51 protein-coding genes and 3 pseudogenes (2 of these 54 running past the window's edge) are annotated in these 55669 nt (G+C 70.0%); 13 read left to right on the top strand and 41 right to left on the bottom strand.

Features of this window, described 5'->3' with window-relative positions; all coding sequences use genetic code 11:
* From ABWV53_RS08215 to ABWV53_RS08205, 3 genes are all read right to left on the bottom strand, one after another.
* A protein-coding gene (locus ABWV53_RS08215; protein ID WP_353364757.1) for a tannase/feruloyl esterase family alpha/beta hydrolase crosses the window boundary here: on the bottom strand, positions 1–727 show its 5' end (the start). The gene continues 1013 nt to the left of window position 1, outside the view; only the first 727 of its 1740 coding nucleotides appear in the window; it begins with the start codon at positions 725–727; its stop codon lies off the left edge, out of view.
* A gap of 128 nt (positions 728–855) precedes the next feature.
* Complete coding sequence (locus tag ABWV53_RS08210) at positions 856–1848, bottom strand: Bug family tripartite tricarboxylate transporter substrate binding protein (protein ID WP_353364755.1); 993 nt, start codon at positions 1846–1848, stop codon at positions 856–858.
* 34 nt (positions 1849–1882) lie between these two features.
* Positions 1883–3040, bottom strand: a complete 1158-nt coding sequence (locus tag ABWV53_RS08205) for a porin (RefSeq protein ID WP_353364753.1) — start codon at positions 3038–3040, stop codon at positions 1883–1885.
* A 668-nt stretch (positions 3041–3708) separates the two neighbouring features.
* Between ABWV53_RS08205 and hrpA the strand changes: the two genes are divergently transcribed.
* On the top strand, positions 3709–7770 hold the full coding sequence (gene hrpA / locus ABWV53_RS08200; protein ID WP_353364751.1) for an ATP-dependent RNA helicase HrpA: 4062 nt from the start codon (positions 3709–3711) through the stop codon (positions 7768–7770).
* Positions 7771–8022: 252 nt separating this feature from the next.
* Here hrpA and ABWV53_RS08195 read toward each other — a convergent pair whose 3' ends face one another.
* Together ABWV53_RS08195 and lexA are read right to left on the bottom strand one after the other, a co-directional pair.
* Positions 8023–8589 carry a hypothetical protein gene (locus ABWV53_RS08195; RefSeq protein WP_353364749.1) on the bottom strand — a complete coding sequence of 189 codons (567 nt, stop codon included), beginning with the start codon at positions 8587–8589 and terminating at the stop codon, positions 8023–8025.
* Positions 8590–8907: 318 nt separating this feature from the next.
* On the bottom strand, positions 8908–9582 hold the full coding sequence (gene lexA / locus ABWV53_RS08190; protein WP_353364747.1) for a transcriptional repressor LexA: 675 nt from the start codon (positions 9580–9582) through the stop codon (positions 8908–8910).
* Between the two features lie 93 nt (positions 9583–9675).
* Here lexA and ABWV53_RS08185 point away from each other — a divergent pair, with 93 nt between their 5' ends.
* Positions 9676–10638: an asparaginase gene (locus ABWV53_RS08185; RefSeq protein WP_353364745.1), complete on the top strand. Its 963-nt coding sequence runs from the start codon at positions 9676–9678 to the stop codon at positions 10636–10638.
* 75 nt (positions 10639–10713) lie between these two features.
* On the opposite strand, the gene adk is transcribed toward ABWV53_RS08185, so the two are convergent.
* The 6 genes from adk to ABWV53_RS08155 form a co-directional block, all read right to left on the bottom strand.
* The gene (adk, locus tag ABWV53_RS08180) at positions 10714–11370 is read right to left on the bottom strand and encodes an adenylate kinase (RefSeq protein ID WP_353364743.1); all 657 of its coding nucleotides are present in this window, start codon (positions 11368–11370) and stop codon (positions 10714–10716) included.
* A gap of 215 nt (positions 11371–11585) precedes the next feature.
* Positions 11586–12419, bottom strand: a complete 834-nt coding sequence (gene kdsB / locus ABWV53_RS08175; RefSeq protein ID WP_353364741.1) for a 3-deoxy-manno-octulosonate cytidylyltransferase — start codon at positions 12417–12419, stop codon at positions 11586–11588.
* A complete protein-coding gene (locus tag ABWV53_RS08170; RefSeq protein ID WP_353364739.1) occupies positions 12416–12604 on the bottom strand; it encodes a Trm112 family protein in 189 nt (62 codons plus the stop codon). Before ABWV53_RS08170 ends, kdsB begins: the two co-directional genes overlap by 4 nt.
* 62 nt (positions 12605–12666) lie before the next feature.
* Entirely contained in the window at positions 12667–13674 is a 1008-nt protein-coding gene (gene lpxK / locus ABWV53_RS08165) for a tetraacyldisaccharide 4'-kinase (RefSeq protein ID WP_353364737.1), read from the bottom strand.
* A gap of 8 nt (positions 13675–13682) precedes the next feature.
* The gene (locus tag ABWV53_RS08160) at positions 13683–14111 is read right to left on the bottom strand and encodes an ExbD/TolR family protein (protein WP_353364735.1); all 429 of its coding nucleotides are present in this window, start codon (positions 14109–14111) and stop codon (positions 13683–13685) included.
* Positions 14112–14145: 34 nt separating this feature from the next.
* The gene (locus tag ABWV53_RS08155; RefSeq protein WP_353364733.1) at positions 14146–14787 is read right to left on the bottom strand and encodes a MotA/TolQ/ExbB proton channel family protein; all 642 of its coding nucleotides are present in this window, start codon (positions 14785–14787) and stop codon (positions 14146–14148) included.
* A gap of 119 nt (positions 14788–14906) precedes the next feature.
* On the opposite strand from ABWV53_RS08155, the gene ABWV53_RS08150 reads away from it, so the two are divergent.
* The 3 genes from ABWV53_RS08150 to ABWV53_RS08140 all read left to right on the top strand — a co-directional run bounded on the left by ABWV53_RS08150 (position 14907) and on the right by ABWV53_RS08140 (position 17518).
* The gene (locus ABWV53_RS08150) at positions 14907–15170 is read left to right on the top strand and encodes a hypothetical protein (RefSeq protein ID WP_353364731.1); all 264 of its coding nucleotides are present in this window, start codon (positions 14907–14909) and stop codon (positions 15168–15170) included.
* Positions 15163–16503 carry an exodeoxyribonuclease VII large subunit gene (gene xseA / locus ABWV53_RS08145; RefSeq protein WP_353364729.1) on the top strand — a complete coding sequence of 447 codons (1341 nt, stop codon included), beginning with the start codon at positions 15163–15165 and terminating at the stop codon, positions 16501–16503. Before ABWV53_RS08150 ends, xseA begins: the two co-directional genes overlap by 8 nt.
* Positions 16504–16936: 433 nt before the next feature.
* Positions 16937–17518 carry a superoxide dismutase gene (locus ABWV53_RS08140; protein ID WP_353364727.1) on the top strand — a complete coding sequence of 194 codons (582 nt, stop codon included), beginning with the start codon at positions 16937–16939 and terminating at the stop codon, positions 17516–17518.
* Positions 17519–17762: 244 nt separating this feature from the next.
* Here ABWV53_RS08140 and ABWV53_RS08135 read toward each other — a convergent pair whose 3' ends face one another.
* Positions 17763–19574 (bottom strand): DEAD/DEAH box helicase, encoded by a 1812-nt coding sequence (locus ABWV53_RS08135; protein ID WP_353364725.1) that lies wholly within the window; start codon positions 19572–19574, stop codon positions 17763–17765.
* 395 nt (positions 19575–19969) lie between these two features.
* On the opposite strand from ABWV53_RS08135, the gene ettA reads away from it, so the two are divergent.
* Together ettA and ABWV53_RS08125 are read left to right on the top strand one after the other, a co-directional pair.
* On the top strand, positions 19970–21631 hold the full coding sequence (gene ettA / locus ABWV53_RS08130; RefSeq protein WP_353364723.1) for an energy-dependent translational throttle protein EttA: 1662 nt from the start codon (positions 19970–19972) through the stop codon (positions 21629–21631).
* A 117-nt stretch (positions 21632–21748) separates the two neighbouring features.
* A complete protein-coding gene (locus ABWV53_RS08125) occupies positions 21749–24001 on the top strand; it encodes a DUF1631 family protein (RefSeq protein WP_353364721.1) in 2253 nt (750 codons plus the stop codon).
* A gap of 125 nt (positions 24002–24126) precedes the next feature.
* Here ABWV53_RS08125 and ABWV53_RS08120 read toward each other — a convergent pair whose 3' ends face one another.
* The 3 genes from ABWV53_RS08120 to ABWV53_RS08110 all read right to left on the bottom strand — a co-directional run bounded on the left by ABWV53_RS08120 (position 24127) and on the right by ABWV53_RS08110 (position 26977).
* Complete coding sequence (locus ABWV53_RS08120; RefSeq protein ID WP_353364719.1) at positions 24127–25500, bottom strand: TAXI family TRAP transporter solute-binding subunit; 1374 nt, start codon at positions 25498–25500, stop codon at positions 24127–24129.
* The gene (locus tag ABWV53_RS08115) at positions 25497–25766 is read right to left on the bottom strand and encodes a hypothetical protein (RefSeq protein WP_353364717.1); all 270 of its coding nucleotides are present in this window, start codon (positions 25764–25766) and stop codon (positions 25497–25499) included. The genes ABWV53_RS08120 and ABWV53_RS08115 overlap by 4 nt, the downstream gene beginning before the upstream one ends.
* A gap of 410 nt (positions 25767–26176) precedes the next feature.
* Positions 26177–26977, bottom strand: coding sequence for an IPTL-CTERM sorting domain-containing protein (locus tag ABWV53_RS08110; protein WP_353364715.1), 801 nt, complete (start codon positions 26975–26977; stop codon positions 26177–26179).
* Between the two features lie 454 nt (positions 26978–27431).
* Between ABWV53_RS08110 and ABWV53_RS08105 the strand changes: the two genes are divergently transcribed.
* A complete protein-coding gene (locus ABWV53_RS08105) occupies positions 27432–27680 on the top strand; it encodes a hypothetical protein (protein ID WP_353364713.1) in 249 nt (82 codons plus the stop codon).
* Positions 27681–27784: 104 nt separating this feature from the next.
* Positions 27785–28546, top strand: coding sequence for a hypothetical protein (locus ABWV53_RS08100; protein WP_353364711.1), 762 nt, complete (start codon positions 27785–27787; stop codon positions 28544–28546).
* A 124-nt stretch (positions 28547–28670) separates the two neighbouring features.
* Here ABWV53_RS08100 and ABWV53_RS08095 read toward each other — a convergent pair whose 3' ends face one another.
* The 24 genes and pseudogenes from ABWV53_RS08095 to ABWV53_RS07980 form a co-directional block, all read right to left on the bottom strand.
* Positions 28671–29024, bottom strand: coding sequence for a cupin domain-containing protein (locus ABWV53_RS08095; RefSeq protein ID WP_353364709.1), 354 nt, complete (start codon positions 29022–29024; stop codon positions 28671–28673).
* A gap of 257 nt (positions 29025–29281) precedes the next feature.
* A pseudogene (locus tag ABWV53_RS08090) lies at positions 29282–29494 on the bottom strand (copper-binding protein); the annotation flags it as partial.
* 87 nt (positions 29495–29581) lie between these two features.
* A pseudogene (locus ABWV53_RS08085) lies at positions 29582–30097 on the bottom strand (DUF411 domain-containing protein); the annotation flags it as partial.
* A gap of 114 nt (positions 30098–30211) precedes the next feature.
* Positions 30212–31642, bottom strand: coding sequence for a multicopper oxidase family protein (locus ABWV53_RS08080; RefSeq protein ID WP_353364707.1), 1431 nt, complete (start codon positions 31640–31642; stop codon positions 30212–30214).
* A gap of 14 nt (positions 31643–31656) precedes the next feature.
* Positions 31657–33111 carry a TolC family protein gene (locus ABWV53_RS08075; RefSeq protein WP_353364705.1) on the bottom strand — a complete coding sequence of 485 codons (1455 nt, stop codon included), beginning with the start codon at positions 33109–33111 and terminating at the stop codon, positions 31657–31659.
* Positions 33108–33476, bottom strand: coding sequence for a hypothetical protein (locus tag ABWV53_RS08070; protein ID WP_353364703.1), 369 nt, complete (start codon positions 33474–33476; stop codon positions 33108–33110). The genes ABWV53_RS08075 and ABWV53_RS08070 overlap by 4 nt, the downstream gene beginning before the upstream one ends.
* Positions 33477–33623: 147 nt before the next feature.
* Positions 33624–34094, bottom strand: coding sequence for a hypothetical protein (locus ABWV53_RS08065; protein WP_353364701.1), 471 nt, complete (start codon positions 34092–34094; stop codon positions 33624–33626).
* 34 nt (positions 34095–34128) lie between these two features.
* Positions 34129–34746 carry a YitT family protein gene (locus tag ABWV53_RS08060; protein ID WP_353364699.1) on the bottom strand — a complete coding sequence of 206 codons (618 nt, stop codon included), beginning with the start codon at positions 34744–34746 and terminating at the stop codon, positions 34129–34131.
* A 111-nt stretch (positions 34747–34857) separates the two neighbouring features.
* Positions 34858–35235, bottom strand: coding sequence for an NAD-binding protein (locus tag ABWV53_RS08055; protein ID WP_353366671.1), 378 nt, complete (start codon positions 35233–35235; stop codon positions 34858–34860).
* A gap of 33 nt (positions 35236–35268) precedes the next feature.
* Positions 35269–35754, bottom strand: a pseudogene (locus ABWV53_RS08050) (NAD(P)-dependent oxidoreductase); the annotation flags it as partial.
* A 37-nt stretch (positions 35755–35791) separates the two neighbouring features.
* Positions 35792–37267, bottom strand: a complete 1476-nt coding sequence (locus ABWV53_RS08045; protein WP_353366670.1) for an aldehyde dehydrogenase — start codon at positions 37265–37267, stop codon at positions 35792–35794.
* A 70-nt stretch (positions 37268–37337) separates the two neighbouring features.
* Positions 37338–38348, bottom strand: coding sequence for a tripartite tricarboxylate transporter substrate binding protein (locus ABWV53_RS08040; RefSeq protein ID WP_353364697.1), 1011 nt, complete (start codon positions 38346–38348; stop codon positions 37338–37340).
* 18 nt (positions 38349–38366) lie between these two features.
* Entirely contained in the window at positions 38367–39407 is a 1041-nt protein-coding gene (locus ABWV53_RS08035; RefSeq protein WP_353364695.1) for an amidohydrolase family protein, read from the bottom strand.
* Positions 39408–39437: 30 nt separating this feature from the next.
* Complete coding sequence (locus tag ABWV53_RS08030) at positions 39438–40151, bottom strand: ABC transporter ATP-binding protein (RefSeq protein WP_353364693.1); 714 nt, start codon at positions 40149–40151, stop codon at positions 39438–39440.
* Complete coding sequence (locus ABWV53_RS08025) at positions 40138–40917, bottom strand: ABC transporter ATP-binding protein (protein ID WP_353364691.1); 780 nt, start codon at positions 40915–40917, stop codon at positions 40138–40140. Before ABWV53_RS08025 ends, ABWV53_RS08030 begins: the two co-directional genes overlap by 14 nt.
* Positions 40914–41924 (bottom strand): branched-chain amino acid ABC transporter permease, encoded by a 1011-nt coding sequence (locus ABWV53_RS08020; protein WP_353364689.1) that lies wholly within the window; start codon positions 41922–41924, stop codon positions 40914–40916. The genes ABWV53_RS08025 and ABWV53_RS08020 overlap by 4 nt, the downstream gene beginning before the upstream one ends.
* A gap of 3 nt (positions 41925–41927) precedes the next feature.
* Complete coding sequence (locus ABWV53_RS08015; protein WP_353364687.1) at positions 41928–42797, bottom strand: branched-chain amino acid ABC transporter permease; 870 nt, start codon at positions 42795–42797, stop codon at positions 41928–41930.
* Positions 42798–42825: 28 nt separating this feature from the next.
* Positions 42826–43992 (bottom strand): ABC transporter substrate-binding protein, encoded by a 1167-nt coding sequence (locus ABWV53_RS08010; RefSeq protein WP_502903848.1) that lies wholly within the window; start codon positions 43990–43992, stop codon positions 42826–42828.
* A 65-nt stretch (positions 43993–44057) separates the two neighbouring features.
* The gene (locus ABWV53_RS08005) at positions 44058–44906 is read right to left on the bottom strand and encodes an alpha/beta fold hydrolase (RefSeq protein WP_353364685.1); all 849 of its coding nucleotides are present in this window, start codon (positions 44904–44906) and stop codon (positions 44058–44060) included.
* A gap of 20 nt (positions 44907–44926) precedes the next feature.
* Complete coding sequence (locus tag ABWV53_RS08000) at positions 44927–45313, bottom strand: hypothetical protein (RefSeq protein ID WP_353364683.1); 387 nt, start codon at positions 45311–45313, stop codon at positions 44927–44929.
* A 23-nt stretch (positions 45314–45336) separates the two neighbouring features.
* Positions 45337–46545: a tricarballylate utilization 4Fe-4S protein TcuB gene (gene tcuB, locus ABWV53_RS07995; protein WP_353364681.1), complete on the bottom strand. Its 1209-nt coding sequence runs from the start codon at positions 46543–46545 to the stop codon at positions 45337–45339.
* A 1-nt stretch (position 46546) separates the two neighbouring features.
* The gene (gene tcuA / locus ABWV53_RS07990) at positions 46547–47986 is read right to left on the bottom strand and encodes an FAD-dependent tricarballylate dehydrogenase TcuA (RefSeq protein ID WP_353364679.1); all 1440 of its coding nucleotides are present in this window, start codon (positions 47984–47986) and stop codon (positions 46547–46549) included.
* Between the two features lie 129 nt (positions 47987–48115).
* The gene (locus ABWV53_RS07985; RefSeq protein ID WP_353364677.1) at positions 48116–49051 is read right to left on the bottom strand and encodes a LysR substrate-binding domain-containing protein; all 936 of its coding nucleotides are present in this window, start codon (positions 49049–49051) and stop codon (positions 48116–48118) included.
* A 137-nt stretch (positions 49052–49188) separates the two neighbouring features.
* Positions 49189–51345 carry a heavy metal translocating P-type ATPase gene (locus tag ABWV53_RS07980; protein ID WP_353364675.1) on the bottom strand — a complete coding sequence of 719 codons (2157 nt, stop codon included), beginning with the start codon at positions 51343–51345 and terminating at the stop codon, positions 49189–49191.
* Positions 51346–51465: 120 nt separating this feature from the next.
* On the opposite strand from ABWV53_RS07980, the gene ABWV53_RS07975 reads away from it, so the two are divergent.
* The 4 genes from ABWV53_RS07975 to ABWV53_RS07960 all read left to right on the top strand — a co-directional run bounded on the left by ABWV53_RS07975 (position 51466) and on the right by ABWV53_RS07960 (position 54572).
* Positions 51466–51924, top strand: a complete 459-nt coding sequence (locus ABWV53_RS07975) for a Cd(II)/Pb(II)-responsive transcriptional regulator (RefSeq protein ID WP_353364673.1) — start codon at positions 51466–51468, stop codon at positions 51922–51924.
* 107 nt (positions 51925–52031) lie between these two features.
* A complete protein-coding gene (locus ABWV53_RS07970; RefSeq protein ID WP_353366668.1) occupies positions 52032–52844 on the top strand; it encodes an MlaE family ABC transporter permease in 813 nt (270 codons plus the stop codon).
* Positions 52845–52863: 19 nt separating this feature from the next.
* Positions 52864–53868, top strand: a complete 1005-nt coding sequence (locus ABWV53_RS07965) for an MlaD family protein (protein WP_353364671.1) — start codon at positions 52864–52866, stop codon at positions 53866–53868.
* Positions 53865–54572: a hypothetical protein gene (locus ABWV53_RS07960; protein ID WP_353364669.1), complete on the top strand. Its 708-nt coding sequence runs from the start codon at positions 53865–53867 to the stop codon at positions 54570–54572. The genes ABWV53_RS07965 and ABWV53_RS07960 overlap by 4 nt, the downstream gene beginning before the upstream one ends.
* A 160-nt stretch (positions 54573–54732) precedes the next feature.
* On the opposite strand, the gene ABWV53_RS07955 is transcribed toward ABWV53_RS07960, so the two are convergent.
* Together ABWV53_RS07955 and ABWV53_RS07950 are read right to left on the bottom strand one after the other, a co-directional pair.
* Entirely contained in the window at positions 54733–54909 is a 177-nt protein-coding gene (locus tag ABWV53_RS07955) for a hypothetical protein (RefSeq protein WP_353364667.1), read from the bottom strand.
* Positions 54910–55104: 195 nt separating this feature from the next.
* Positions 55105–55669 carry the 3' end of an NAD(P)H-hydrate dehydratase gene (locus tag ABWV53_RS07950; RefSeq protein WP_353364665.1) on the bottom strand. 971 nt of this gene lie beyond the right edge of the window, so only the last 565 of its 1536 coding nucleotides appear in the window; its start codon lies beyond the right edge, outside the window; the stop codon is at positions 55105–55107.

The following is a 55669-nucleotide window of genomic DNA, read 5'->3' as shown; positions in this document are numbered from 1 at the left end:
GGTGAAAGCCCGGGTTGCCGGCCAGCACGCCGTCGTAGTCCTTGGCATAGCGTGCCGCCGCCACCATCGCGTGCCGCCCGCCGTTGGAGCAGCCGGCGAAGTACGACCGGTCGGGCGCCTTGCCGTACGCGGCCTTGATCACGTCACGCGCCATTGGCGTGAGCGTGGCCACCGCCTGGTAGCCGTAGTCGAGCCGGGCCTGCGGGTCCGCGCCGAAGAAGGGGCTGGGTTGCGGGTGGCCAGCGTCCGAGCTGAGCACGGCAAAGCCCATCGCCAGGGCCGTGGTGGTGGGGCCGCCGCCGCCGATCGGGCCGGTGGCGGGCACCACAGTGCCATCGAGGCCGCCGTTGCCCTGGTGGAAGAACCGGCCATTCCATTCCTGCGGCAGCCGCATCTCGAAGCCGATGGCATAGGCGTTGCCATCCACCGCGCTGGTGCGCTCGTTCATGCGGCCGCGCACCAGGCAGTGCTCCGGCAGGGCGGGCTGGCCGTCGCCGCCACCGGTGGCGGCGACGACGGCGACCGACGCGATGCGCGTGGCCGGCAAGGCCAGCGCGGCGAGGTTGTTGCAAGCCGCCAGCTTGGCGGGTGTGGCGGCCGCCAGTTGGGGCGGCCCGCTGTCCGAGCCGCCGCAGGCGGAAAGCGTCAGCGCGGCGCCGACGGCCGATACCGTGGCAAGCCAGCCGGCAGGCCGGCGCCGGGGCGCGAGTGAAGGGTCGATGGGCATGCGTGTCTCCTGCGCCCTGCATGTGCGGCGGGGCGGCTCAAAGGGTGTCGTTATCGGTAGGGCACCGTCCACCGGACGGTGGGGCGGCAGCGCGCGGCGTCGCCCGCTCGCGCGCTGCCGCTTTTGTCTCAGGACTCTGCGGTGAAGCCGATCTGCCGGACGATGGGCGCCCAGCGATCGGATTCCTGGTGCGTCATGGCATCGAGCTCGGCCGGCGTCGAGCCGCCCGCGATCAGCCCGAAAGTGGCCAGGTTGTCGATCACCGCTTTGTCCTGCAGCGCCTTGTTGATGGCGGCGCTGGCGGCGGCCACCACGGCCGGCGGCGTGCGGGCCGGCGCGTAGAAGCCGTACCACTCGTCGAACTTGATGTAGTCCAGGCCCTGCTCGGCGAACGTGGGCACGTCGGGCGTGAACGGCGTGCGCTTGGGGCCCGAGGTGGCCAGGATGCGCAGCTTGCCGGTCTTGGCCTGGGGCAGGAAGTCGCCCACCGGCGTGATCATCGCGGGGATCTGCCCGCCCACCGTGTCGGTCACGCCGGGGATGGAGCCGCGATAGGGCACATGCCGCAGATCGACGCCGCTGTTCTTGGTCAGCAGCGCGCCGATGAAGTGCGGAATGGAGCCCGCCGCCGGCGAGCCGTAGCTGGCGTCCTTGGGGTTGGCCTTGGCCCAGGCCAGGAAGTCGGCCACCGTCTTCACGTTGGCGGGCACCGCCGGCCCCACGGCCAGTGCGTGCGACATGGTGGCGCCCAGCGACACCGGCACCAGGTCCTCGAACGGCTTGTAGCTGAGCTTGGGGTAGATGCCCGGGAAGACGGTGAGCACCGAATGGGGTGTCAGCAGCAGCGTGGCACCGTCCGGCAAGGCGGCCTTGACGGTTTCGACGGCGATGCGGCCGCCCGCGCCGCTCTTGTTGTCCACGATGCCGGCGGTTTTTACGTAGCCGCCCGCGGGCAGGCGGTCGGCCACGCGGCGGGCCATCACGTCGGCGGTGCCGCCGGGCGGAAAGCCCACGACGACGCGCGCGGTGTCCAGCGTCTGCGCGAAGGCGGCGAGCGGAGCGAGGGCGCCCAGGGCGGTGAGCGAGCCCAGGGTCTGGACAAATTGGCGGCGTTGGAGCATGGAGGTCTTCCGGTATTCGGTGGGATGGAGCGCATCAGAACGCATGGCGCACCCCGACGTTGAAGCCGGTCTGAGAGGCGCCCGCTGCCGGGTTGCTGCCCGCGGCGCCGCCACTGACCGACACGGCGGCCAGCCGGTCGTTGCGAATGTGCCCCACCTGCGTGTAGATCGACGTGCGCTTGGACAGGGCATAGCTCAGCCGCGCCACCAGCATCTGCGAGTCCGCATCGTTCACCGACTTGTAGCTGAGGCGAAGGTACTGGCCGTCGAGCGTCAGGTTGCCGGTGATCGGGTAGCTGGCGCCCACGTACCACAGGTTGCTGCGCGGCTTGGCCGCGTCGCCGTCATTGTCGCGGCGGATCAGGCCCGCGCCCAGCTTGGCGCCCGCGAGCTTCACGTAGCCGTTCACGCCCAGGCGCGAGTCGCTCTTGCTGCTGCTGTTGAGATTGCCGAAGACGAGGTCGGTCGAAGACGTGGTGTTGCGGCCGTTCTGCCGGTCGTAGGCCAACGCAGCGCCCCAGACGGCGCTGTCGTACTTGACCATGGCCGACCACTGCCGGCAGGCCCGGCTGTCGGTGGCGCTCTCGCCCGCGCAGTTCGTGCCCGTCGGGCTGGGGCCGGCATTCACCGCGTCGCGGCCGAAGCTGTACTCGGCGCCCACGGTCAGGCCGCTGAAGGTGCCGCGGTAGGCGAGCGAATTGTCGGCCCGGGCATTGGGGATGTAGCTGTCCAGCGATCCGAGCGCATAGACCGCCGGCCCGATCACGTCGGCATCGAGCATCGAGAGGAAGATCATCGAGTACTGGCGGCCCGCCGACACGGTGCCCCAGCCGCCCTGCAGCCCGACGAACGACTGCCGGCCGAAGCCCCGGCCGCCCTGGCCCAGCGTGCCCTGGTCAGGCGCGATGCCCATCTCGAGCGTGAACACCGCCCGCAGGCCGCCGCCCAGGTCTTCGCTGCCGCGAAAGCCCAGCCGCGAGGGCAGAGTGCCGGTGTTGCTGGGCATGCGGGTAAGGCCACTGCCGCTGGCGCCCACGTTGTTGACATGCTCGACGCCGACGTCGATCAGCCCGTACAGGTTCACGCTCGATGCGGAGGCGGCGGGTGGGGTCTGGGCGTGCACCGCGAAGGCGGCAGCCGTACCGACCAAAGCCGCGCATCCCAGGCGGCGGATACGTCTCGTCTTGTTCATGTGTGTCTCCTTCCATGTCCGGGCTCGGGGCCGGCCGTGCATTCGGGGCGCGGGCCGTTGCTCGGGTCGTCACTCTCTGGTCGTGGATGCCGCTCGATCGACGCGGCATGTGCCGGGGCACTCGGTGGGCCGGTCGCCTTGCGGGCGGACGGCGACAGGGGGGTCATGCGGGGCCAGGGGCGATGCGGGCCTGCGGCGAATGGCGCGGTTCGGTCGGCGCGTGCCGACCTCGCCTGCTGCGGGACACTGCAGCGCGGGGTGCGTGGCGCTGGCGGGGCGCGGTCGCGTTGGCTGGCGCTGGCATCTCGACTCCTTGGTCCGTGGATGGGGTCCGGGCTCGGCGCGGGCGGCGCCGTGAATTTGCATGACGTTTATAGTTAGTCAGGCTATCGGATAAAGTCTATAACTACTTGTCCGGTTTTTTATCGGTAGAAGCTCTAGGTGTCGCCGGGGGCGATTCGATGCATGCGCGGCGGGGCGTTCGTCTGCCTGCGGAGGCACGCGCCGCAGCGCCTGCCAGTGGAGCGGGGGCGCTTGCCCCTTAAGGCGCCCGAAGACGCGAACGGGTGCGGTCGACCGTGATGCGGCGTGGCGCCCCGTGCGCACGCCAGGGCCAAGGGCGCGGCGGTGTGCGCCCCGGGCGGGGCGCTTGGATAATGGCGGTCTTCATGAGTGAATCCCTGTCCTCCATCCCCCGGCCCGCCGCGCCCGCCCTGCGCATCGAATTCCCCGAATCCCTGCCCGTGTCGGGCAAGCGCGAAGAGATCATGGCTGCGATCCAGCAGCACCAGGTGGTCATCGTCTGCGGCGAAACGGGTTCCGGCAAGACCACCCAGCTGCCCAAGATCGCGCTGGCGCTGGGCCGTGGCAAGTGCAACGCACCCGCTGGCAGCAAGGGCCAACTGATCGGGCACACCCAGCCGCGCCGGATTGCCGCCAGCAGCGTGGCCAAGCGCATCGCCGAAGAGCTGAAGACGCCGCTGGGCGACGTGGTGGGCTTCAAGGTGCGGTTCCAGGACCGGCTCTCGCGCGATGCGTCGGTCAAGCTGATGACCGACGGCATCCTGCTGGCCGAGACGCAGACCGACCCGCTGCTGAAAGCCTACGACACGATCATCATCGACGAGGCGCACGAACGCAGCCTGAACATCGACTTCCTGCTGGGCTATCTGCGCCAGATCCTGCCGCGCAGGCCGGACCTGAAGATCGTGGTCACCTCCGCCACCATCGACGCGGACCGGTTCGCCCGGCACTTCGAATCGAGCAAGGGCCCGGCGCCGATCATCTACGTGTCGGGCCGCACCTTCCCGGTCGAACAACGCTACCGGCCGTTCGAGGAATCGCGCGACTACGGCCTGAACGAAGCCATCGCCGACGGCGTGGACGAACTCTGGGCGGGCAACGCCAGCGGCGACATCCTCGTCTTCCTGCCGGGCGAGCGCGAGATCCGCGAGGCGGCCGACCACCTGCGCAAGCATCTGGCGCACCAGCCCGTCATGCGCAACGCCGAGGTGCTGCCGCTGTTCGCCCGGCTGTCGCAGGCCGAGCAGGACCGCATCTTCGACGGCCACATCGGCCGGCGCATCGTGCTGGCCACCAACGTGGCCGAGACTTCGCTCACGGTGCCGGGGGTCCGATACGTCATCGACGCAGGAACGGCGCGGGTCAAGCGCTACAGTTTCAGGAGCAAGGTGGAGCAGCTGCTGGTGGAGCCGGTGAGCCAGGCCGCCGCCAACCAGCGCGCCGGCCGCTGCGGACGGGTGGCCAACGGCATCTGCATCCGCCTGTACGACGAGGCCGACTTCAACAGCCGGCCGCGCTTCACCGACCCGGAGATCCTGCGCTCGTCGCTGGCGGGCGTCATCCTGCGGATGAAGTCGCTGCACCTGGGCGACGTGGCGCAGTTCCCGTTCATCGAGGCACCGTCGGGCCGGGCCATCGCCGATGGCTACCAGTTGCTGGGCGAACTGGGCGCGGTGGACGAGGCCAACGAACTCACGCCCATGGGCGTGGAGCTGTCGCGCCTGCCGCTGGACCCGCGCGTGGGCCGCATGATCCTGGAGGCGCGCGACCGCAAGGCGCTGGACGAGGTGCTGGTGATCGCCTCCGCGCTGTCGGTGCAGGACGTGCGCGACAGGCCGCTGGAGGCGCAGCAGCAGGCCGACCAGGCGCATGCCAAGTTCGACGACGAGAAAAGCGAATTCAGCGGCTACCTCAAGCTCTGGAAGTGGATCGGCGAGGCGCGGGGCGGCGCGCCCAGCCTGCCTTCGGCACGCATGCAGCGCGAGGCGGCCCGCAAGGGCGCGCCGTCCCAAGCCGTGCTGCCCGTGGCGCAGCGCATGGCCGCAGCCGCGGCGCCCCAGCCCGCCCCGGCACTTGCGGAGCCGCAGCCCACGCACAAGCTCAGCAACCGGCAGTACGAGGCCCTGCTGCGGCAGAACTTCATCAGCATCCGCCGCCTGCGCGAGTGGCGCGACATCCACACCCAGCTGCTGACGGTGGTGACCGAGCACCGCTGGAAGATCAACACCACGCCCGCCAGCTACGAGCAGATCCACCTGTCGATGCTGGCCGGCCTGCTGGGCAACATCGGCATCAAGAGCGAAGAGGAAGACTGGTACCTGGGCGCGCGGGGCATCCGCTTCTACAAGCACCCCGGCGCGCACCTGAACAAGAGGCCGGGCCGCTGGATCGTCGCGGCCGAGCTGGTCGAGACGACGCGGCTCTTCGGGCGCGGCATCGCCGCCATCGAGCCGCAATGGGTCGAGCAGATCGGCGGGCACCTGCTCAAGAAGCAGCTGCTGGACCCGCATTGGGAGAAGAAGGCAGCGCAGGTGTCCGCCCTGGAGCGGGCGACCCTCTACGGCCTGGTCATCTACAACAACCGCCGCGTCAACTTCGGCAAGGTGGACCCGCACGCCGCGCGCGAGATCTTCATCCGCGAGGCGCTGGTCGGCGGGCAGTGGGAAACGCGCCTGCCGTTTCTTGCGGCCAACCAGAAGCTGATCGTCAAGGTGGAAGAGCTGGAGCACAAGTCGCGCCGCCAGGACGTGCTGGTGGACGACGAGCTGATCTACGCCTTCTACGACCAGCAGGTGCCGGCTGACGTGTGCACCGGCGCGGGCTTCGAGGCCTGGTACCAGGACGAGGCACGCCAGAACCCCGATCTGCTCAAGCTCACCCGTGACGAGCTGATGCGGCACGAAGCGGCGGGCATCACCAGCAACGCGTTTCCGAAAACCGTGCGGCTGGGCGGCGTGGACTGCGCCGCGAGCTACCTGCACGAGCCCGGCGACGCGCGCGACGGCATCACCGTGACGGTGCCGCTCTTCGTGCTGAACCAGGTGAACGACGAACGCTGCGAGTGGCTGGTGCCGGGCATGCTGCAGGCCAAGATCCAGGCGCTGCTGAAAAGCCTGCCCCAGCGCCCGCGCAGCCGCTTCGTGCCGCTGCCCGAGAGCGCCGCACGCCTGGCCGCGCTGTTCGGCACGCCCGAGCGCTTCGGGCACGGCAGCCTGACCGACGTGCTGCTCAAGCAGGTGCAGACCGAGACGTCGCTGGACGTCAAGCGCGCCGACTTCAAGCTCGACATGCTGTCTCCGCACCTGTTCATGAACTTCCGCGTGGTCGACGAACACGGCCGGCAGCTGGGGCAGGGGCGCAACCTGGGTGCCCTCAAGGCCGAATGGGGCGCCAAGGCGCGTGGCGCTTTCCAGGCGCTGGCCGGGCTGAAGCTGGCGGCCGGGGCACCGGTTTCAGTGCCAAATCAGGCGCCAGCGCCCGATCCATCTGCGCGAGCAGCTATGAAAGGTGTAGCAAAAGGCGCTGCTGCCACGGGTAAGGCCCCCGCGGCCGGCACGCCCCATGCCGCGGCGCCGGCGGGGCAGCGCTACACCGCGTGGACGTTCGGCGAGCTGCCCGAGCTGATGGAAATCCGCAAGGCCGGGCAGACGCTGATCGGCTTTCCGGCGCTGATCGACGGCGGCGATGCCGTCACCATCGAAGTGTTCGACGAACCGGAAGTGGCCGCCGCGAAGCACCGCGCCGGCCTGCGGCGGCTGTTCGCGCTGCAGATCAGGGACGCGCTGAAGTACCTGGAAAAGAACCTGCCCGACCTGCAGAAGATGGCCGTGGCCTACATGCCCCTGGGCACGCAGGAAGAGCTGCGCCAGCAGATCCTCGACATCGCCCTGGAGCGCGCCTTCCTTCAGGACCCGCTGCCCACGGGCGAAGCCGACTTCAAGCGCCGGGTGGAAGAGGGTCGGGGCCGCCTGACCCTGATCGCCAACGAGGTCGCCCGTCTGGCCGGCACCATCCTGGTGGAATACGCCACCGCCGTGCGCAAGATCAAGGACACGAAGAACGCCGCCGATGCGACGCAGGACGCTCAGCAGCAGCTGCAGCGCCTGATGCCCGGTCGGTTTATGGCGGCGGCGCCCTGGCCGCAACTGGCGCACTTCCCGCGCTACCTCAAGGCCATCACCCAGCGCCTGGACAAATACCGCGCCGACCCGGCGCGGGACGCCGCACGGCTCGCGGAACTGCGGCCGCAGGAACAGCGCTATTGGCGCCTGGTGGCCGAGCGCAAGGGCCAAGTCGATGCCCGCATGCAGGAAATGCGCTGGCTGCTGGAGGAACTGCGGGTGAGCTTCTTCGCGCAGGAACTGCGCACGCCCCAGCCGGTGAGCATCAAGCGGCTGGACAAGTTGTGGGCGCAGATCAACGCTTGACCGGCGACCGGCGACCGGCGACCGGCGACCGGCGACCGGCAAGCGCCTAGCGTTGTGTCCTGCAAATGCAGAAGGAAATCAAAAAGCCAAAAAGTGGCCCGGCCACGAGGCTGTGGAGTAAGCCGCACTGACTGCGGGGGCCATCACAAGCGGCTGGCTCCGCAGGCGGCGCCACCCGCATCCGGCGGCGAGCGGGTGACGGCCGGCGCGATGTGCTGGTGACTCCAGCAGGGAGCCTGCCGGGAGCGCGCCTCAGGCCGTCAGCGCGGCTTCGGACGCGGCGAGCCGGTCCAGCTCGGCGCAGACGTCCGCCATGCGGCCCGAGAGCACCAGCCGGGTCGGATCGGCCACCTGGATGCGGCGCAGCACCCGCAGCACCGGGCGCCGCCGGCTGGGGGTGGCCAGCCCCGTGTCGCCGTGGAACGACGCCGCGTTGGCCGCCTGGCCCGCCGCCGACGGCAACGCCAGGCTGGCGCGCACGGACTGCACCCGCAGCGCATGGAATGCCGGCAGAGCTACCGCTGCGGCTGCGGGCACGCGGGTCATGGGCACCACGCATGCAGGGGTGGCGGTGGTGTGTGGAGCGTCAGCGCCTGCCATCGACGCCGCATTGGCCGAGGCCGGTGGGGCCACTCCGCCTGCCGCTGGCGCACCGGGCGCCACTGCTGCCTGGGCGTCAGCGCCGCTGCCTGCGGGCGGGTGCCGGCGAACCATCGGCGCCGATGGGCTGGCGGCGATGCGGCCCGGGCGGGCGAACCATTGGGTGAGTGCCTTGACGGGATGCGACAAGGACGAAAAGGCGAGCAGGGCAATTCCCATGTGAAAACTCCATCGTGGCCAGTGCCTAGAACAGTGCCGGAGCATTCCGCGATGGCGAACCACATGGAGATCGGGGCTCGGCCTGGGCGGGGGGCTGGTCCCGACGGGGGAGCAGCCGCCCGAAGGCGCCTCGATGGCCATCGGTTCACCCCGGGGGGTGCGCCGGCCCCGTGCGAGGGCACGGAGGATTGAACACAGGCAGGATTGCCATTGAGCGGCTTGCCGCAGGGTTGGCGTGTAGGGCTTTGGGAAAGCGAACTGTGCGCCGCTCCCCCACCCCACCGCCAGACGCCCGCCACCTGGGCAGCCGCGTCAGCGCTACATGAGCATGGTGTTGCGGATCAGGCCGACTGCCAGGCCCTCGATCTCGAAGGGCTCGCCCGGCTGCACGGTGATCACCGGGTAGTCCGGGTTTTCGGGCAGCAGTTCGATGGCGTTGCCGCTGCGGCGCAGGCGCTTGACCGTGACGTCGTCCCCCAGGCGGGCGACGATGATCTGGCCGTTGCGGGCCTCGCGCGTGGCCTGCACGGCGAGCAGGTCGCCGTCCATGATGCCCGCGTCGCGCATGGACATGCCGCGCACTTTCAGCAGGTAGTCGGGCTTGTGCTGGAACAGGCTGCCTTCCACGCTGTAGGTTTGGTCGACGTGTTCCTGCGCGAGAATCGGAGAGCCTGCCGCGACGCGGCCGATGAGCGGCAGCACCAGCTGGGACAGGCCGGGAATGGGCAGGCTGAATTGGGTACCGCGGGCGGCGTTGATGGAGCGCACGGTCTCGCTGCGCAGGCGGATGCCGCGCGACGTGCCGCTGACCAGCTCGATGACCCCCTTGCGCGCCAGGGCCTGCAGGTGTTCTTCCGCCGCGTTGGCGGACTTGAAACCGAGTTGCGCGGCGATTTCCGCACGGGTGGGGGGTGCGCCGGTGCGGGCGATGGCCGTCTGGATCAAGTCCAGAATCTGCTGCTGGCGGGCGGTGAGCTTGGGGCTGTCGAGCATGGCGAGGTTCCAGTGCGTTGCGATGACCACAGGGATCGACTGCGGGGCTGGTGTTTAATCCAGTACCTGTATTTTTAACCAGTTTCTTCGAGGATGCAAGTGGCGGCTCAAAAAATCGTGGTGTTGGGAACGGGGGGCACCATCGCGGGCACCGCGGGGGATGCGTCCGACAACATCGGCTATACAGCGGCCCAGGTCGGCGTGGAGCAGTTGCTCGAGGCCGTGCCCGGTCTGGCGAAGGCGGCGGGCGACGCCATGGTCGCCGAGCAGATCGCGCAGGTGGACAGCAAGGACATGGAGCACGCCATCTGGCAGCGGCTGGCCGCACGCTGCGCCGCGCATCTGGCTGACCCGCAGGTGCGCGGCATCGTGATCACCCACGGCACCGATACGCTGGAAGAGACGGCCTGGTTCCTGCGGCTGGTGCTCGATGCCCACAAGCCCGTCGTGCTGACCTGCGCGATGCGGCCCGCCACCGCGCTGGCGCCGGACGGGCCGCAGAACCTGCTGGATGCGGTGGCCGTCGCCACCGCCGCCGGTGCGCGTGGCGTGGTGGCCGTGGCCGCCGGCACGGTGCACGGCGCCCATCAGGTGCGCAAGGTGCATCCGTACCGGGTGGACGCGTTCGATTCCGGAGACGGCGGCCCGCTGGGCTGGGTGGAAGAAGGGGCGGTGCGGCTCGCACGGGACTGGCCGGCGCCCGAGGCCCTCCATCCGCAGGGCGGAGCTGCCGGCGATGCGGCCCATTGGCCACGCGTCGAGATCGTGTTGAGCCACGCCGCTGCCTCGGGCCGCATGGTGGACCTGCTGCTGGCCGATGGTGTCGATGGCCTGGTCGTGGCGGCGACGGGCAACGGCACGGTGCACCAGGCGCTGGAGGCCGCGCTGCTGCGGGCCCAGGCGGCGGGCGTGGCGGTGCGGGTGACCTCCCGCTGCCCGCTGGGCCGGGTGCTGCCACGGCCTGGCGACGCGCTGCAGGCCGAGGCAGAGGGCCTGGGCGCGATGAAGACGCGGGTGTCGCTGCTGCTCGAACTGCTGGCGGCCCGCCGCGCCTGACGGCGCCCCGCAGGGCGGGGCCCCGCAAATGAAAACGCCCCGCAGAGCGGGGCGTCGGGCCAGAGGACTCGAAAGTCAGCTGGACAAGGCCTGCAGCGCTCGCTGGGTGATCTCTTCCACCGAGCCGGTTCCGCTGATGGCGCGGTACTTGGGCGCGTTGGCGGGGTCCTGCAGGGCCCAGCTCGAGTAGTAGTCGACCAGCGGGCGGGTCTGGGCGCTGTAGACCTCCAGGCGCTTCTTGACCGTGGCTTCCTTGTCGTCCTCGCGCTGGATCAGCTCTTCGCCGGTCACGTCGTCCTTGCCCTCGACCTTGGGCGGATTGAACTTGACGTGGTAGGTGCGGCCGCTGGCTGGGTGCGAGCGGCGGCCGCTCATGCGCTCGATGATGGCATCGAAGGGCACGTCGATTTCCAGCACGTAGTCCAGCTTCACGCCGGCCGCCTTCATGGCGTCGGCCTGGGGAATGGTGCGGGGGAATCCGTCGAACAGGAAGCCTTTGGCGCAGTCGGGCTGGGCGATGCGTTCTTTCACCAGGTTGATGATCAGGTCGTCGCTGACGAGCGCGCCCGCGTCCATCACGGCCTTGGCCTCCAGGCCCAGCGGCGTGCCGGCCTTGACGGCAGCGCGCAGCATGTCCCCGGTCGAAATCTGGGGAATGCCGTACCTGGTGCAGATGAACGTGGCCTGCGTGCCCTTGCCCGCCCCAGGCGCGCCCAAAAGAATCAGCTTCATGAATCTCCTCTCGATGTTGAATTCGGCGGGCAACCGGCCGCAGGCGAGCGTGCGCCGCGCGGGTGCCGTGTTTCCGGTCGAGGATAGCATGCGACACCTTCGCCTCCCCGACGCGTCATCACGGCGACTCGGCGGTGTGCGAGGCGATGCGCAGCGCCATTTTTGGCCCGTGGCCGGCCGCTTTGCCGCAAGGCGATGCGGCATCGCCTGCGTGGTCAGCCGAGCAGGGCGCGCACGCGGTCCAGGTCGGCCGGCGTGTCCACGCCCGGGCCCGGGGCGGCGGCGGCCACGTGCACGCCGATGCGGTGGCCGTGCCACAGCGCACGCAACTGCTCCAGCGCCTCGAGCGCCTCGGTGGGCGCGGGCGGCAACTGCGGGAACTGCCGCAGGAACGCGGCGCGGTAGCTGTAGATGCCGATGTGCCGCAGCGGCGCGAAGCCGGCGGGCAGCCCCGCGGGTGACCCGGCTGGCTGCTGCCACCATGCCGTGCCGGCCGCCTGGTCGCGGGCATGGGGAATGGGCGCCCGGCTGAAGTAATGCGCCAGGCCGCGCCCGTCCAGCACCACCTTGACCACGTTCGGGTTCAGGAAGTCGGCCACCGAATCGATGGCGTGGGCCGCCGTGCCCATGCTGGCATCGGGCCGGTCGGCCAGCAACCGCGCCACCGCGTCGACCAGCGCCGGGTCCATCAGCGGCTCGTCGCCCTGCACGTTAACGACGATGTCGTCGCCCGCCAGGCCCAGCAGCTCGCAGGCCTCGGCCAGCCGGTCGCTGCCGCTGGCGTGGTCGGCGCGGGTCAGCAGGGCCTCCACGCCGTGCTGGCGGCAGGCCTCGACGATGCGTTCGTCGTCCGCCGCCACCACGCTGCGCGCCGCGCCGCTGCGCGCGGCGCGGCGCGCCACGTGCACCACCATCGGCAGGCCGGCGATGTCCGCCAGCGGCTTGTTCGGCAGGCGGGTCGACGCCAGCCGCGCTGGGATGACGACGGTGAAGCCGGGCAGGGCCGTCGGCGCGGCGGCGGATGCGGGAGCGGAGGCGGCCGCGCTCATGCGGCCGCGTCGATTTCGTCGTCGGTCAGGGTGCGTGCCTCGTTTTCCAGCAACACGGGAATGCCGTCGCGCACCGGGTAGGCGAGGCGTGCGCTGCGCGACACCAGTTCCTGGCGGTCGCGGTCGAAGACGAGGGAGCCCTTGGTGACGGGGCAGACCAGCAGGTCGAGTAGTTTGGAGTCCATGGCGTCGGCGCCCCCGGTGGGGCGATGGGTGCGGATCGGAGAAGCGGAATCGGCGGCCTGCGTCAGGCCCGGCCCGCCGATGATAGTGGCGTGGTGACCCGGGCCAGTCGGGCATCCAGCAGCGCGAAGAACCCGGCCGGGACCTGCACCGCCAGCGGCACGGCCAGCGCACCGGGGTGCAACGGCCACAGCTTGACGGCATCTTTTTCGGTACAAATCAGGCTCTGGCGCCCGTCGGAAGGGCGCCTCCAGCTATCGAAATCATAGTGATCGGGCAGCGCTTCCTCGCGGGCCAGGGCTAGGCCCCGCTGCCGCAGCATGGCGAAGAAGTCGTGCGGGCGGGCGATGGCGGCCACCGCGTGCAGCGGCTCGCCCCGCAGCGCCGCCAGCGGCACGCGGCTCCCGTCGGCCCGCACGGCGTCGTCCGCCAAGCCGCGCTGCAGGGCGAAGGCGGGCGCGTCGCCGCCGGCGGGGCGGGGGCCGGTATGCAGAACGGTGTCCACCGGGCGCGGCCAGGGTTCGCGCAGGGGGCCGGCGGGCAGCAGCCAGCCGTTGCCCACGCCGTCGTCGTTGAACACGCAGATCTCGATGTCGCGCGCCAGCGCCAAGTGCTGCAGGCCGTCGTCGCACACGATCACGTCGACCTCGGGGTGGGCGGCCAGCAGCGCTGCGCCCGCTTCGGCCCGCCGCGCCGCCACAAAGACCGGCGCGCCCGTGCTGCGGGCGAGCAGGGCGGGTTCGTCGCCCACGTCGGCTGCGCTGCTGTGCGCCAGCACGGCCCGGCAGTCGCGGGTGCGCCGGCCATAGCCCCGCGAGACGATGCCGGGGCGGCGGCCGCTGGCCTGCAGATGGCGCACGATGGCCTGCGTCACCGGCGTCTTGCCCGCGCCGCCCACGATCACGTTGCCGACCACGATCACCGGCACCGGCAGCCGGTGCGAGCGCAGCAGCCCGGCGCGGTACGCCGTGCGCCTCAAGGCCGCCGCGCCGCCCACCACCAGCGACAGCGGGCGCAGCGCCCAGGCCAGCCAGCCGCGATGCGACCAGGCCTCTTGCAGCGGCGGGGCCATGCCCTGCGCTAGCGGGCCGCGCCGCCGAGGGAAGACTGCGTGGCGAAGGTGATCTGCGAGAGGCCCGCGCGGCGCGCGGCCTCCATCACCGTCACCACCGCCTGGTGGGGGGAAGAAGCGTCGGCGCTGATGATGACCACGCTGTCACCCCCGGCGGTAGCTGCGGCGTTCAGCGCCCGGGCGACGCCGTCCACGCCCTTGCCCTCGATGGCGGCCCGGTTCACGGCATAGCGGCCGTCGGCCGCGACGGAGACGATGATCTCCTTGGGGTGGTCGCGCTGCTGCTCGGCGTCGGCGACGGGCAGGGTCAGCTGCAGTTCGGTGAATTTGCTGTAGGTGGTGGACAGCATCAGGAAGATGAGGATCACCAGCAGCACGTCGATGAACGGGATCAGGTTGATCTCGGGCTCTTCCTTGGCGCGGGGGCGGAAGTTCATGGGCGGCGCACTCCGGTGGCGGGCGAGGGCGGGGTCACTTGCGCAGGCGGCCGATGTGGCGCACGAACTGCTCGGCCGCCAGCTCCAGCGCCAGCAGGTATGCATCGACCCGGCTGCGGAAGTAGCGCCAGAAGATCAGCGTCGGGATGGCGACGATCAGCCCGAAGGCGGTGTTGTAGAGCGCGATGGAGATGCCGTGCGCCAGCTGCGCCGGATTGCCGGCGCCCATCGCCTGGCCCGCGCTGCCGCCGCCGGCCTGCGAGCCAAAGATCTCGATCATCCCGATCACCGTGCCCAGCAGGCCCAGCAGGGGCGCGGCCGAGGCGATGGTGGCGAGCGCGCTCAAGTACTTCTCCAGCCGGTGGGCGACTGCCCGGCCCGCGCCTTCCATCGCGGCGCGCAGGTCGGCCTCGCTGCTTTGCGGGTGGCTGTTCAGGGTGCGCAGCCCGGTGGCGAGCACTTCGCCCAGGGCCGAGTTCTGCGCCAGCTGGTTCACCACGTCCGGCGTGGGCAGGCTGCGGGACGACACGGAGATGGCTTCGTCCAGCAGCTTGGGCGGAACGACCCGGGACGTCCTGAGGGCGAGAAAGCGCTCCAGCACCAGCGCCAGGGCGATGACGGAGCAGGCTATCAGCGGCCAGATGGGCCAGCCTGCGGCTTGTATGATCGAAAACAATGCTCTCTCCGGGCGGGTGACATCCAGCCGGCGATTATGGCCCACGCCGTTCCGGCCGCAGGGCGGATCGGGGGGTGTGCCGACAACCGCTCCGCCCACGTGCAGGTCCCAGCCCGTCCTTGAAACGTTCGCCCACAAAAACTGTGGATAACTTTGTGGGCAACCCCCTTGCGACAGCCCGCCAGACGGCGCCAGATCACGACTTTGACAGATTGATGAAAAATCGCGCAGTGAAAAATGCTTTGAAATCAAAGGCTTGCGCCGGTTTGCTGGCGCTGCCGAGGGTTTTGGGCGTATCGGGTTTCCACCCTGCCGCTCTCCCCGCGCTGTGGACTAATCCCGCCGCCCGGTCCGCTGCCAGCCCGCGCCCCGCCTATGTTTGAACGCGCAAACCCAGACCCCGCGCCGCGTATCTGGGAGGTTGGCTCGCTCTGCCGCGCCGTTGCTGATGCGCTGGAGGCGCGGTTCAACCCGGTAGCGGTGCGCGGCGAGATCACGGGGTTCTCGAGGGCGGGCAGCGGGCACTGCTATTTCACGCTGAAGGACGCCCAGGGGCAGATCCGCAGCGCCATGTTCCGCCGCGCCGCCAGCCTGCTCGACTTCCAGCCCCGGGACGGGGAACTGGTGGAAGTGCGAGGCCGGCTGGGCGTGTATGAAGCACGCGGCGACCTGCAGCTGATCGTCGAGAGCATGCAGCGCGCGGGGCAGGGTGCGCTGTTCGAGCAGTTCCTGCGCCTGAAGGCCCGGCTGGAGGCCGAGGGCCTGTTCGACAGCGCCCGCAAGCGGCCCTTGCCGCTGATGCCGCGTGGCATCGGCCTGGTCACCTCCGCCGGCGCGGCGGCCTTGCACGACGTGGTCACGGCGCTGCGGCGGCGCGTGCCGCATATCCTGGTCGTGCTGGCACCGGCGCTGGTGCAGGGCGCGCAGGCCCCCGCGTCGATCTGCGGGGCGCTATCGAAACTGTATCGGCAGGCCCAGGCGGGACGGGCGACGGAGGGCGAACACGCGCCCGAAGAGGCCCATGTCGGCATGCCCATCGACGTGATCCTGTTGGTGCGCGGCGGCGGCTCCATCGAGGACCTCTGGGCCTTCAACGACGAACAGGTGGCGCGCATGGTCGTGGCCAGCCCGGTGCCGCTCATCAGCGGTGTGGGGCACGAAACCGACTTCACCATCGCCGACTTCTGCGCCGACCTGCGCGCCCCCACGCCCACGGCGGCGGCGGAGCTGGTGTCGCAGCCGCGGGCCGTGTGGCTGGGCGCGCTGGACCTGCTGGCCGAACGGCTGCAGGACGCCGTGCAGCGCCAGGTGGACCTGCGCCACCAGCGGCTCGACACAGCGGCGCAGCGCCTGGGCCGGCCTTCTGGCCTGGTCGCCCGCCAGCAGCTGCAGCTGGCGCGCCACGGGCAGCGCATGCGCCACGCGGTGCTACTGAAATTGCAGCGCATGGCCCAGGAAAATCAAGCGCTGCAGGCTCGTTTGCCTGTGGCGGTGGAGCGGCGCCTGGGCGTCCACGCCGACAGGCTGGAGCGCGCTGCGCTGCGGCTGCAGCTGCTGGACCCGCGGCTGGTGCTGCAGCGTGGCTACGCCCTGCTGACCGATGCAGCGGGCCAGCCGGTCACGCGGCCCGGCCAGGTACGCCCGGGCGACGCGCTGGTCGGCCGGCTGGCCGAGGGCGAGATCGACCTTACCGTGTCGCAACGGCGCCTGCTGTAAGAACGTGTTGACGATCTCCCAGGGGTCGCGCAGTGGAGTGGGCGGGTGGGCTGCAAGGCGCGGTGCGCAGTGGATAGCACGGCTACCCACAAGCGCCGCAACGCCGCAGACCGCCCGCCCACACCGCTGCCCTTCGGGTTGGAGCGAAATCGGGCCATGGCAACGAGTTTTGAGGCTCCGGCTGCTTGCATGGGCATGAGCCCATGCGGCGCATCCAGAGCATCCACTCATCCCGATTGCGCTCCAACGCGATCCCCTGCGAGATCGTAAACACGTTCTAAGCCGGGCGGCGGCGCCCGCAGGTCTCTCGTCTCGCCTACACGGAAGGCCCCGGTTTAGTTCCTACAATCGCTGCTCGCCGCGTGCAGGTGCTCGCCCGCGCCCGCCAGCGATGCGTTCTCAGAATTTCAATCAACCCACGAAGGACTTCACCATGGAACATACCCTGCCGCCGCTGCCCTACGCCATCGACGCCCTGGCCCCCTACTACAGCCAGGAAACGCTGGAATACCACCATGGCAAGCACCACAACGCCTACGTGGTGAACCTGAACAACCTGCAAAAGGGCACCGAATTCGAGAACATGCCGCTCGAAGAGATCATCAAGAAGTCCAGCGGCGGCATCTACAACAATTCCGCCCAGATCTGGAACCACACCTTCTTCTGGAACTGCATGACGCCGAACGGCGGCGGTGAGCCTTCGGGCGCGCTGGCCGACGCCATCAACGCCAAGTGGGGCAGCTACGCCGCCTTCAAGGAAGCCTTTGTCAAGAGCGCCGTGGGCAACTTCGGCTCCGGCTGGACTTGGCTGGTGAAGAAGGCCGACGGCAGCGTGGACATCGTCAACATGGGCGCCGCCGGCACGCCCCTCACCACCGCCGACAAGGCGCTGCTGACGGTGGACGTCTGGGAACACGCCTACTACATCGACTACCGCAACCTGCGTCCGAAGTTCGTCGAGACCTTCCTCGACAAGCTGGTGAACTGGAAGTTCGCCGAAGCCAACTTCGCCTGATCCCGCAGCCAACGGCGGTCCGACCCGGCTCGGCAGGCGCCGCGCCCGGGCGGACGGCCCGACGGCACAAGGAAAAGGGCCTGGAAGCGCAATGCTTCCAGGCCCTTTTTGTCGACGGGGTGAGTGCAGCAGAAGAACAGCTTCCCACCAACGAAACTGGCGGCCCTCGGGCCGCCAGCATCAGATTGCCGTATTCACGACCGGGGCACCGGCTGCGCCCGTGCCCCATCGGAGGCGCGCTGGATCAGCGGCCGTAACCACCGCCGCCACCGCTGCGTGGACCGCCACGGCCGCCACGGCCTGCGCCGCCGCCACCATAGCCGCCGCCGTTGCCACCCCGGAAGCCACCGCCACCGCGACGGCCGCCGGCCATGCTGTCCACGCTGGTGCGCATCGGGTCGGGCTGGCCGCCGGCACCGCCGCCGCCATGGCGCACCGCGCCCAGGTTCACGCCGGCCTGGGTCACCAGGTGGGCGTTCTCGCGGCGTGGCTGGCTGTCGTCGAAGCGAGCGCCACCACCACCACCACCACCACCACCACCACCGCTGCGCTGGCCGCCCCGGCCGGGCTGGTTGGACGGGCCGCCCTGGCCACGCGGGCCGCCGCCACCGCCGGCGCGCGGGCCGCCGCTGCGGCCGCCACCGTTGGGGCCTGCGCCCTGGCCGCCACCGGCGGCGCCGGCACTGGCGCCACGGCTGCCGCCGCCACCGGAGCGCTGTCCGCCGCCGCCCGCAGGCTTGGCGCCGCGTTCACCGCCGCCGCCCTGGCTGGCCTTGTTGGTGCGGATGCGGTCCATCATCTCGCTGCGGGCGGCCTTGGCGGCCGCCTGCATGACTTCGCGGCTCGGCGGCTTGCCGGCGCCGCCCCAGATGGTCTGGCGGCCCATGGCGATGGGCTCGGCCTTTTCGCCGGCTTCGGGGCCGAAGCCGTCCAGCACCTGGACCGGAATCTCCTGCTTGGTGAAGCGTTCGATCTCCATCATGAAGCCTTCTTCGTCCATGCAGACCAGGCTCACGGCCTCGCCGCTGGCGCCTGCGCGGCCGGTGCGGCCGATGCGATGGACGTAGTCTTCGGGAACGTTCGGGATCTCGTAGTTCACGACGTGGGGCAGCTCGTCGATGTCGATGCCGCGCGCGGCGATGTCGGTGGCCACCAGGGCGCGGATCTCGCCGCTCTTGAAGCCGGCCAGGGCCTGCGTGCGGGCGCTCTGGCTCTTGTTGCCGTGCAGCGCCATCGCATTGACGCCATTCTTGGTCAGGAACTCGGCCACGTTGTTGGCGCCGAACTTGGTGCGTGTGAAGACGAGCACCTGGCTCCAGTTGTGCTGCTGGATGATGTGCAGCAGCACCTGCTTCTTCTTGCCACGGCCCACGGGGTGGATCACCTGGGTGATGCGCTGCACCGTGGTGTTGCGCGGCGTGACCTGGATGCTCTGCGGATTCTTCAGCAGCGTGCCGGCCAGCTCGCGGATCTCGTCGCTGAAGGTGGCCGAGAACAGCAGGCTCTGCTTGTCGCGGGGCACGAGGGCCAGGATCTTCTTCACGTCGTGGATGAAGCCCATGTCCAGCATGCGGTCGGCTTCGTCCAGCACCAGGATCTCGACGGTGGAGAGGTCGAGGAAGCCCTGCTGCTGCAGGTCGAGCAGGCGGCCGGGGGTAGCCACCAGCACGTCCACGCCGCGCTTGATGCGGTCGATCTGCGGGTTCATGCCCACGCCGCCGAAGACGACCGTGGAGTTGATGTCGAGGTACTTGCCGTACTCGCGCACGGACTCTTCGACCTGGGCGGCGAGCTCGCGGGTGGGCGTCAGCACCAGGGCACGCACGCCCTTGCCGCCGAACTTGCTCTTGGGTGCCGTGCCTTGCGACAGGCGGTTCAGCAGGGGCAGGGTGAAGGCAGCCGTCTTGCCGGTGCCGGTCTGCGCGCCGGCCAGCAGGTCGTGGCCCTCGAGCACCAGGGGAATGGCCTGGGCCTGGATCGGCGTCGGCGTCTCGTAGCCTTGCTCGTGCACGGCCTTCAGGATCTCTGGGGCCAGGTTCAGTTCGTCAAAGTTCATTCAAGGAGGCGCCCTGTCCAGGGCGCTTGGGGCATCGGCCTGTCGCGAACCCGTGGGGCTGCGGCCAGTCATAGGCTGATGATTCTTCAGGATCGGGAGCGAGAAGGCGCCGCAAGGCGGCTTTCGGATCCCCAGCAGGTTGCTGAGTCCGCCGGTCACTGGAGCCGGCGTCTGAGCTGCTATTGTGGCACGACTCCCGCACGCGCCCCGGGCAACCCTCGCGAAGGTGCCGGTTTTGCCGCGTCGGGCGGCTGCGGGCATGCCTCTCGCGCGGTGCGGGGCGAAGGCTCCGCCAAAGCACCTGATAATCACCGCTGAACCGCGTCGTGCGGCCCGACCCCGCGCCGGTCGGTCCGCCCGCACGATGCCGCACCCATTCCAAGGAAAGAAAGCCAATGGCCCAGTACGTTTATTCGATGAATCACGTCACCAAGACCGTGCCCCCGAAGCGGCAGATCTTGAAGGACATCTCTCTCTCGTTTTTCCCCGGGGCCAAGATCGGCGTGCTGGGCCTGAACGGTTCCGGCAAGTCCACGCTGCTGAAGATCATGGCCGGCGTGGACAAGGAGTACGAGGGCGAGGCCATTCCGATGCAGGGCCTGACCATCGGCTACCTGGAGCAGGAGCCCAAGCTGAACCCGGAACACACGGTGCGGGAAAGCGTGGAAGAGTCCATGGGCGCGGTCTTCGCGGCCAAGGCGCGGCTGGAAGAGGTCTATGTGGCCTACGGCGCCGAAGACGCCGACTTCGATGCGCTCGCCGCAGAGCAGGCCGAGCTCGAAGCCATCATCGCCACCGCCGGCACCGACTCCGAGCATCAGCTGGAAATCGCCGCTGACGCGCTGCGCCTGCCCGCCTGGGACGCCAAGATCGGCCTGCTGTCCGGCGGCGAGAAGCGCCGCGTGGCGCTCTGCCGCCTGCTGCTGTCCAAGCCCGACATGCTGCTGCTCGACGAACCCACCAACCACTTGGACGCCGAATCGGTCGAGTGGCTGGAAGTGTTCCTCAAGCGTTTCTCCGGCACCGTGGTGGCCATCACCCACGATCGCTACTTCCTCGACAACGCCGCCGAATGGATCCTGGAGCTGGACCGCGGCCGCGGCATTCCATGGAAGGGCAACTACAGCACCTGGCTGGAGCAAAAGGGCGACCGCCTGGCGCAGGAACAGAAGAGCGAAGAAGCCCATGCCAAGGCCCTGAAGAAGGAACTGGAATGGTCGCGCCAGAACCCCAAGGCCCGCCAGGCCAAGAGCAAGTCGCGCCTGGCCCGCTTCGAGGAACTGAGCGATTTCGAATACCAGCGCCGCAACGAGACGCAGGAAATCTTCATTCCCGTGGCCGAGCGCCTGGGCCAGCAGGTGTTCGAGTTCCACAACGTCAGCAAGTCCTTCGGCGACCGCGTGCTGATCGACAACCTGAGCTTCAGCATTCCGCCCGGCGCCATCGTCGGCATCATCGGCCCCAACGGCGCCGGCAAGTCCACGCTGTTCAAGCTGCTGGCCGGCCGCGAGCAGCCGGACAGCGGCCAGGTGGTGGTGGGCCAGACCGTCAAGATGGCGTTCGTGGACCAGCACCGCGACGAGCTGGGCAACGACAAGACGGTCTGGGAAGACATCTCCGGCGGCCTCGACATCCTGAACGTCGGCAAGTTCCAGATGGCCAGCCGCGCCTATGCGGGCCGCTTCAACTTCAACGGTTCCGACCAGCAGAAGAAGGTCGGCAGCCTGTCGGGCGGCGAACGCGGCCGGTTGCACCTGGCCAAGACCCTGATCGCCGGCGGCAACGTGCTGCTGCTCGACGAACCCTCGAACGACCTGGATGTGGAAACCCTGCGCGCCCTGGAAGACGCGCTGCTGGAATACGCGGGCACCGTGCTGGTCATCAGCCATGACCGCTGGTTCCTCGACCGCATCGCCACCCACATCCTGGCCGCCGAAGGCGACAGCCAGTGGGTGTTCTTCGACGGCAATTACCAGGAATACGAAGCCGACAAGAAGAAGCGCCTGGGCGAGGAGGGCGCCAAGCCCAAGCGCATGCGCTACAAGGCGCTGAAGTAAGCTCCACCCGGGCGCGATCAGACGATCCCACGATCAGACCGTCGCGGCGAACGGCTGCGCGCCCGCAGATCTGCTGCTCCTGCTGCACCCGCTGGCTTTCCTGTCGAGATGGCAAACATGGCCACTGCCGGACCCTACGATCGAAACGCCTTCCGTATCTGCGTGGCCCATGCCGTGCGGGACGGAGTGCAGGCGCTCAAGAAGGCGCTTGCCGACACGGAAAGCCGGTTGCTGCGCGACCAACAGGCCGCCGCGTCGGACAAACGCGAGCAAGACGGCCTGGGCGACGCCCTGGTCTTGCTGCGCACGCACCGTTCCACGCTGGTGCAGGCCTACCCCATCGCACTGATGGAGTATCTGGCCGGGGCCCCGCTGGCGAGCGCACAGGGGGGCAGGGCGGGCGGCGCGCAGGCCCCGGCGGGCGGCGGGCCGCCTGCCTGGGATTCGCTCACCCTGATGGACGACGCCCAGGTGCTGGCCCAGGTGGAGCTGTCGCGCGCGCAGCAACTGGTGACCCACACCACCGAGGCCGTGCTGGCGGAATTGGACCGGCTCATGAGCGCCGCCCAGGGCCTGGCCCGCGTGGTGCCCGAGCGCAACCCGCTGCGCCCCGAGAACTTCTTGCGGGCATTGCAGCAGGTGGTGTCGGACAGCGGCGTGACGGAGGCCGCGCGCCAGCGCTGGATGCGCCATCTGCCGGATCTGCTGGGCCAGCGGCTGGTAGCCGTCTATCAGCGTGCGGCGGCCCGTCTGCGCGAGGGCGGGGTGCGCCCCGTCAGCTACGGCGTGGCCACCCCGGGCGACCGAAGCGCGGTGGCCGCAGGCACCGGACAGGGGGCTCTGCATGCCCTGCAGCACTTTTCGACCGGCTACGGGCCGGCCCTGGGTGACGAGCTGTCGGGCTTTGGAGCCACTGCCCTGCAGGGCATGTCGTCCACCCTCGGCATGCCGCTCGGGTCCGACACCGAGGCGCTGCTCACGGTCGCCATGCTGCAGCAGATGCTCGACGAGCTGGGCGCCGAGCGCGTGGCGGGGTCGGGATTCCATGGGGGCGTGACCGGGGCCGGCGCGCTGGTCGTGGCGGTCGGGACATCGGGCGGCATGCCGGCGGGCAGCGCACCGCCGCCCACGCTGGCCGCCATCGACGCGCAGGCCATCGCGCAGCAGGAGGCCGGGTCGGACGCGGTGGTCGCCGAGATGATGCGCCGCATCGCCAGCGACGAACGGCTGCTGCCCACGCTGCGCCGCGCCCTGCAGCGCATCGAGCCGCCCATCCGGCGCATCGCGCGGCTGGAGCCGAGCTTTTTCACCGACGAACGCCATCCGGCCCGGCGCCTGCTGGACGAGCTGACCGACCGCAGCCTGGCCTACACCGCCGAGGACACGCCGGGCTTCACCCGCTTTGTGCGGCTGCTCAATGGTGCCGTCAAGCACCTGAATGCCGCTGAGCCGCGCAACGCCAAGCCCTTTAAGGCCGTGCTGCGGGCGCTGCACAAGGCCTGGGAGGCGCTGGCGCAGGAATCCGAGGCCCAGCGCGCGCAGGCCGACGCAGAGCTGCTGCAGCGCGAGCAGAAGGCCGTGCTGGCCAGGGCCGTGGCCCACGATATCCGCCGCATGCCGGGCGCCGCCCAGATGCCAGCTGACCTTCTGGCCTTCGCCACCGGGCCGTGGGCCGAGGTGGTGGCGCAGTCGCAGATGCGTGCGCCGGGCGAGCCGGGCAGCGACGGGTCCGGCTACCTGGCGCTGGTGCCCGTGCTGCTCACCTGCACCCAGCCCGACCAGGTGGAGCAGGACCCCGCCGCTGTGGTGCGCACCATCGCCGACCTGCTGCCCACGGTGCGCGAAGGGCTGCGCTCCATCGGCCACCCGGAGGCGGAGATCGACGCCGTGCTGGAGCGGCTGGCGGGGCTCGCGCCGGTGCTGGCCACCGTATCGGCCGAAAGCCCGGCGGGCGACGCGGCGCCTTCCGCGGCGGCGCAGGCGGTGGACGCCATGCCGCCGATGGAGGAGTCCGAGGCGGTGGTGGATGCGCATGACACTGGGGCCGGGGACGCCGCCGCCTTGGACGCCTCCGCGGTCGACAGAACCGACGATGCCCTGGCCGCCGCCGCCGCCGCCGCCGCTCAGGCCCCGGTGCCGCAGCCGTCGCGGACACCGCAGCCACTGCCTGACTATGCGCTGGGCCAGTGGGTGGAGCTGAGCCGCGACCGCCAGATGGTGCGCACGCAGCTCACCTGGTGCAGCCCGAACGGCGCGCTGTTCCTGTTCACGGCGGTCGACGGCAGCACGCAGTCCATGACCCGCCGCATGCGCGACCGCCTGGTGGCCGAAGGCGCGCTGCGCAGCATCGACCCGCCGCCGACCCGCTGAGGCGAGGATTCCGGTGTCAGGTGTTTGCTATGAAAAGAATAGCTGCAGCCGATTGATTGATAAGCGTTACAGCCATTTCAGGGGCTGATTCTGGGCGTGGCCTGGCCGCAAGCCGTGCCCGCCATTCACACCGGCACCGCCGGCGCCGCCGGCCGGAGCTTGCGCCGCACCAGATGGATATGGTTGCGCAGCGCATACAGCTCTTCGGCGTACGACAGCGGCACGCTCACCTTCTCCACCTGGGCTTCCAGCCGATCCAGCTGTGCGCGCAGGTCGTCGGGCGTGCTCTGGCCGACCTCCATCTCGTCCTCGATCTCTCGCAGCCGCCCATACCAGCGGAACACCCGCGACCGCACGCGGAACTGGTAGAGCGGCGGCACGATGCGCGACAGCGGCAGCATGGCGGCCAGCAGCACGCCCAGCACCAGCCACATGCGCTCGACCAGGTTGGCCATCCAGAACGGCAGGTAGCGCTGCAGCATCGGTGGCGAGCCGTTGATGGCGCGGTCGCCCTCCGCAGCCATCGGCACCTCGCTGTTGCGCGTGTTGGGAAAGTCCCTTGCCCGGTTGAACCAGCCCGCCGCGCCGTGCAGCGTCTGCGCCGCCTGCGCGAAGAGCTGCAGCAGCGCCGGGTGCGTGCCCTCGCGGGCCAGCAGCGACGTGGTGGAGGCCACCAGATGCACGTCGGCCGGCGGCACATTGGCGGCCAGGTCCACCACCCCGCGCGGCAGCGTGACCGGCGTCAGGAACGGGAAGCGCCGGCCATAGGCCTCGTTCTGCGGAAAGCCCATCAGCCGCACGCCCGGCGTCTGCAGCAGCATCTGCACCATCAATGACTCGGGCGCCGAGGCGAACACCACCGCGTCCAGCCGGCCGGCCAGGAACTCCACCGTCGCGGGTGTCTGCCCCAGATGGGTCAGGGTGACCTCGGCCGGGTCCACCCGGTTGGCGTCCAGCAGCTTGTCCACCAGGGTCGGCAGCCCGCTGCCCGGTGTACCCACGTTCACCCGCAGCCCGCGCAGTTGCGCCAGGCTGGTGAGCCGGCCCCGGGACGCGACGCGGCGGGCGGCGTCCTCGCGGTAGAAGAGCCATACGGGCTCCACGAACAGGCTGCCCAGCGACTCCAGCGCCTCGGCATCCGCCGGCCGCAACTCGCCCGTGCCGCCCTGCACGAAGGCCAGGTCGGCGCCGCCGTCCCGCAGCAGCTGCAGGTTGGCCGACGAACCTTCTGTTTCCAGCAGCACCACTTCGATGCCATCGGCCGCCAGCGCCTTCTGGTAGCGCTGGCCGAACTCCGCATAGGCGCTCTGCGCGGGCCCTGTCGCCAGCGTCACCCGGCGCGGCGGATTGGGCTGCAGCCACCAGTAGGCCAGGGCCACCAGCGCCACGGCCAGAAACGCCAGCGGCCCGGCCGACAGCAGCAGGTCGCGCACGTTGAGCACGGCGGTGCGCAGCCGGCGGGCGGCGGTGCGCGAGCGGGCGGCGAACACGGCGTTCATGGCCGGGCGGTGCGGTGGCGCGTGGCGCGGGCCGGCGGGCTGGCATGGCGACGGCTGAGCGTCGATGCGTCACTGGCGGCGCCGACCGCGGCAGGGGCGCTGTCGAGCAGGTGCGGGAATGGCCGCACACCCTTGCTGGTTGCGCCTGGTGTTCCACCGCGCTTGTCGCCGCAACCCACCATCGACCGCAGGATCATGGTGGCGGCACTGGTCTCAGGGCTACGCGCGGAAATGTAATGCTCCATGTTCAATCCGATGGCTTGCATCGAACGCCCCCGACTGCGGGTGTCTGAATGAGGTTGGAGGGAGTGAAACATGCGCGAGAGGCCGATGCCAGAGGAAACCGCGACGATATCGCAACCTGCGCGCCTCCCGATTGAAGGGCAAGCGGGGCTCGGGAAGAGACCCGGATCGCCTGCTTGCACCAAGTGCTCAAGGCTCCGCTGGAGGGAGATATCGACGACTGCTTCATCCCGTTGGACCGGGCACCCGTGCGGATTAACGGGAAAAGCAGCGCTCGAGGCGGGGCGCGCAGCGATGACAGTCACCCGCGGCGCGCTGTCAGGCGCCTACTCGCTGTGCGTGCAGCAGGCATGGAGTCATATCCAGACTGTCCGATGACAGCTTTTGTTGAAGGAACCCGGCGCTGGTTCCATGGCGGCGGGCCGCCGGACGATCACATGCGGCGACGAGTGCGCAAGTACACCCCGGCCAGGGCGATGGCGGCGGTCAGAGCCAACACGCCCCACTGATTCAATGTGGGGACGGGTGTCGCAGACGAAGCTGCGTTGCTGCGAGGTGGAGCGCCGAAGTAGAAAGTCTCTCCTCCACTGCTGTTAGCGGCGGTGCCCACGATGCGAACGGAGCAGACATCCTGGCTGCGAATGATGATGCCGAAGACTTCATTAGGAGAGTTCACGTTCGCAGACGTTGTGCTCCAGGAGGCGCCTGGAGAAACGGCTGGAATGGTCGCGGAGGGCGTGGATACCCTCAACAGGTCGAAGTTGCTTGCATCGATTGCTTGATTCGAGCAGCTGAGAAAGCTGAAGTTGGCGCTCTCAGCGTTGTCGAGATCTTGTACGAATATCGTGGCACCAGTGGGTAGTGCTTGGGAAAACGTATATCGCATGTCTCCGCTACGAATATTGACCGCACCGACCGTGCTGGGTTGACCGGAGTTGGAGGGGTAGCTGCCTGGCGATATCGCAGGACAGTTTTGCCATTGCTGCGGAGCTGGGGCGCTGGCGGTGGTGACCGTGAAGTTGCTCCCTGCGAAGGTGCCAGTGAAGGTGGAGGACGAAGGGGCGTCTTCGCTTCCACAGCCGGTAGAAGGAGATGTCAGGGTGTTGAACTGCCAGCCCGAGAAGTAATTCGAGTTGGGTTGGACCTGAATAGTGGCCGCCTGGGCCGGGCCCAGCAACGTGAGTGTGATCGCGCCGGCTACGGCTACGTGACTCAATATGACTTGTTGTTTCATTCTTCCTCCCAGAAGGCGAGTTAATAGATAATCTTTGGATGGTAGTGCGTTTGCTTTCTTTGGGAGGCTGGTTATGAATTGTTTACATTGTGTTGTGTATATGCATCAAGAAAATGAGCCAGTCACGGCTACGGCCGGAATTAAGGGCTTTGAAACCGTGCCTGGGGTGTCGTTTTTGTAGCTCACTTTCGCCGCCTTCCGTGGGATAGGGCCTTTGGAGGGGCAGCTGCACTCAGAGGCCGGGCGCTTTCCACCTAGTGCACAACTGATCACTTGAATTGAATTATTCGTTTTCGAGATCAGTCAAAAGGCATGTGGTTAACGCTTGTAACGAAAGAAGGAATACAAAGATTCAGATGCGGTCGTGAATTGATTGGTGAAATGCAGGTAATGGGCAGGCGATGGCTTTTTGAAGTTAATGCGAAAAATGCTATTTCTGGTCATTTTTGAAATAATGATTGAGAAGATTCGGGCATTATTTGTTTTTGCCTTGCAGTACTTACCTCCTCCAGGTCACACGTCGTTGAGCGTAATGGCATCGGTCTTCGCCAAGGAAGAAGCAGAAATGGGGGGAAAGCGGAATGAGAATACTCAGCGCGTGGCCCTGCATGCATATCGTCAAAAACTGTTATCAAAACAAAGATTTTTTTCGAATTTTTCATTCGATCTCTACCATTGGGCAGCCCTAGCCGTCCCCGTTTGATCCTGGCAGCTTCCATTCCTCCGTCCCCCACTCCAAGCCACCCATGCCCATCCCGCCAATCCGTCTCCCGTACCCGCTCGCGAGCGTCCCGTCTGTTGCTCGCCATGGCGATGGGATGCGTTTTCAGTGCCCCCGTGTTCGCGCAAGCGGTGTGGACCGAGGTCCCCACCGGCAACCACACGAGCGTTGCAGGCACGCTGGGAAGCGTGCCGGTCACGCTCTCGTCCAGCTACCCTTCTGGATTGAATGCTGCTGGTACCGGCTTCATCATCCAGAACAGCACCGATCCGGGATATCACATCTGGGATAACTCGATTCCCCAGAGCTCGGCCCAGCTCCATCCGGCATCGGCCGTCAACGCAAGCAAGGACATCGTGATGCTGTCCCAGGCCCGGTCCACCGCCGCCGATCCCAACCGAGTCAGGATCCGATTCGGTGCGCCGGTGCTCAATCCCACGCTGCTCTTTTTCAGCATCGATTCCAGCACGCTCGATTTCACGCCTGCACGCAACGCCACAGGTGTGCCTGCCACGCTCTCTTTCACGACAAACTCCGCCGGGGTTGTGAGTGGCAAATCAGTATCGAGAAATCCCGCCGCCGTCGGCACGTATGGACCTGAAGGCTGCCAGGTCAACAGCATTCGCGCCTGCGGCGTAGTGCAATTCACCGGGTGGTATGACGAGCTGTTGTTCGACGCCATGGGCGACGACGGCGTCGGTATGCAGGTGGGCACCGGCATCGTCACCAGCTTGCCCGCTGCGGCAACGCCCGTGCCAGCTTCCTCCGGCGCGAGCCTGGTGGCGACCGTGCTGTCGGTGATGGGCTTGGTGGCGTGGCTTTCGCGCCGCCGCCATCGTCGGGGGTAACAGCCAGCTCGACGCCGCCCGGCCGTCCACGCCGGCAGGGCGCCATCCGCCTGGCCCCCGCGTTGGTGGCCAGGCTTCCAGCCCGGGGGCAGCGGCGCCGCTGCCGCTTCGCCCGCTGGCTTCGTCAAGCCATGATCCAGACCTTGCGCACCGTCTCGATGGTGCGCCAGGTGCCGACGTAGCCCGGCTTCATGATGAAGCAGTCGCCCGGGCCGTAGCGTTTCGGTGCCTGGCCGCGTTCGGTGATCTCCACCAGACCGGACAGGATCAGGCAGAACTCCCAGGTCTCGCCCTTGATGGAGTGGTTGACGCCCGGTGTCGCCTCCCACAAGCCGGCGCGCACGGCGCCGTCCTTGGCGCTGTCGATGTCCCAGTTGCGGCAGACGATGTCACCCTCGATCACGCGGTCCGTCGGAGGGCGGGACTCACGCGGTTCGCGCAGGGCGTTGAAAGGGAAGTCGACGAGCAGACGGGTCATGGCGGTGGCTCCAGCGGATTGAGGAGATTGAGGAAATAGGTGTGCCATCGATGCTACGGGCGGAGCCCGCCGGCGTGGTGCGGAATGGACGGGTCCACGCGGCGGCTCCTGCGCTATGCGGACCCTGTTTCAGTGCAATCTGCCAATGGGGCGCGGCGGCCCCCCCCGCCGCTGACCTCGCCCGTGGCAAGCCGCGCAGCTCAGAAGGTGTGAATGAGTCCGGCCCGCTCGGGCATGGCGGGTTCGTTCATACCTTCTCAGGGCCCGACCACCTCGATGCGGCGCGCCACCAGGCCGGACCGGTCCTGCTCCGCCAGGAAGCGCACGCGGGTGCCGGGCGCGAGCTTCAGCCCATCGGTGGCTTCACGCACGCGAAAGACCATGGTCATCGGGGCCATTGCCAGGTTCTTCAGCTCGCCGTGGCGCAGGGTCAGGCGGCGCGCCGCCGCGTCCCAGCGCACCACTTCGCCCTCGCTCAGCGCGGCGTCGCCGGCACCGCCCGCCGGCGCCGGGTTCTGCGCCGCTGCATCGGGCCGGGCCGGCGCGGGCGCCTGGCCGCCGGGGTGATGCGTGAAGACGGAAGTGCTGCCGTCGCGCGCCACCAGCAGCACGTCGTAGGCGTCGCGCCGGCCGCCGTAGAGGGCGCCGTCCATGCCCGGCGAGCCGATCGGCATGCCCGGCACCGCCAGGCCCAGGGCCTGCGGCTTTTCGCGCAGCAGGCGGCGCACGTCCGCCGCGGGCACGTGGCCTTCGACCAGGTAGCCTGCGACCAGGGCGGTGTGGCAGGAGCCGAGCGCGGCCGGCAGGCCCAGGCGCTGGCGCACGGCGGCGTTGCCGCCGCCCTGCACGCTGACGCGAAAGCCGGCCGTGCGCAGGTGTTCGACCCACTCGGTGCAGCAGCCGCAGTTCGGGTCTTTCCAGACCTCGACGGCGGCAGCCTGCTGGGCCGGGCCGGCGGCGGTGGACGGCCGGGTGGACTGCGCCCATGCGGGCAAGGCCGCGACGGCGGAGGCGGACAGGACGCGGCGCAGCCAGGCGCGGCGGGAGGTGGGGGTGACGGCAGCAGGGGTCATGGGATGGCTTTCCTTGGCAAGGTCGTTCCGAGGGTTCGACCGGATGAATTCAATATGAAAAGTGGCTGGAGCGCCGGTATTTACAGCGCATGCAGCTATGAAATAAATAGCAAATCATTGGATTGAGGGCTTTCGCACGTCTTCAGTGCGCGTGGTGGCCCGTGCCGGCTTGCGCGCCCGGGCGGCGCCCTGCGCATCGGATGCGCCCGCCGAGCCTGCCGGCCGGGGCGCCTGCGGGGCGGGGGGCAGCGCGGCGGGCTCACCGGTCCATTCCCAGGCCCGGGTGCCCGGTGGCTGGGCATAGTCGCCCGGGTCGCGGAAGTCGCCGCGCGCCAGGCCTTCCCGCACCTTCAGCACGCTGAACATGCCGCCCATCTCCAGCGGGCCGAAGGGGCCGGTGCCGGTCATCATTGGCAGCGTGTTGTCCGGCAGCGGCATCTCCATGGCGCCCATCTCGCCCATGCCGGTGCTGCCCATGGCCATGTAGTCGGGCACGATCTTGCGGATCTTCTCGGCCAGGTCGGCCTGCGGCACGCCGATCATGGTGGGCACGTCGTGCCCCATCGGCCCCATGGTGTGGTGGCTCTTGTGGCAGTGCACGGCCCAGTCGCCGGGCTCGTCGGCGATGAATTCGACCTGCCGCATCTGGCCCACGGCGACGTCGGTGGTCACCTCGGGCCAGCGGGCGCTCCGGGGCACCGGGCCGCCGTCGGTGCCGGTCACCTCGAATTCATGCCCGTGGACGTGGATGGGGTGGTTGGTCATGGTCAGGTTGCCCACGCGCAGCCGCACGCGGTCGCCGCGCCGCGCCACGAACGGGTCGATGCCGGGGAAGACCCGGCTGTTCCAGGCCCAGATGTTGAAGTCCGTCATTTCATTGATGCGCGGCGTGCGGGTGCCGGGATCGACGGCGAAGGCGTTCAGCAAAAAGGCGTAGTCGCGTTCCACCGGGGCGATGTGCGGATGCGCGCCCTTGGGGTGGGTGATCCACAGGCCCATGAGGCCCATGGCCATCTGCACCATCTCGTCGGCATGCGGGTGGTACATGAACGTGCCCGGGCGGCGCGCCGTGAACTCGTACACAAAGGTCTTGCCCGCCGGAATCGCCGGCTGGTTGAGGCCCGAGACACCGTCCATGCCGTTGGGCAGCCGCTGGCCGTGCCAGTGCACGCTGGTGTGTTCGGGCAGGCGGTTGGTGACGAAGATGCGCACCCGGTCGCCTTCTACCACCTCGATGGTCGGGCCGGGGCTCTGGCCGTTGTAGCCCCAGAGCTGGACGGTGAAGCCGGGCGCGAATTCCCGCAGCACCGGCTCGGCGACGAGGTGGAATTCCTTCACGCCGGCGTTCATGCGCCAGGGCAGGCTCCAGCCGTTCAGGGTGACGACGGGTTGGAAGGGGCGGCCGTTCGGCGGCGGTGGCGGCACGGCGGTGGCGGTGCCGTCCTGGGTGGCGATGTCCGGCAGGGCGGCAAGGGCGCTGCGCCCCACGGTGGCGCCGGCCACGGCGGTGGCCGCGCCGGCGGCGAAGAAGTTGCGGCGGTTCATGTGCGGGGTTCCATTCAGTGGCCCGCCGCGCCGGCGGATGCGGTGGCGGGCGGGTCGAGGGGCGTGGGTGCGGCGGCGGCGGTGGGGGATCCGGCCGTGAGCGCATACTGGAGTTCGGCCTCGGCCAGCCAGAAGTCGCGTTGGGCCCGCACGGCCTGGGCGACCGCGCCGGTGCTGGCGCGGGCCTCGGCCAGCAGGTCCCACACGCTGGCGAGCATGCCGTTGTAGCGCAGCAGCGTTTCGTCCTGGATGAAGCGGCGCAGCGGCACCACCTCCTGCGTCTGCTGCCGGGCCACGTCCCAGGCGTTGCGATAGGCGAGCCAGCGGGTGCGGGCCTCGGTGCGGGCCTGCAGCGCGGTGTGCTGCAGCTGCGCGGCGCCTTCCTGGGTGAGCAGGCGCGCCCGGGCATGGGCCGCGCCGCCCCAGTCCAGCAGAGGCAGCGGCACCGCCAGCTCCCAGCCGCGCTGCACGTCGCCGTGCCCCGCGCCCGTGCGTTCGGTGGTGGTGTTGCGCTGGTAGGTGACGCCGATCTCGCCGAACACGCTGGCGATGCCGCTGGTGCCCTGCTGGTCTGCCACGCGCTCGAGCGCCAAGCGGGCGGCGCGCACGTCCAGCCGCTCGCGCAGCGCGCGCGCCTCGATGCCCTCCGCGTCCATGGGCTGGGCAGGCAGCTCGGGCAGTCGCTCCGCCAGGGTGAAGCGGGCGCCGTCGCCCCAGAGGCCCAGGGTGCGGGCCAGCGCTTCGCGGGTCGCGGCGGCGGCCAGTCGGGCCTGCGCCAGCTGGCTGCGGCTGTCTGCCAGCGCGGCCTGCTCGCGGGCCTGCTGCAGCGCGCTCCAGTGGCCAACCCGCACCATCCGGCGGGCCAGCTCGGCGCCCGCTTCGGCGGCGTCGTGCATGCGTTCGTGCGCGGCCAGCACCTGCTGCGCGGCCACCGCGTTCAGCCAGTCGCGGCGCGCGTCGGTGGCCAGCCGGGCCACGTCCTGGGCGGCGGCCAGGGTGGCCTGCTGCAGGGCCTGCCCCTGCCAGCGGCTGCGCCAGGGCAGGGTGACGAGATCGATCAGCCCGAAGGAGAGGCTGCGCTCGATCTCCCTTTCGTGCGCATTCGTCAGGCGGCCGATGGCGAACACCGGGTTGGGCAGGGTGAGCGCCCGCACGCGGTCGGCGTCCTGCACGCCCAGCCGCGCCAGACGCGCCTGCAGGCCGGGGTTGCCGAGCAGGGCGATGCGCACGGCGGCGTCGGCGGTGAGCGGCTCGGCCAGCCAGCGCTGGACGGCCGCCTGGGCCTCGGCCCGGGCACCCTCGCTGGCGGCTGGCAGCGCGGCATCGGGCACGCCCGCGGCGCGCCCCGGGCTCAGCGCCTGCACGTCGGCGCGCAGGCCATCGGGGGCCACGCTGGTGCAGCCGGCCAGCAGCGCCATCGCGGCTACGGCCGTGGCGGTGCGCCAGGGCAGGGGGTGGCGGGCGCTCATGGCCGGGCCTCCCGGGGGTGGCCGTGTTCATGGCCCTGCCCGTGGTCGTGGGATGTGTGAGCGGGCGGCGCCGCTGGCGGCGCGGCAGCGGGGTGGGTCGCGTGACCATGCCCGGCGCTGGCGCTCACCTGCCGATGGGCGGCGTGCCAGTCGGTGCGGGCGGTTTCCACGCCGGTCGCGCCACCCGGCCAGGCGGGCGCGTGCAGCGGTGCCGCCGGCGCATCGGGCGCGGCGGCGTCGGCGGGTGCGGGCTGGGCCCAGATGGGCGCCGACAGCAGGGCGGCGCAGCACAGCGGCAGCCAGCGGGGCGAAGGGGTGAGTGCCGGCCGACGGACGGCGGGCGAAGAACGTGGCGGTGCACGCATGGGCATCTCTCCTGAACGGACATCGAGCAACGAACGCGGCTAGGCCAGGGCACGGTCGCGCGTTGCAGGGCGGCACGACGGGCCAGGGCCGGCCAGGGCGGGCCAGGGCGGTGGGGCGCGCGGCGGGCGCACCTCGGGCGGGAACGTTCAGGAGATGGGTGGCTTGATGGCCAGCGCCGCCCCGGCGCTGGCAAAGCGCGTGGCGGCGGCGGGTGCCCGGTCGGCCTGGCGGCCCGGGGGCGGTGCGGCTGCGGCCACGGCCACCAGCACGGCGGTGTGGCAGATGTCGCAGTCCGCGCAACTGGCATGGGGCGACGCGGTGCCGCCCGCGCAGCCGGTGGCCGCTGGCGCGGCGTCGGCCCCGGAGGCCGCATCGTCATGGCAAGCGGGCCATCCAGCGGCCTCGCCGTGCGCCAGAGGGGCATGCGCGGCATGGTCGCTTTCATCGGCATGCTCGGCGTGGCCGGAATGCGCCATGGGCACCTGCGCCGCAGAAGTCGACATGCCCGCCGCAGGCCCATGCGGCATCGCCATGCCGGCGGCCATGGCCGGGCCGACGAGCCCGCGCAGGGTCATCAGCACGATCAGGAGCAGCAGGAAGCAGGGGCCGCGGCGCATGGCTGGAATGATAAGGGGCGAAAGAGCCCGTTCGTCAGACGGCGGTATAGCGGCCCGGCCGGTGGTTCATCGCCAGCACCAGGTTGAGCGCCACGGCGCCGATGACCGACCAGGCCACGCGCAGCGGCTCCACGGTGAAGAGGGCCAGCAGCACGATGCCGCAGTCCACTCCCATCTGCACCTTGCCGGCGCGCCATCCGTAGCGGTCCTGCAGGTACAAGGCCAGCACACCCACGCCGCCCAGGCTGCAGCGGTGGCGGAACAGCACCAGGAACCCCGTGCCCAGGATCAGCCCGCCCGCGACGGCGGCATACAGGGGCTGCAAGTGCGAGAACTGCAGGAAGCGCGCCTGCAGTTCCGTCAGCACCGACAACAGCAGCACCGCCGCGAAGGTCTTGTAAGTGAAATTGCGCCCCATCTTGCGCCAGGCCAGCCAGTAGAACGGCAGGTTGAACACGAAGAACAGCTTGCCGAAGCTGATGCCGGTCGCGTAGTGCGCCAGGAACGCCAGCCCGGCCGTGCCTCCCGTCAGCAGGCCGGCGCTGGTGAAGAAGGCCACGCCCACGGAGATCAGCAGCACCCCGGTGAAGAGGGCGAGGGCGTCTTCCTGGGTGGAATGCGGGTGTACAGCGGGCGGGGCAGGGTGGCTCACGGCAAGAGGGGCGGATGCGGGTGCGGGCGGCCTGCGGGCCGCGCAGGGTCGCGAAGGGCCGCATTGCACCACATCCCCGGGCCGAACGCGCCGCCGCGCGCGGAACTGCCTTCAACCGCCCTGCGGGCCGTTCTCGAACACCAGGCTGATCGCCGGGGCGTACTTGTCGCCGTGGCCGGCGTCGATGGCCTTCTGCAGCGTGTCGAGCAGGTTGCGCGCACCCGTCGGGTCGACCTTCACCTGCTCGCCCAGGGCGACGGCATACGAGATGTCCTTCTTCGCATAGGTGACCGGGAAGGCTTTTTCGGGAAAGTGCTGGGGCGCGATCGCTTTCATGCCGTGGTTGCGCAGCGCGAAGCTGTCGGCCGAGCCGGTGGAGAATGCCTGGAACAGCACGTCCGGCTGCACGCCCGCGCGCCGGCCGATGGCGGCGGCCTCGGAGAGCGCCAGCACGGTTTCGTAGAGCACCATGTTGTTGAGGATCTTCACCACCTGGCCGGCGCTGACGCCGCCGGCATGCGTGACGTCCGAGGCGAAGGTGCGGATGAAGGGCGCGATGCGCTCGAACACCTCGGGGCTGGCGCCGACCGGAACGGCCAGGGTGCCGGCCTCGGCCGCGGCGCGGGTGCGCATGACGGGCGCGTCGGCGAAGGCGATGTTCCTGTCCTGCAGCAGCCGGGCCACTTCCAGCGTGACGTCGACCGACGAGGTGCTCAGGTCCACCAGCGTGGTGCCGGGGCGCAGGCGCTCGGCGAGCCCGCCGGGCGCGGCCACCACCTGCTTCATGACCTCGCCCGAGGGCAGGGACAGGAAGACGATGTCGGCCTGCGCGGTCAGCTCCTGCGGCGCCACGGTGCGCACGCCGTGCTCCGCGAGGCGTGCGAGCGGCTCCGCATTCAGGTCGGACGCGATCACGGGCGCGCCGCCTTTCGTGGCGATGTGCCGGCAGATGGGCTCGCCCATCACGCCGACGCCGATGAAACCCACGATGGGTGCTTGCATGTCTTTCTCCTGGAATGTTGGCGGGGGTGCGGGCCGGGCTGGTTCAGCCCCGGACGTTGGCGGGGTTCATGCTCCAGTAGATGCCCTTGCTCTGCTGGTAAAGGCGTACGCCGGTCACGCCCTTTTCGCGGCCGATGCCGCTTTCCTTGAAGCCGCCGAACGGGGTGGCGATCGACAGCTGCTTGTAGGTGTTGATCCAGACCAGGCCCGCTTCCAGCGCCCGCGCCACGCGCCAGGCGCGCTGGTAGTTGGCGGTCCAGATGCCCGAGGCGAGGCCGAAGGCGGTGTCGTTGGCCTGGGCGATGAGGTCGTCCTCGTCGTCGAACGGCAGCACGCACAGCACGGGGCCGAAGATCTCCTCGCGCACGGCCGTGGCCTGGTTGCCCAGGCCCGCGATCACCGTGGGCCGGTAGAAGGCGCCCGCCGCCAGGCGATCGCCTTCGGGGCGGCAGCCGCCGGCCAAAATCTCGCCGCCTTCGTCGCGCGCGCTCTGCACCATGGCTTCGATGCGCTCGCGGTGCCGGAACCCGGAGACAGGCCCCATCTGCGCGCCGGGGGCGTCGGGCAGGTCCACGCGCAGCCCGTTGGCGCGCTCCACCAGCATCGCCAGCACCTGATCGAGCACCTTGCGGTGCACGAAGAGGCGCGAGCCCGCCACGCACGACTGGCCGCTGCCTTCGAAGATCCCGTCCACCACGCCGTCGATGGCCGCATCCAGCTGCGCGTCGTCGAAGATGATGTGCGGCGACTTGCCGCCCAGCTCCAGCGCGACCGGAATCAGGCGCTGCGCGGCCACGGCGGCGATGTTGCGGCCGGTCTGCGTGCCGCCCGTGAAGGACACCATGCGCACGCCCGGGTGGTGGATGATGGCGTGGCCCGTGACCGCGCCGGTGCCAGGCAGCACGTTGAGGATGCCGGGCGGCAGGCCGGCCTCCTGGGCGATGCGCGCCACCGCCAGGCCCACGCTGGGCGTCACCTCCGAGGGCTTGAGCAGCACGGCATTGCCGGCCGCGAGCGCGGGGGCGATCTTCTGCGCCTCCATGGTCATGGGCGAATTCCACGGGGTGATGGCCGCCACCACGCCGTAGGGCTCGTAGGCCGTCATCGAGAGGTAGTCGCCGCGCGCGGGCGGTACCTCCGCGCCCAGCGTCTCGCACACGGCGGCGTAGTAGCGGTAGGTGGCCGCGGCGCCCGCGACCTGCGTCTTGCATTCGCTCAGTACCTTGCCGTTCTCGATCATCTGCAGGTGGGCGAGTTCGTCCGCGTGCGCGCGGATTCCGTCGGAGATGCGGCCCAGGATCTGCGCACGCACGTGCGGCAGCATGTCGCGCCAGCCCTTGGCCGATGCGGCATCGCGCGCCGCCTGCACGGCGTCGTCTACCTGGGCGGCGCTGGCCGCTGTGACGCGGCCGTTGATGCGGCCCGTGGCCGGGTTGACGGAGTCGATGGCTCCGTCTTCGCTGGTGATCCATTCGCCGCCGATGAGCATCGGCTGGAGGGCGTTCGTCTGTGAGTCCATGGACATGGTGAAGTTTTTCTCTGTCGCGCTAAGGGAAAAAAGAGGGGCAGGGAGCGGCGGGGCGCGGCGGTCAGCTGATGGTCGCGCCCGATTGCTTCACGATCTCCTGCCACTTTCGGTGTTCGGCCTGCATGAAGGCGCCGAAAGCGGCCGGATCGCTGGAGACCACTTCGCCGCCCAGGTCGATGAGCCTGGCCCGCAGCTCCGGCTGGTCCACCACCGCGCGGATGTCGCCCGCGATGCGGTCCCGCAGCGCCGCCGGCATCGACGCCGGGGCCAGCACGCCGAACCAGGTCGCGGCCTCGAAGTTGCGCAGGCCCTGCTCGGCGAAGGTGGGAATGTCGGGCACCTTCTCGACCCGCTGGCCGTTGGCGAGCGCGATGGCGCGCAGCTTGCCCGAGGCGATGTGCGGCAGCACCACCGTGAGTGTGGCGAACATCGCATCCACCGAGCCGCCGAGCAGGTCGGTGATGGCCGGTGCATCGCCCTTGTAGGGCACGTGCAGCATGCGCGTCTTCATCGCGGCGTTGAACATCTCGCCGGCCAGGTGCTGGGCCGTGCCGTTGCCCGGCGAGGCGAAGGTGGCCTTGTCGGGGTTGGCGCGCACGTAGCGGGTGAAATCGTCCACCGTCTTCGCATCCAGCGAGGGCCGCACCACCAGCACCAGCGGCACCTTGGCGATCAGGCTGAGCGGGGCAAAGTCCTTCACCGGGTCGTAGCCCAGCTTGGGGTAGACCAGGCCGCTGATGGTGTGCGCCGACGTGGTCATGTAGAGCTGGTAGCCGTCGCCGGGCGCCCGCGCCATCTGCGCGGCGGCCAGCGTGGTGCCCGCGCCGGGCTTGTTCTCGACCACCACCGCCTGGCCCCAGCGGGCGCCCAGGCGGTCCACCACCGCGCGGGCCACGATATCGGTGGCGCCGCCCGCGGCATAGGGCACGATCATGCGCACCGTGTCGTTCGGGTACCTGGGCGTCTGCGCGAAGGCCATGCCGGGCGCGAGCGATGCCAGCAGCAGGCCGCCGAGGGCGTGCCGGCGGCGCAGCGCGGCGGTCGGGGGGGTGTTGTCTCCGGTGGTTGTCATGTCGTGGTTTCCTTGGTTTCAGATCTTGTAGAAGGCGGCCGCGGTGTCGCGGTACAGCCAGCGCTTGTCGGCTTCCGACAGGTCCGCCGTAACGCGCTTGAAGGTGTTCCAGAGCACGGCGTAGCTGCACGTGCCCTTGTCGACGGGGAAGTTGCTCTCGAACATGCATCGGCGCGGGCCGAAGAGGTCGATGCACTCGCGCAGGTAGGGCGCCCAGGCCTGCGCCAGCTCCTCCGAGGTGGGCGGTGCGCTGCGCAGGTGGAACGGAAAGCCCAGCACGCTCATGCCCAGCCCGCCGAGCTTGACCCAGACGTTGGGCAGCTCGGCCATGCGGCGCATCCGCTCCTTCCAGTCCGTGAACACCGCGTCGCGCCGGCCGGCGTAGGGGCCGACGCCCACGGGCGCGCCCACGTGATCGATCACCACGGGCGTGTCGGGGAACGCCCGGGCCAGGTCGTAGAGTTCGTGCAGCTGGGTGTGGTACGCCCAGGAGTCGAAGCTCAGGCCGAACCGGGCCAGCCGGGCATAGCCTTCGCGGAAGGCCGGGCTCATGTAGAGGTGCAGGGGCGGCGCCTGCATGACGCCGTACTGGAATTGGGCATGCGCCGCCGCATGGCAGCGGATGCCGCGAAAGCGCCCGGCCCCGGCCTCGCCATGCGCGGCGAGCACCTCCTCGACCGCCGCGCCGAGCGACAGATCGGCGAAGCCGACGATGCCGGCGCAGACCCGCGTGGCCTGTCCCGCCTGCTCCGCCTCGCGCGCGATCGCGACGACCCGCTCGGTCTCGCCCACGGGCTTCAGCCATTCCGGGCCGCTGCCCCGGTACGCGAAGCCCACCTGGATGAACACCGTCGATTCGATGCGGTGGCCCGCGCCCAGGTCGGCCAGCAGGTCGCCCGCCAGGTAGCCGCCCCAGCCGTGGTCGGAGAGGTGGTGGTGCGGGTCGATGATGGCGAGGCCCGGCTCCAGCGCCGCCTCGGTGTGCTGGGCGAGCCATGCGGGACGCACTTCCGCGCGTGGGATGACCGGCAGGGCGGACGCAGGGGTCTGCGGATTCATGGGAGCTGTCCTTTGCGTGCGTGGGGTGCGTCAGATGCCGAGGAAGGCCTTCTGCACGAAGCTGTCGTTCAGCAGCTCCTGCCCCGAGCCCGAACGGATAACGCGCCCCTGCTCGAACACGTAGGCGTCGTGCGCCATCTTCAGCGCCAGCCGCGCGTTCTGCTCGACCAGTACGACGGAGATGCCGGTGTCCGCGTTCAGCCGGCGGATCGCCTGCGCGATCTCCGAGACGATCTTGGGCGCGATGCCGAGCGATGGCTCGTCGAGCATCAGGATGCGCGGGTGCGACATCAGCGCCCGGCCGATGGCCACCATCTGCTGCTCGCCGCCCGAGAGCGATCCGGCCATCTGCTCGCGCCGCTCCTTCACGCGCGGAAAGAGCTCGTAGACCAGATCCAGCGACCGGGCGCGTTGCGTGGCCGAGCGCACCGTGTGCGCGCCCACCATCAGGTTCTCCCAGACCGACATGCGGGGAAAGAGCCGGCGGCCTTCGGGCGACAGCGCCAGCCCCAGCCCGACGCGCTGCGCCGCGTGCGTGCCTTCGATCGGCTGGCCGTCCAGCAGCAGCTGGCCGGCCGTGAGGCGCTTCAAGCCCATCAGTGCCTTGAGCGTCGTGCTCTTGCCGGCCCCGTTGGAGCCGATCAGGGCCACGATCTTCCCAGCCTCGATGCGAAAGCCCACGCCGTGCAGGGCCTCCACCAGTCCGTAGTGGACGACGATGTCCTTGACTTCAAGCGTGCGCATCTTCATCCGCTCCCAGGTAGGCTTCGATCACGGCCGGGCTGTGGCGGATCTCGTCCGCCGTGCCCTCGGCGATCTTCTGTCCCTGCACGAGGACGATGATCTTCTCGCAGGTGCCCATCACCAGCGCCATGTGGTGCTCGACGAACAGCAGCGATATGCCGTGCACGTCGCGCAGCGTTTTCAGGAGGCGCCCGAACTCGGCGCACTCCTCGGGGTTGAGTCCGGCGGCGGGTTCGTCCAGCAGCAGCAGGCGCGGCCGGGTGGCCAGGCCCACGGCCACCCCGATGCGTTTCTGGTGGCCGTAGGCCAGCTCGCCCGCCACGTCGTGCCGCAGGGGCGCGAGCCCGGTGATCTCCAGCACCTGGTCCACCTGCTCCTGCACCTTGCGGCATGCGTCGCGGTAGGCGGCCGTCTGCGCGATCTGCGCCCAGACCGGCACGCCGAAGTGGCAGAGCGCGCCGCGGTAGACGTTCTCCTCTACCGTCGCCTTCGGGTAGACCGTGGCCGACTGGAAGGTGCGGGCCAGGCCGTGGCGCACGACCTGGCTGGGCTTGCGGCCGGTGATGTCCTCGCCGGCGAAGACGATGCGGCCGGCCGAGGGCGGCAGCGCGCCGCTGATCATGTTGAATGCCGTGCTCTTGCCGGCACCGTTCGGGCCGATCAGTCCGACGATCTCGCCTTCGTTCAGCGTGAAGCTCAGGTCGCGCACGGCGGCCAGGCCGCCGAAGTTCTTGCCCAGGCCCTCGATGGTGAGCAGTGCGGTCATGGCGTGCCTTTCTTGCGCCGCAGCCGGGCGCCGATGCCGACCAGACCCATCGGCAGGAACTTGAGCACCAGGATCAGCGTGATCCCGTAGAGGATGTTCTGCGTCTCGATTGCGCTGCGAAAGAGCTCCGGCAGCGGCGTCATGATGAGCGCGCCCAGGATGGGCCCGACCACCGAGCCGCGCCCGCCGATCACCAGCATGATGATGGCCGCGACCGACACGTGCTGGCTGAACGACTCGGGCGACACGAAGCCCAGGTAATGCGCCAGCAGCGCCCCCGCGAAGCCCGCGAGCCCGCTGCCCAGCAGGAAGGCGAACATCTGCGTCGACTGGATGCCGATGCCGCTCGCCTCGGCAAGGTCCGGGTTGTCGCCCACCGCGTCCAGCTCGTGCCCGCGCGGCGTCTTGAACAGCGCGATCAGCAGCACGATCGAGGCGAAGGCGCTGGCCGCGGCGAGAAAGTAGAACGACAGCTTGGTGTCCAGCGCGAAGCCGAACACGCTCGCCGGCGGGATGTTGGCGATGCCGTTGGCGCCGCCGGTCAGGCTGCCGCCCTCCAGCAGCACCAGCCGGAACAGCTCGCCGAAGCAGAAGGTAACGAGCACGAAGTACACCCCCTGCAGGCGCAGGATCACCGCGCCCAGCAGCCAGGCCACCAGCACCGACAGGCCCACGCCCGCCAGCACCGAGACGAAGAACGGCGTCTGCAGGCGCGTGGTGCAGATCACCGCCGTGAAAGCGCCCATGCCCATGAACGCGGCATGGCAGAACGACAGCTGCCCCGTGCGGCTGATGACCGAGAGCCCGTTCACGAAGATGACGTTGATGCAGATGAGCACCGCCAGGTGCACGTAGAACGGATTGCCGGCCAGCAGCATCGGCGCGGCGAAGAGCGCCAGCAGTGCGGGGATCCAGGCCTTCCAGGCGCCTCCCGGCGCGGCCGGCGATGCCGGGGCCGGGGCGGTGGGTGCGGGGTGATGAGCATGCATGGTGGAAGCGTCGTCCATGGTTCAGCGACCTGCCTTTCCGAGCAGGCCCGAGGGGCGGAAGATCAGCATCAGGATCACGAAGCCGAAGAGCAGCATGTCGGAGACGCTGCTGGACATGAAGGTGTTGGCCACGCTCTCGAACACGCCCAGCAGCAGCGCCGCCAGCGCCGCGCCCGGAATGCTGCCCAGCCCGCCCAGGATCACCACGATGAAGGCCTTGAGCAGCGGCGTGGAGCCGATGCCGGGCGACACCGAGAAGACGGGTGCCATCAGCGCGCCGGCCACCGCTGCCAGGGCCACGCCGATGCCGAAGCCCAGCGGGTACATGAACTGCGAGCGGATGCCCTGGGCGTTGGCGATCTCGAAGTCCTGCACCACGGCGCGCAGCGCCCGGCCGCCGCGGCTGTGCATGAGAAAGCCGTAGAGCGCCGCCAGCACCGCCAGCGAGAACACCACCACGTAGAGGCGCGACATCGGCAGCATCACCGGCCCGAGCGAGACCACGCCTTCGGCCACGGCGGGCATCGACTGCGGATCGGGGCCGAAGACCATCAGCGCGCCGTTCTGCAGGATCATCGCCAGGCCGATGGTGGCGATCATCCCGTTGAGCTCGTCGCCCCGGAAGCCCTTCATCACCACCACCTCGATCAGCCAGCCGGCCACCAGCGTGACCACGAAGGTGGCCAGCACGGCGGCGAGAAACGGCAGCTGCAGCCTGGTGACGCAGACGTAGGCCACGAAGGCGCCCAGCATGTAGAACTCGCCATGCGCGAAGTTCACCACGCGCATGACGCCGAAGACAAGCGTGAAGCCGATGGCCATCAGCAGGTACAGCAACCCGATGATGAGCCCGTTGGTCAGCGCCTGGCCGAGCAGGAAAGTGACATCCACGGCGGTATTCCCCGAGAGTGGACGCCGGTCACTTGCACGCGGTGAGCGAGCAGGTCGCCTCGATCACCTCCTGGCCGTCCTGCACCCGGGCGATGTAGAAGGGCGCGTCGATCTGGTGGGCCACGCCGTAAACGCTCGCACCCGTCCACTTCAGCGTGCCCAGGATGCCCTGGTACTCCTTGATGCCCTCGAGCGCGGCGCGCACCTTGTCGGTGTCCGCCGCCGTGCCGGCCGACGCCATGGCCTGGAACAGCATGTGCGTGCCGTCGTAGAACGCGGGACTGAAGCCGTTCATGCGTTTCTTGTACTTGGCGAAGTAGCGGTCCGAATAGGCCTTGACGGCGGCGTTGGCCGGGTTGACCGGCGTGTTCACCAGCATGCCGTTGGTGGCGGCCGCTCCCGCCACGTTCACGATCTCGGGAGTGGCGGGGCCGCCGCTGCGGATGATCGCGCCCTTGAAGCCCAGCTCCCGCGCCTGCTTGACGATCAGGCCCGCGGTGCCGGGCGCATTGCCGTCCAGCTCGATCGCGTCCACACCCTTGGCCATCAGGCGCGTGAGCAGCGGCATCATGTCCACGCGCTCGCGCTCGAAGAATTCCTTGGCGTTGAGCTGGGCGCCGGCCTTGGCGTAGGCCTTCTCCAGGTCCTGTGCGATCTGCTGGCCGGTCTCGTCGTTGGGGAACAGGCCGCCCACCTTCTTCACGCCCTTGGCCTTCACGATCCAGTCGATCTGGGGCTGGGAGGTTTCCATCGTCGTCAGGTTGGGTCGGAAGTTGAACGGCTTGTCCTGCGCCAGCGCCTTGTCGGTGAAGCCCAGCGTGAGCATCACCACCTTGTTCTTGTTCACGATGGGCGAGACGGCCAGCGCGGCGGCGGAGCCGACCGGGCCGATGATGTACTGCACCTTGTCCTCGAAGATCAGGCGGTTGGCGGCCGTCACCGCCTCGCCGGCCTGGTACTTGTCGTCGTAGGCCACCACTTTCACCGGCCGCTTCTTGCCGCCCACCTCCAGCCCGCCCTTGGCGTTCACGTCGTCGGCGGCGAGTTCGGCCGCATACAGCATGGCCTGCCCCCAGGCCGCGCCCGCGCCCGACAGCGTGACGATGGCGCCGATCTTGATCTCTTCCTGTGCGGACGCGGTGCCTGCGAGGCACATCGCGGCGAGGGCTGCGGCGGTGGCGAAGGTCTTCTTCATGGTGGTCTCCTGGAATGGTTGTTGTGCGATCGACGGGAAAGGGAAATAAGGCAGGGGGAAACGCTTCAGCGCTGCGCGATCGCGTCCAGCACCGGGGTGATGTATTTCTTGAACTGCGCGGGGTTCTCGCTCATGGGAAAGTGCCCGAGCTCCTTCATCACCAAGGCCTGCGCGCCGGGAATGCCGCGCGCGGTGCGCAGCGTGTCCTCGGGGCTGCACGAGAAGTCGTATTCGCCGGTGAGCAGGTAGAGCGGTGTCGTCTGCGTGTCGATGCCGCCCAGCTTGCCGCGCAGGTCTGAATCGACGCGGTAGAAGTACAGGTCGCCGCGGAAGATGCCCGGGCCGCTCTGCTTGTATTGCCACAGCGTTTCGTGGCGGTACTGCGCGGGGCTCTGCGGCGCGACCAGGCCCGAGACCAGCGCCGCGCAGACCTCGCCGCCATGCACGTCGGGGCGGTCCAGCCAGCTCGTGTCGTACCAGGGCTGCTGGTGGTCGGCGCCCTCCAGGCCGATGAGCGCGCGGAACTCCGGCCCGTGGGCATGGGCCAGCTGCAGCACGATGCGCCCGCCGATCGAGCAGCCCATGACCACCGGCCGGTCCAGCTCCAGCGCGGCGATGAAGGCGCGGATGGTCGCCACGTAGCGCTCGGTGGTCAGTTCGTAGTCGCGGTCCTGGAAGCCGACGGGCGGATACGACTTGCCGTGCCACGGCATGTCGAACGCGATCACGCGAAAGCGAGAGGTGATGTCTTCGTCGCACAGCATGTGGCGGAACTGCCGGCCGTCCGATCCGGCGGTGTGCAGGCAGAGCAGGGGAATGCCCTGGCCGCATTCCTCGAAGTACACGCGGCAGCTCTCGCCCAGGATGTCGAAATGCACGTACCGGCCGGTGATGGGTTCCAGGGTGGCTTTCATTGCAGATCCTCGCTCGGGGTTCAGTGGGCGGGCGCCTGGCGCGGCAGGGCCAGGACGTCCTTCAGATACTGGAGGTGGGCGAACAGCACGTGCGAGTCGCCCTCGATGGTCATGGCGCCGCGCTTGGTCAGCGCGAAGAGGTCGTGCCAGCCGGGCCGGGGCATCGGCTCCCACAGGGCCGCCCAGGCCTCCTGCGTGGCGCGGATCACCAGGTCGGCCGGCGCGAACAGGGGCATCTGCGCCTGCAGGCTGTCGACCCTGCCGGCGCGGATGCGCAGCAGGTAGGGCGCGTCGCCCACCACCACCTTCAGGTCGGCGGTGAGGTGGCGGCCCCGATGCACCAGCCGGGCATCGGCGTTCGCGCGCTGCGCGATGGATTCGAAGCGCTGCTGCAGGGATTCGGTCATGGCGCGGTCCTTTCGTGTCGTTGTCAGTCCGCGCCCACGCCGATGGGGCTGGGCAGGCGCTTCTCGGTGTTGTGGCGCAGCAGGGCGGCGGTGCGGAAGATGCCGTGGGCGAACTTGCCGTAGGGCAGGGTGGCGAAGAAGGCGATCACGGCGCCCAGGTGCAGGCACAGCAGCAGGGCCAGCGCCGGGGTGCTGCGGCCGAGCCAGAGCGCCATGCCGCTGGCGGCCACCAGGAACAGCAGGGCGATGAAGCCCAGGTCCATGGGCTGCTGCCTTGCGTCGCCGTGCTGCGGGTGGCGGGCGCGGCGCAGCGTCCAGAGGCCCGCGGTGCCCGCCATCAGCGCCACGCCGCCCACGGCGCCCAGCAGCTTGGGCAGGCTGGGCAGCTCGTAGGGCGCGACCCAGCCGAAGGCGTAGTGGTAGACCGTGCCCAGCGACGTGGCGGCGAAGCACAGCAAAAAGCCGTAGAAGGTCAGGTGGTGGAAGCGCCGGCGCTTCAGGGTGTAGGCATCGTCTTCTTCGTGGCAGCCTTCGCCGTGGCCGCCGCCCAGGTATTTGAGGCGCAGCACGTCGGAGGCGGCCTCGGCGGCGGCGGGCGCGCCCACGTCCGCGCCGCTGGTGGCGGGCTTCACATCCTTCCAGAACCGGCGCACGCCCATCGCCAGCGCGAACACGGCAAAAAGGAACACCGGCGCGAAGATCCCCACCAGCAGGTTGTGCGGGAACAGGTGGTAGAAGTTGTTGCCCAGCCCGTCGCTCCAGAGCCGCGCCACGCCGCCCTGCAGCGCCACCGCCAGCGCCAGGAAGAGGAACAGGCCCGCCGCCAGCGCCAGCGACAGCGTGAGGCCGTTGCGCTGGTAGAGCCGGCCTAGCGCGGGCGGCCAGGCGTAGTCCGCGTAGGTCTGGCCGCGCACCTCGGCCATGGCCTTCGGGATGTTCACGGCGAATTCGTGCGGCGGCGCGTACTGGCAGGCGTGCAGGCAGGCCCCGCAGTTGTGGCACAGGTTGGCCAGGTAGTGCACGTCGGCCTTGCCGAACTCCAGCCGCCGCGTCATGGCGGGGAACACCGCGCAAAAGCCCTCGCAGTAGCGGCAGGCATTGCAGATCTGCAGCGCGCGCGCCACCTCGGCCTCGGAGGCGCTCTCGGTCGGTGCGGGACGGATCGGGATCACCCGGCGCGCGGCGGGCATGCGATCCTGGGCCTCTGGGGCCATCGTGTTCTGGTTCTGCATGTCAGCTCTCGTCGTTCACTGCGCCGCGCGCGGCGGGCTTGCCGGCCGCGGCGAGCGCGGCGTTGCGCCCCGCGATGCGGCCGAAGGCGGTGCCGATGGACATGCCCACGCCGGCCGTGTAGCCCTTGCCCAGCACGTTGCCGGCCATCATTTCGCCGGCCACGAACAGGTTGGTGCTGGCCCGGCCGCCAAAGTGCACGGCGGCGGTGTCGTTGGTCTTCAGGCCCAGGTAGGTGAAGGTCACGCCGGGCCGCAGCGCATAGCCGTAGAAGGGCGCGGTGTCGATGGGGCGGGCCCAGTGCGTCTTGGCGGGCGCCACGCCGTCGGTGCGGCAGTCGTCCAGCGCCGTGTGGTCGAAAGTCCCCGGCCGGCAGCCGGCGTTGTAGGCGCCCAGCGTCTGCATGAACCGCCCCACGTCCAGGCCGAGCTTGTGCGCGAGCTCGGGCAGCGAATCGGCCTGCTCGCCCGGGAACACCGGCGGCATGAAGCGGCCGATGGCCTTGGCGTCGATGACCGAATAGGCAATCTGGCCCGGCTGCTGGGCCACGAGGCGGCCCCAGATGGCGTAGCGCTTGGGCCAGAAATCCTCGCCCTCGTCGTAGAAGCGCTGCGCGTCCCGGTTGACCACCACGCCGAGCGAGACGCAGTCGATGCGGGTGCAGATGCCGCCGTCGTAGAGCGGCGCGCGCGCATCGATCGCCACCATGTGCGCCTGGGTCGGGTCGCCGATCCCGTCGGCCTGCTGCGCCTCGAGCATGTGCCGCAGCAGCACGCCCTGGTTGAAGGCCGTGCCGCGGATCAGGAAGTTGTCGGCCGGCCATTCGCCGCGCTCGTTCTGGCCCCAGGCCTCGCGCAGCCATTCGCGGTTGGACTCGAAGCCGCCCGCGGCCAGCACGCAGCTGCGCGCCGTGATCCGCTGGTCGCCCACCCAGGCCGCCTGGAAGGCGCCGCGCTCGATCTCCAGCCGGTCCACCGGGGCCCGGTAGCGCACCTGCACGCCCAGCGCCTCGGCGCTGCGGAAGTACGCATTCACCAGCGCCTTGCCGCCGCCCATGAAGAAGGCATTAGTGCGCGCCACGTGCAGCGCGCCCGACAGCGGCGGCTGGAAGTGCACGCCGTGCCGGCGCATCCAGCCCCGGCAGGTGGAGGAGGCGCGGATCACCAAGCGGGCCAGGTGCTCGTCGGTCAGGCCGCCCGTCACCTTGAGCAGGTCCTGCCAGAACTCTTCTTCGGGATAGGCTTCGACCAGCACGTCCTGCGGCGCATCGTGCATGCAGCGCAGGTTGCGGGTGTGGGCCGAATTGCCGCCCCGCCAGTCGCGCGGGGCCGATTCCAGCAGCAGCACGCGGGCGCCGGCTTCGCGCGCCATCAGCGCGGCGCACAGTGCTGCGTTGCCGCCACCGATCACCAGCACATCGGTGTCGAAGTTGTCTCTTGTCATTGTGGGCAGCGACGGGCGTGGCCGGCCGCAGTTCAGCGTTTCGTGGGGTTGCGCTGGACTATAGGAATCGCTGCCGCCCCTGGGCAGGGGCCGTTCGCTATGGGGGTATCACGTGCCGTGATGGGTCGGTCAGTGCAGGGCCGCGCCGATCCAGTGGCCCGACTTCACCAGCTGCCTGGCACAGTCCAGCAGCACCACACGGGCGGCCAGGCCGGCGGGGGAGAGTTCGTCGTCCGACAGGCTGCAGAGCGCGGCGTCGCGGCGGACCTGGTCGTCGGCCAGCTCGGACCACTGGAAGCGTTCACCGGCGTCGCGGTACAGCGCCACGGCGGACCAGGGCTGCACCGTCGCGCCGAAGCCCGCGCCGACCGCCTCCATCAGCAAGGGCAGGGAATCGATCTCCATCGCCATGGTCGGCTGCACCCCCGCCGTGGCGAATGCCGCCGTCACCGTGCTGCGCAGGCCGTGGCTGCCGGAGGGTAGGATGAGCGGCACGCCGCAGAGCCGGGCGAGGCGCACCGGATCGGCATGCGTGATGCCGGGCGCCACCGGGCGGCCGCGCGACTGGATGAGAAAGAGGCGTTCCTGCAGCAGCGGCGTGATGGACCACCGCCGCGCGCTGTGCGTGTCGAACAGGATGGCCAGGTCCAGCTGCCGGGCGTTGAGCAGGCCCGTCAGGTGCCCGGAGAGCGCCGAGACGATGTGCATGCGCACGTCGGGATAGCGCTCCTGCATGGCGCGCATCAGCGGCAGCCCCAGCACCGAGGCGATGGAGGGCGGCAGCCCGATGCTCACGGCCCCGGACAGGCGCGCCTGCTGGGCCGCCAGCACCGCCTGGTCGGCATGCCGCAGGGTGAGCTGCGCTTCGTGGAAGAACGCCTGGCCCGCCTGCGTGGGCACCACGCCTCGGGGCGTGCGCTGCAGCAGGCGCGTGGACAGCTCGGACTCGAGCCGGCTGATCTGCTGGCTGAGTGCCGACTGCACCATGTCCAGGTCCAGCGCGGCGCGGCTGATCGAGCCCAGCTCGACGGTACGCACGAAGGTGCGGAGTTGTCTCAGTTCCATCTTGACGGGGGTGGGAAGGCGGGGCTGGCGGGCCCCCGGGGCGCTGTTTTCAAGCCAAATGGGCCTCTCGCGCTTGTCCAATAAGGGCCTTGTGCTATCAATACGATAGCAATCGAGTTTCCGCCCTGGCCCCGACTCTATCGCGCCGACGCGCCCCGCAGCATGCGCAGCCCGTTGGCCACCACCAGCAGGCTGGCGCCCATGTCGGCGAACACAGCCATCCACATGGTGGCGTGGCCGGCCAGCGCCAGTCCGAAGAACACCAGCTTGATGCCCAGCGAGAGCGCGATGTTCTGCCACAGCACGGCATGCGTGCGGCGCGACAGGCGCACGGTCTCGGCCACGCGGCGCAGGTCGTCGTTCATGATGACCACGTCGGCGGTTTCCATCGCCACGTCGGTGCCGGCGGCGCCCATGGCGAAGCCGACGTCGGCCCGCGCCAGCGCCGGCGCGTCGTTGATGCCGTCGCCCGCCATGGCGGTGGCGCCGTGCCGCTGCTGCAGCGCGGCGATGGCCGTGAGCTTCTGCTCGGGCAGCAGGCCGGCGTGCACCTCGGTGATGCCGGCTTCGCGGGCGGCGGCGTGCGCGGCGGCGGCATGGTCGCCAGTCAGCATGACGGGCACGATGCCGAGGGCGCGCAGCTCGGCCACCGCCTGGGCGGCCTGCGGGCGCAGCGTGTCCGACACGGCGAAGAGGGCGCGCACCGCGTGGCCGTCGGCCAGCAGGGTGACGCTGCGGCCATCGTCCTCGTGCGCGGCGGCGGCCGCTTCCACCTCGGGCGTCCAGAGGCCGCGCTCCTGCATCAGCCGGCGGTTGCCCAGCACCCAGGTGGCGCCGCCCACCCGGCCGGACACCCCCCGGCCGGGCAGGGCGGAGAAATCCTGCACCTCGGGCAGATCGGCGGGCGCGTGGCCTGCCGCTGGCGCGGCCGCCGCCAGGCCCGCGGCGATGGCCCGGGAAACCGGGTGGTCGGAGCGGCGGGCGAGCGCCAGCGTCACGTCGCCCGCTGCATCGGCGCCGAAGGCGCGGCGGGCCACCAGCACCGGCCGCCCGGCCGTCACGGTGCCTGTCTTGTCGAACGCGACGGCGCGGATGCCCCGGGCCTGCTCCAGCCAGGTCCCGCCCTTGATGAGAATGCCGCGCCGCGCGGCCGCCGCCAGCCCGCTGACCACCGTGACGGGCGTGGACAGCACCAGCGCGCACGGGCAGGCGATGACCAGCAGCACCAGCGCGCGGTAGATGGCGTCCAGCCAGGTCCAGCCGAGCAGCAGCGGCGCGCCCACGGCCACCAGCACCGCGCCCACGAAGACGGCCGGGGTGTAGAGGGCGGCGAAGCGGTCGACGAAGCGCTGGGTGGGCGCGCGCGTCGCCTGGGCCTCCTCGACGGCGCGGATGATGCGGTCCAGCGTGGTCTGGCCGGCGGCGGCGGTCACGCGGAACTGCAGCTCGGCCTGGGCGTTCAGCGTGCCGGCGAAGAGGGCGTCGCCCGGGGCCTTGTCCACCGCCAGGCTCTCGCCGGTGACGCTGGATTCGTCCACCGCGCCACGGCCGGCGGTCACCACGCCGTCCAGCGGCACGCGGGCGCCCGGGCGAATGCGCACGGTGCCGCCCACCGGCACCTCGGCCGCCGGCACCGTGCGCCATTGGCCGTCGTCGCCGCGCAGGTCGGCCTGCTCGGGGCTGAGCGCCAGCAGCGCGCCGATGGCGTTGCGCGCCCGGCCCACGGCCCCGTCCTCGATGCGCTCGGCCAGCGCGTAGAGCGCCATCACCATGGCGGCCTCCGGCCACTGGCCGATCGCGAAGGCGCCGGTGACGGCCACGGCCATCAGCGCGCTGATGCCCAGCTGACCGCGCAGCAGGGAGCGCAGGCCGCTGCGGTAGATGCCCAGGCCCGCCAGCACGATGGCGACCGCGGCCACGGCCATGCCCGCGATGCGCCAGGCGGTCGTGTCCGGCCCCAGCAGATGCAGCAGCTCGGCTGCCAGGGCCAGGAGCAGTGCGGCGGCCAGCCGGCCCCAGCCGGGCAGGGCGCCATGGTCGTGGCCGTCATGGCCGCCATGCTGGTCGCCCGCATGGCTGGCGGGCGCATCGCCGTGGCCGTGGCCGTGGTCATGGTCATGGTCATGATCGTGATCGTGATCTTTATCCCGACCCGCAGGCCCGGCCTGGCGGGTGGCAGCGGGCCTGGCGCTCGCCGGAGCCGGGCTGGTGGAACAGCCGCGGCCGCAGCACGACACCTCGATGCGAGGCTGTCGGGCGGCGGCCGGGGGCGTGGTCGGGCGGGGCGATGTCATGGTGGGGCGGTCCTTTGGGTGCGGTAACTGTTGCGCTGGCCGCCCGAAGCGGGAACGGGAGAGGCGGGCGGCGGCGCGATGGCATGATTGAAAACCTTGAAGCCACTCGAAGGTCAAGCGATGCCCGCGCCAAGCCCCCACCACCGTATCGGAGATGCCGCCCGCCTGTCGGGCGTGTCGGCCGCGAACATCCGCTACTACGACAAGGAAGGCCTGCTGCCCGCGCCGGCGCGGGGGGACAACCAGTACCGCCTCTACACCGACGACGAGGTGCACCGGCTGCGCTTCATCCGCCTTTGCCGGGCCATGGACATGTCGCTGGACGAAGTGCGCTCGCTGCTGGCGCTGGACGTGCGCAGCCCCGAGGCGGACCATGCCGCCTGTGCCACGCTGGACGAGCATCTGTCGCACGTGCGCACCCGGCTCGAGGAGCTGCGCGTGCTGGAGGCCGAGCTGCTGTCGCTGCGCGGGCGCTGCAACGGCGAGGGTGCGCACTGCCGGGTGATCGAGGCGCTGCACGAGCGCGCCGACGCCCAGCCCGCGCCCGCGCCGGGCCCGGCCAGCCGCCGGCACGTGTGAGCGCCCCCGCCGAATTGCTATGAAAATGATAGCTATAGGCGCCCTGTGCGAAAGCGCCGCTGGCACTTTTGACCATGAGGCATGCACTGCTCGCCTATGATCGCCCGATGATCCCCAGCCCGCTTCTCGCCCTCACGCTGACCGAGCGCATCGGCCAGGCCGTACGGCGGCGGGCGCTGGCCTGGTGGCGCATCGTCTACCTGGGGGCCGTCGTGCTGGTGCTGATGCTGTCGCCCTCGAGCTGGAGCCGCAGCGCCCGCTGGCGGCTGGCGCGGCAGGTGTACCAGGGCACGGCGCCCATCCTGCTGGGCTTCACGGTGCTGGCGGCGCTCATCAGCCTGGTCATCACGCGCATCGTGGTGGTGACGGCGCTGAGCTACGGGCTGTCGCGCTACGCCCTCGAGATGGTGATCCGCGTGCTGGTGCTGGAGCTGATCCCGCTCACCGCCGCGCTGTTCGTCGCCATGCGCGCCACCATTCCCAGCGGTACCCAGCTGGCGCTGCTGCGGCAGTCCGGCAGGCTGGCGGCGCTCGCCGCGCACGGCGCCGACCCGGTGCGCGTGGAGGTGCTGCCCTGCGTGGTGGCGGGCGTGTATGCGAGCATCACGCTGGCGGCGCTGTCGTGCGTGGTGGCGCTGGTCATGGCCTACCTCGGCGTCTATGGCTTCAACACGTCGGAACTGCCGGGCTACACCCGCATGTTCGGCCAGGTCTTCACGCCGCAGATCACGCTGGTGTTCGTGCTCAAGACCCTGTTCTTCAGCCTGGCGGTGGCGCTGATCCCCACGGCGGCGGGCCTCTATGAAACCGGCCAGCCGCGCACCGCGATGCAACCCGCCTCGGAACTCGGCGGCCTGGCGCGCATGTTCGCCGTGCTGCTGCTGATCGAGATCGCGTCGCTGGTGGGCAACTATTACTGACGCCTCAACGCCTTTTGCGATGACACCCCACGACCCCGATCCCCGCGAAGTTCCCCCGCCGCCCACCGATGAACTGCTGCTGCGCCCCGTGGCGCACATGGAGCGCAAGGCGGCCGCGCTGCTGGTCCTTACGCTGGCGCTCGTGATCGGCGCGGCGCTCTACCTGCTCTATGCGCGGGGCGTGTTCGAGCCCACGCAGCGCCTGGTGCTCACCGCCGACGATTCGGAGGGCGTGGCCGTCGGCATGGACATGACCTTCTCCGGCTTTCCCATCGGCCGGGTGCGGGCCATTGAGCTGGCGCAAGGCGGCGACGTGCGCATCCTCATCGACGTGGCGCGGCGCGACGCGCACTGGCTGCGCCAATCCAGCGTGTTCACTCTGGTGCGCGGCATCGTGGGCGGCACCACCATCAAGGCCTACAGCGGCATCCTCGCCGACCCGCCGCTGCAGGACGGCGCAGAGCGGCCGGTGCTGCGCGGCGACGCCACCGCCGAGATCCCGCAGCTGATGGCGTCGGCCCGCGAGCTGCTGGGCAACCTGAACGCCATCACCGCCGAGGGCGCCGCGCTCAGCGGCACGGTGGCGAACGTGCGCACGCTGACCGAGCGGCTCAACGCGCCGGGCGGCGCGCTGGGTGTGCTGATGGGCAACGCCCAGGATGCCGCCAAGATCACGCGCACGCTCGACCGCACGAACCAGCTGCTGGCCCGCATCGATGGCATGGCCGCAAAGGCCGACCGGCAGGTCTTCGGCGCGGCGGGCGACTCAGGACTGGTGCCCGAGGTACGCGCAACGGTGGTGCAGCTGAACGGCCTGCTGGCCGACACGCGCCAGAGCCTGAAGAAGGTGGACGCGGTGCTGGCCGAGGCGCAGGCCATCGGTGCCAACACCCGCGCGGCCACCGACGACCTGGGCACGCTGCGCGCCGAGGTCGAAGCCAACCTGCGCAGGGTGGAAAACCTGGTGGGCGACATCCAGCGCAAATGGCCGTTTGCGCGTGACACCGAACTGAAGCTGCCATGACCCCGAACCGCCCGACCTCGTTCTTTCGCGCCGGGGCGGCAGGCTCGCGTGCCGCGTGGCCCCTGCTGCTGGCAGCTGCCCTGGCGGCCTGCGGCAGCCGCCCGGCGGCGCCCGACTGGGAGCTGAACGCCCATGCGTCCGCCACCAGGGCCACGGAGGCCTACCTGTCAGGCGACACGCGGGTGGCCGAGCTGGAGTGGTCACGTGCGCGCGGCGAAATCGCCCGCACCGGCCGGCCCGACCTGCTGGCGCGGCTGGAGTTGCTGCGTTGCGCCGCGCAGCGTGCGGCGCTGGATCTTTCGGCATGCGCGGCTTTCGAGGCGCTGCGTGCCGACGCGCAGCCCGCCGAGCGCGCCTATGCCGATTACCTGGCCGGGCGCATCGCGCCGGGCGAGCTGGCTCTGCTGCCGGCGGCGCAGCGCCAGGCGGCGGCAGCGCCTGGCGATGCGCGGGTGCTTCGCGGCATCAACGATCCGCTGTCGCGGCTCGTGGCGGGGTCGGCCGCCGTGGGTGCTGCCGCAGCGGGCGACGACACGGTGGCGTTGGCCGTCGGCACGGCATCACAGCAGGGTTGGCGCCGTGCGCTGCTGGCGTGGCTGGGTCTGCAGGTCAGGCAGGCGCAGGCGGCGGGCGATGCAGTCGGGGCGGCCGCCGCGCAAAGGCGCATCGACGTGGTACTTCAGCAGGGGGCACCTGGCCGCTGAATGGGCCCTGGCGCGACGGCAAGGTGCCGCGCTGGGCGGCGGGCTGCTCGCAGGCTGGTGGAGCGTGCCGAAGAGGGTGGGGTTGGTGGGCGGGGTCGCTCACCGAAAGGGGGACCGACCGAGGCCTGAGGCCTGGGTCACCGCTGGCTTTCGCCGCCGCTCAATGCACCGCGTCGACGGGAAAGATCGCGTCCAGGTGGTCGGGCAGCGTGACGAGAGAATCGGCCGCCTGCACCGCCTCGTCGGGCACCAGCGTCATGGCCGTGGCGGCAACCGCCAGCAGCACGGTGACGGTGAAAGCGGTGAAATCGCGAAGTCCGGATGGAAGGCGTTTCATGGCGGTGTCCTGACGATGGAAGTGAAGGGTGGAAGGGGGAGCGCTGGCGCTGAATGAATTAAAAGCGAACCCGCCCCCTGAAAATGTCGGACAAAGCCATGGTGAAGCGTGCGGCAAGTCAATTTACCTTTGGTTGCCGTATTTTGGAATCCGTTGACGCGCAATCGCGGGTGGTTGGACCCGCACGCCACACCGTCAGGCGGGGTGCAGCGCCCGCGCCAGTGCCGACGCGGTGAGGGGCCGGCCCGCCGGCCATCCGTCGGCGACCTCGCCATGCAGCCAGCAGGCCTGCACCGCAGCGTCGAATGCCGCCGCGCCGTCCCGTTCTATGGCCGGCTGGGCGGCGAGCCGCGCGCCCAGCAGGCCGGCCAGCACGTCGCCCGTGCCGCCCGTGGCCAGCAGGCCGTTGCCGGTGGGGTTGATTCGGGGCGTCTGGCCGGGCGCGGCCACCACCGTGCCCGACCCCTTCAGCACCACGGCGCAGCTAAACGCCACTGCCAGGCCGTGAGCGGCCCCCAGGCGGTCGCCCTGCACCTGCCGGGTGTCGCTGCCCAGCAGGCGGGCGGCCTCCAGCGGATGGGGAGTCAGCACCGTGGCGCCGCTGCCCCAGCGGTCCGCCCGCCCGGCCAGCGCGGCCTGAAGCGCCGGGTCTTTCGCCACGGCATTGAGCGCGTCCGCATCGAGCACCAGCCGGCGCGCCTCGTTCAACACGGCAGGCAGCACGCCCTGCACCGCGTCGCCGCCGCCGCAGCCGCACACC

The organism is Acidovorax sp. FG27 (genome assembly GCF_040365715.1).
Taxonomy (GTDB): domain Bacteria; phylum Pseudomonadota; class Gammaproteobacteria; order Burkholderiales; family Burkholderiaceae_C; genus Paracidovorax.
Note: the sequence above shows the minus strand (reverse complement) of the source record. Positions and strands in the feature narration are given on the sequence as shown.

Excerpts from the sequence above, each read along its gene's own strand:
- ABWV53_RS08210 (WP_353364755.1), bottom strand. The coding sequence starts at position 1,848 with ATGCTCCAACGCCGCCAATTTGTCCAGACCCTGGGCTCGCTCACCGCC.
- ABWV53_RS08205 (WP_353364753.1), bottom strand. The coding sequence starts at position 3,040 with ATGAACAAGACGAGACGTATCCGCCGCCTGGGATGCGCGGCTTTGGTC.
- hrpA (WP_353364751.1), top strand. The coding sequence starts at position 3,709 with ATGAGTGAATCCCTGTCCTCCATCCCCCGGCCCGCCGCGCCCGCCCTG.
- ABWV53_RS08195 (WP_353364749.1), bottom strand. The coding sequence starts at position 8,589 with ATGGGAATTGCCCTGCTCGCCTTTTCGTCCTTGTCGCATCCCGTCAAG.
- lexA (WP_353364747.1), bottom strand. The coding sequence starts at position 9,582 with ATGCTCGACAGCCCCAAGCTCACCGCCCGCCAGCAGCAGATTCTGGAC.
- ABWV53_RS08185 (WP_353364745.1), top strand. The coding sequence starts at position 9,676 with ATGCAAGTGGCGGCTCAAAAAATCGTGGTGTTGGGAACGGGGGGCACC.
- adk (WP_353364743.1), bottom strand. The coding sequence starts at position 11,370 with ATGAAGCTGATTCTTTTGGGCGCGCCTGGGGCGGGCAAGGGCACGCAG.
- kdsB (WP_353364741.1), bottom strand. The coding sequence starts at position 12,419 with ATGAGCGCGGCCGCCTCCGCTCCCGCATCCGCCGCCGCGCCGACGGCC.
- ABWV53_RS08170 (WP_353364739.1), bottom strand. The coding sequence starts at position 12,604 with ATGGACTCCAAACTACTCGACCTGCTGGTCTGCCCCGTCACCAAGGGC.
- lpxK (WP_353364737.1), bottom strand. The coding sequence starts at position 13,674 with ATGGCCCCGCCGCTGCAAGAGGCCTGGTCGCATCGCGGCTGGCTGGCC.
- ABWV53_RS08160 (WP_353364735.1), bottom strand. The coding sequence starts at position 14,111 with ATGAACTTCCGCCCCCGCGCCAAGGAAGAGCCCGAGATCAACCTGATC.
- xseA (WP_353364729.1), top strand. The coding sequence starts at position 15,163 with ATGTTTGAACGCGCAAACCCAGACCCCGCGCCGCGTATCTGGGAGGTT.
- ABWV53_RS08140 (WP_353364727.1), top strand. The coding sequence starts at position 16,937 with ATGGAACATACCCTGCCGCCGCTGCCCTACGCCATCGACGCCCTGGCC.
- ABWV53_RS08135 (WP_353364725.1), bottom strand. The coding sequence starts at position 19,574 with ATGAACTTTGACGAACTGAACCTGGCCCCAGAGATCCTGAAGGCCGTG.
- ettA (WP_353364723.1), top strand. The coding sequence starts at position 19,970 with ATGGCCCAGTACGTTTATTCGATGAATCACGTCACCAAGACCGTGCCC.
- ABWV53_RS08125 (WP_353364721.1), top strand. The coding sequence starts at position 21,749 with ATGGCCACTGCCGGACCCTACGATCGAAACGCCTTCCGTATCTGCGTG.
- ABWV53_RS08120 (WP_353364719.1), bottom strand. The coding sequence starts at position 25,500 with ATGAACGCCGTGTTCGCCGCCCGCTCGCGCACCGCCGCCCGCCGGCTG.
- ABWV53_RS08115 (WP_353364717.1), bottom strand. The coding sequence starts at position 25,766 with ATGCAAGCCATCGGATTGAACATGGAGCATTACATTTCCGCGCGTAGC.
- ABWV53_RS08110 (WP_353364715.1), bottom strand. The coding sequence starts at position 26,977 with ATGAAACAACAAGTCATATTGAGTCACGTAGCCGTAGCCGGCGCGATC.
- ABWV53_RS08105 (WP_353364713.1), top strand. The coding sequence starts at position 27,432 with ATGATTGAGAAGATTCGGGCATTATTTGTTTTTGCCTTGCAGTACTTA.
- ABWV53_RS08100 (WP_353364711.1), top strand. The coding sequence starts at position 27,785 with ATGGCGATGGGATGCGTTTTCAGTGCCCCCGTGTTCGCGCAAGCGGTG.
- ABWV53_RS08095 (WP_353364709.1), bottom strand. The coding sequence starts at position 29,024 with ATGACCCGTCTGCTCGTCGACTTCCCTTTCAACGCCCTGCGCGAACCG.
- ABWV53_RS08080 (WP_353364707.1), bottom strand. The coding sequence starts at position 31,642 with ATGAACCGCCGCAACTTCTTCGCCGCCGGCGCGGCCACCGCCGTGGCC.
- ABWV53_RS08075 (WP_353364705.1), bottom strand. The coding sequence starts at position 33,111 with ATGAGCGCCCGCCACCCCCTGCCCTGGCGCACCGCCACGGCCGTAGCC.
- ABWV53_RS08070 (WP_353364703.1), bottom strand. The coding sequence starts at position 33,476 with ATGCGTGCACCGCCACGTTCTTCGCCCGCCGTCCGTCGGCCGGCACTC.
- ABWV53_RS08065 (WP_353364701.1), bottom strand. The coding sequence starts at position 34,094 with ATGCGCCGCGGCCCCTGCTTCCTGCTGCTCCTGATCGTGCTGATGACC.
- ABWV53_RS08045 (WP_353366670.1), bottom strand. The coding sequence starts at position 37,267 with ATGGACTCACAGACGAACGCCCTCCAGCCGATGCTCATCGGCGGCGAA.
- ABWV53_RS08040 (WP_353364697.1), bottom strand. The coding sequence starts at position 38,348 with ATGACAACCACCGGAGACAACACCCCCCCGACCGCCGCGCTGCGCCGC.
- ABWV53_RS08035 (WP_353364695.1), bottom strand. The coding sequence starts at position 39,407 with ATGAATCCGCAGACCCCTGCGTCCGCCCTGCCGGTCATCCCACGCGCG.
- ABWV53_RS08030 (WP_353364693.1), bottom strand. The coding sequence starts at position 40,151 with ATGCGCACGCTTGAAGTCAAGGACATCGTCGTCCACTACGGACTGGTG.
- ABWV53_RS08025 (WP_353364691.1), bottom strand. The coding sequence starts at position 40,917 with ATGACCGCACTGCTCACCATCGAGGGCCTGGGCAAGAACTTCGGCGGC.
- ABWV53_RS08020 (WP_353364689.1), bottom strand. The coding sequence starts at position 41,924 with ATGGACGACGCTTCCACCATGCATGCTCATCACCCCGCACCCACCGCC.
- ABWV53_RS08010 (WP_502903848.1), bottom strand. The coding sequence starts at position 43,992 with ATGAAGAAGACCTTCGCCACCGCCGCAGCCCTCGCCGCGATGTGCCTC.
- ABWV53_RS08005 (WP_353364685.1), bottom strand. The coding sequence starts at position 44,906 with ATGAAAGCCACCCTGGAACCCATCACCGGCCGGTACGTGCATTTCGAC.
- ABWV53_RS08000 (WP_353364683.1), bottom strand. The coding sequence starts at position 45,313 with ATGACCGAATCCCTGCAGCAGCGCTTCGAATCCATCGCGCAGCGCGCG.
- tcuB (WP_353364681.1), bottom strand. The coding sequence starts at position 46,545 with ATGCAGAACCAGAACACGATGGCCCCAGAGGCCCAGGATCGCATGCCC.
- tcuA (WP_353364679.1), bottom strand. The coding sequence starts at position 47,986 with ATGACAAGAGACAACTTCGACACCGATGTGCTGGTGATCGGTGGCGGC.
- ABWV53_RS07985 (WP_353364677.1), bottom strand. The coding sequence starts at position 49,051 with ATGGAACTGAGACAACTCCGCACCTTCGTGCGTACCGTCGAGCTGGGC.
- ABWV53_RS07980 (WP_353364675.1), bottom strand. The coding sequence starts at position 51,345 with ATGACATCGCCCCGCCCGACCACGCCCCCGGCCGCCGCCCGACAGCCT.
- ABWV53_RS07975 (WP_353364673.1), top strand. The coding sequence starts at position 51,466 with ATGCCCGCGCCAAGCCCCCACCACCGTATCGGAGATGCCGCCCGCCTG.
- ABWV53_RS07970 (WP_353366668.1), top strand. The coding sequence starts at position 52,032 with ATGATCCCCAGCCCGCTTCTCGCCCTCACGCTGACCGAGCGCATCGGC.
- ABWV53_RS07965 (WP_353364671.1), top strand. The coding sequence starts at position 52,864 with ATGACACCCCACGACCCCGATCCCCGCGAAGTTCCCCCGCCGCCCACC.
- ABWV53_RS07960 (WP_353364669.1), top strand. The coding sequence starts at position 53,865 with ATGACCCCGAACCGCCCGACCTCGTTCTTTCGCGCCGGGGCGGCAGGC.
- ABWV53_RS07955 (WP_353364667.1), bottom strand. The coding sequence starts at position 54,909 with ATGAAACGCCTTCCATCCGGACTTCGCGATTTCACCGCTTTCACCGTC.